Consider the following 56,753-nt stretch of genomic DNA (forward strand, 5'->3'; position numbering starts at 1 on the left):
CCCTGGTCAGCGACAAGGACTGGGAGAAGGGCGACGACGAGAGCAAGTACGAGGACGACAGCAAGTACGAGGACGAGAGCAAGCACGACAAGCCGCACGGTGGCATGCACACCGGCGGTGGCGCCCTGGTCAGCGACAAGGACTGGGAGAAGGGCGACGACGAGAGCAAGTACGAGGACGACAGCAAGTACGAGGACGAGAGCAAGCACGACAAGCCGAAGGGTGGCATGCACACCGGCGGTGGCGCCCTGGTCAGCGACAAGGACTGGGAGAAGGGCGACGACGAGAGCAAGCACGAGGACGACAGCAAGTACGACAAGCCGAAGGGTGGCATGCACACCGGTGGCGGCGCCCTCGCCTCGCTGAACGAGAAGGACTGGAGCGGCGACGAGGGGGGCAAGTACGACTCCTCCGAGTCCTACAAGGACAAGGGCGACGAGTCCTGGGGCGGCAAGGACAAGGAGTGGAACCACGACAAGCCGAAGGGCGGCATGCACACCGGCGGTGGCGGCCTCGCCGAGCCGGGTGTCACCGCGGGCGGTCTGGCCGCGCTGGCGGTCCTCGGCACCGGCATGTACGCGCTGCGCCGCAAGAAGGCTGCCGGAAGCGTGGCGTGAGCCATGCCTGACCACATAGCGGCCGGGGCCGCCCCACGCGCGAGACGCGTCATGGAGGCGGCCCCGCCCGCCGAGTCGTCCGTCGTGCCCGCTGCCGTGTCCGAGTGAGGTGGTCCCCCCGATGGCAGCCAGTCCCCTTGCCCCCGCCGACAACGAGCCGCCGCCGAGAAGACGCAGACTGCGCGCCGTGATGACGGCGATCTTCTGGGGTGCGGCTGCCCTGGTCCTGGCGGTCAGCCTGTTCGGCGGCGGGGAGGATCCCCCCGACGACTCCCGCGTCCCGCACGCGCCCCCCGCGGTGAGCGCCGAGGCATTCGAGCCGCCCGGAGCCGACGCGGAGCCGGCCGTACCGGAGCAGACCGAACCGTCACCGAGGGAGCCGGCGCCCAGCGCGTCCCCCGCCAAGTCGCTGCCGCGGTCGGAACCGGTCCGGCTGCTCATTCCCGAGATCGCCGTCGACGCGCCCTTCACGGACCTCGAGATCGGCGGCAACGGTCAGCTGGAGGCGCCCCCGCCGGACGACACCAATCTCGTCGGCTGGTTCGCCAGGGGTGCGTCCCCCGGGGAGCTCGGTACGGCGATCGTCGCCGGGCACGTGGACACCAAGACGTCCCCCGCCGTTTTCGCCCGGCTGAGCGAGCTCGACAAGGGCGACCGCTTCAAGGTGGTGCGCAAGGACGGGACCAGGGCGACCTTCGAGGTGCACGACAAGGAGAGCTTCGACAAGGACGACTTCCCCGACGAACGCGTCTACGCCGACACCCCCGACGCGCAGGTCCGGCTGATCACCTGTTCGGGCGACTACGACCGCGCCGCCAAGGACTACACCGAGAACCTGGTCGTCTTCGCCCACCTCGTCTGACGCGGGTCGCCACCCGGTGGGGGAGGGGCGGGCACCCTTCCGGGCGCCGGACGGGGCGCGGTCCTCGCACGACCGCGCCCCGCCCCTGCTCCGATCCGCGCCGATCAGCCCTCGGCGCGTTCTGCGTGCTCTGCCCGGCCTGCCCGGTCCGCGCGGTGGCGGCCCAGCGCCTTCCGCAGCAGCGGCCAGGCCAGCAGCAGCACGACCACGCCGTAGACGGTCACCGAGAACGGCGTGTCGACCAGGCCCGTGACACTGCCGTCGCTGATCTGCAGGGCGCGCCGCAACTGCTGCTCGGCGGCCGGGCCGAGGATGACGCCGATGACGGCGGGCAGCACCGGCAGGCCGTAGCGCCGCATGCCGAACCCGATCAGGCCGATGATCAGCAGCAGCACCAGGTCGATCACCTCACCGCCGACCGCGTACGCGCCGACCGCCGCGAAGAACAGGATCCCGGCGTACAGATACGGCCGCGGGATGCGCAGCAGCTTCGCCCACACCGGCGCCAGCGGCAGGTTCAGGGCGAGCAGCAGCACCATGCCCACGAACAGGGAGGCGATCAGGCCCCACACCAGGTCCGGCTCGCGTTCGAAGAGCAGCGGGCCCGGCTGGATGCCGTACTGCTGGAACGCGGCCAGCATCACCGCGGCGACCGCCGTGGTCGGCAGACCGAGGGTCAGCATCGACACCAGCGTGCCCGCCGCCGAGGCCGACGCTGCCGACTCCGGGCCGGCGACCCCCTCGATGGCGCCCTTGCCCCACTCGTCCTTGTGCTTCGACAGACGCTTCTCGGTGACGTACGACAGGAACGTCGGGATCTCCGCGCCGCCCGCCGGGATCGCGCCGAACGGGAAGCCGATGAACGGCCCGCGCGCCCAGGACTTCCAGGTGCGCCGCACATCGCCGCGGCCCAGCCACGGACGGCCGACCGGAATCGGCTCAGGAGGCCGGCGCCGCAGATGGGCGGCCACCCACAGCGCCTCGCCGATGGCGAACAGCCCCACCGCGACGATCACCACGTCGATCCCGTCCGCCAGCTGGAGCGAACCGAAGGTCAGCCGCTGCTGGCCGGTCATCTGGTCCAGGCCCACCAGCCCGATCGTCAGTCCGATCAGCAGTGAGGCCATACCCCGGACGCGCGACGAGCCCAGCACGGAGGTCACGGCGATGAACGCCAGCACCATGATGGCGAAGTAGTCCGGCGCGCCGATGTCCACGGCCAGGTCGGCGACCGTCGGCGCCAGCGCCACCAGCAGGATCGTGCCGACCATGCCGCCGGCGAAATGGCCGATGGCGGCGGCCGCGAGCGCCTGTGCGCCGCGCCCGGACTTGGCCATGGGGTTGCCCTCCATGGCCGCGACCACGGCGGCGCTCTCGCCCGGGGTGTTCAGCAGGATCGAGGTGGTCGAGCCGCCGAACATCGCGCCGTAGTAGATACCGGCGAACATGATGAACGCGCCGGTCGGGTCGAGCCCGTACGTCACCGGCAGCAGCAGTGCCACCGCCATCGCCGGGCCGATGCCGGGCAGTACGCCGATCGCCGTGCCGAGCAGCACACCGAGTGCCGCCCACAGCAGATTGACCGGGGTCAGGGCTGTACCGAAGCCGTCCAGAAGGGAGTTGAGGGCGTTCATGTCACAGCACTCCCATCAGCGGGCCGCCCGGCAGCGGGACTCCGAGCAGGTTGTTGAACACGACGTACGTGACGAGGGAGACGACCGCCGCGATGAGCGGATCGCGGTCGGCCCGGCGGCTGCCGAGGGCGTAGGCCGCGCCCCAGAACAGCAGGGCGCCCGCGACGGGGAAGCCGAGCGGGTCGATGAGGACCGCCGCGCCGAGGAAGACCCCGGCGAGCAGCAGCACCGTGCGCCAGTCGGCGGGCTCGGACAGGTCGATGTCCTCGCCGGTCTCGGCCTGGCCCCGGCCGCCGCGCAGCACGTCGACCGCGAGCAGGGCGGCCACCACGAGCAGTCCGGCGCCGACGACGAGCGGCACGGTCCTCGGCCCGACGGGGCCGCGCTGCGTCAGGTCGACGTCCATGGTCAGCGCGTCGGTCAGCACGAGGACGCCGAGCACCAGCAGCAGGGTGCTCACACCGAGTTCGGAGTGGTCGCGCAGCCAGGAGCGGCGCTCGGTCGTCCCGGCCCGGGGGATGTCGGTCTGTGTCGTCACAGTCCCAGCTCCTTCAGCACCGAGACCACCCGCGCGTCCTGCGCGTCGAGGAACGCGCCGAACTTCTCGCCGGTGAGGAAGGCGTCGTCCCAGCCGTTCTTCTTCAGGGACTCCTGCCACTCCTTCGAGTCGTGCAGCCGCTCGGCCAGGCGGATCAGCTTGGCCCGTTCGGCGTCGGTCAGTCCCGGCGGGGCGACGATGCCGCGCCAGTTGGTGAAGTTCACGTCGTAGCCCGCCTCCTGGAGCGTGGGCGCGTCGAGGCCGGGCACGCGCTCGGGGCCCGTCACCGCGAGCAGCCGCAGCTCACCCGCCTTGATCTGGTCGAGATACTCGCCGACACCCGAGACGCCGAAGGCGACCTTGTTGCCGAGGATCGAGGCGAGCAGCTCGCCACCGCCGTCGAACGGGATGTAGTTGACCTGCTTCGGGGAGATCCCGGCGGCCCGGGCCATGAGCATCGGCGCGAGATGGTCCGGCCCGCCGGGGGAGGAGCCACCGCCGACCGGGAGCTTGCCGGGGGCGTCCTTCCAGGCGCCGATCAGATCGTCGATCGTCTTGTACGGCGAGTCCTTCGCGACCACCACGACGTCCTGCTCCTCGGTGAGCCGGGCGATCGGCGTGGTGTCGGCGAGGGTCTTCGGCGCGTGGTTGGAGCGGACGGCGCCGACGACGCCGAGGCCCATCGACATGGCGAGCTTGCCGTTGCCGTGCTCGCTCACCAGCCGGCTGAGGCCGACCGTGCCGCCCGCGCCGGGCAGGTTGAACACCTCGATGTTGTGGGTGAGCCCGGCCTCCTCGGCGTTCTTCGCGGCCGTACGGGCCGTGATGTCGTAGCCGCCGCCGGGCGTGTTGGGAACCATGAAGCGCAGGCCCGGGATCTGGGTGCCGGTCTCGGCGCCGCTGCCGGTCGTCAGCAGCGGCGGACCCGCGAGCACGAGCACGGCGGCCCCGAGCAGGGCGAGGGGAGTGCGCAGGCGCACGAATGCCACCACCTGTCGGTCGTCTTGGGGGGTGTACGGGGAAGCTGTGTGGGGGGAACACGCGAAGCCCTGGGCGGAGGGTGGCGTGCGCCACATGGTGCCCGCGCACAGGAAGACTGTCTCGCTTGCGGAACCAACGGAGGTTCTGGTCATTGCGTCAACGGGCCGTCAGGGCCGTCAGGGCCGCCGGGTGGCGCACGTCTCTTTCCCTCAGCGCAGGTGAGGGCCATGATGGGCGGCTCCGGGGGGCCGAGGAGAGGCGGCCCGCCGGGTGCCGTCGCAGGCTCTGCGCCCGGCAGGATCGTCAGCCACCTCATCGACGCGGTGGCGGAAGGAGTGGACCGATGAGCAGCTCGCAGGGCGCGCCTCCCACGCGCCCCGCGCCCGTGACCGGCGACGCGATCGACGTGCTGGTGGTCGACGACGACTTCATGGTGGCCCGGGTGCACCGCGCCTATGCCGAACGTGTCGCACCGTTCCGGGTCGTCGGTGTGGCCGGCACCGGTGAGCAGGCCGTCGCCGCCGTGGACGAACTCCGCCCCGACCTGGTGCTGCTGGACCTGTATCTGCCGGACCTGTTCGGGCTCGACGTCATCCCCCGGCTGCGGACGGCCGGCCACGACTGCGACGTGATGGTCGTCAGCGCCGCCCGGGACGCGGACGCGGTGCGCGGCGCGGTCCGGCACGGGGTGGTCGACTATCTGCTCAAGCCCTTCGAGTTCGAGGAGTTCCGGGCGCGTCTGGAGCGCTACGCCGGCCGGCGCGGACGGCTGCTGGACACGGTCGTCCGCAGCCAGGCGGACGTGGACCGCGTCCTCGCCGGTGCGACGGCGCCTCCGTCCGCGGCCCAGGCGCTGCCCAAGGGCATGAGCGTGGAGACCGCCGACCTGATCGAGCGCACCCTGCGGGAGACCGACGGCACGCTGTCGGCCTCCGAGTGTGCGGAGCTGACCGGCGTCTCCCGGGTCAGCGCCCGCCGCTACCTGGAGCACTTCCACACCCTCGGCAGCGCGGAGGTCTCCCTGCGGTACGGGGTGGCGGGACGGCCGGAGAGGCGGTACCGGTTCGTGGGCCGCGGCGGCGCTGTGACCGGTGGCGCGCGCCGGGGCGGCGAGGCGCGGGCCTAGGGGATCCTCAGGGGTCCCCCAGTGATTTCGACATGCGGGCGGGGCCTTGCCTCCCTCGGTGCTCCGACCTAGTGTCGACCAGCGTGTGCAAGCGCTTTCTACGGCTCGCTTGCCCGCCGACCTCGCGAGGAGCCCGCATGGCCTTGTCCCCCGTCCGCCGCCGCGTCGCCGTCGTCGGCACCGGTGCCATCGTCAGCGGCGGCCATCTGCCCGCGCTGCGCGCGCACGCCGATCGCACCGAGCTGGTGGCCGCCGTCGACGTGGACCGGGACCGGCTCGACGCCTTCCGCCGGCAGGCCGGTGCGGGCGTCGCCGGGTACACGTCGACGGGTGCGATGCTGGACGCCGTACGCCCCGATCTCGTGGTCATCGGGACGCCGCCGTCGCTGCACCTGGAGCAGACGGTCGCCGCGCTCAAGGCCGGCGCATGGGTGTGGTGCGAGAAGCCGCTGTGCCTGTCGCTCGCCGAGTACGACGAGATCGCCGCCGCCGAGGAGGCCTCCGGCGCCTACGCCTCGGTCGTCTTCCAGCACCGCTACGGCTCGGGCGCCGTGCACGCCCGCGAGCTGATCTCGAGCGGTGCACTGGGCACCCCGCTGGTCGCCCACTGCCAGACCACCTGGCATCGCGGCACCGGGTACTACTCCGTGCCCTGGCGCGGCCGGTGGTCCACGGAGGGCGGCGGCCCCACGATGGGGCACGGCATCCACCAGTACGACCTGCTGCTGCATCTGCTCGGCCCGTGGGAGGAGGTGCGGGCCATGGCGGGACGGCTCGTGCACGCCACCGAGAGCGAGGACGTGTCCACCGCTCTGGTCCGCTTCCGCGGCGGCGCGCTCGCCACCGTCGTCAACTCGGTGCTCTCGCCGCACGAGATGAGCCGGATCCGCATCGACTGCGCCGACGCCACGGTCGAACTCACCCACCTCTACGGGCACCGCAACGACGACTGGTCCTACACCCCGGCCCCGCACGTCCCCGCCGAACGGGCCGCCGCCTGGCGGACCCCCGCGGCCGACGTCCCGAGCTCCCACACCGCCCAGCTCGGCGCCCTGCTCGACGCCTGGGACGCCGGGGTGCGCCCGCCGGGCAGCGGCCAGGAGGCGCGCGGCACGCTGGAGTTCGCGGCCGCCCTGTACAAGGCGGCGTTCACCGGACAGCCGGTGCGGGCGGCCGAGATCGTGCCGGGCGACCCCTACTACGAGGCCATGCACGGCGGCCACCCCGACTGGGCCCCGGAGGGGCAGCGCGCATGAGCATCCGCGTCACCCACACCCACGGCGAGCACATCACGGTCACGGCGCCCGGCGGCACGGAGATCCTCCGCTACGTCTACCGGCCCGACCCCGACCCGTTCGAGTCCCGCAAGCCGTACGCCCACCCGCTGCGCACCCTCGCCGGCCGCACGGTCACCGGGTACCGGCCGAACGACCACCGCTGGCACAAGGGCGTGCAGATGACGGCCAGTCATCTCTCCGGGCACAACTTCTGGGGCGGCAACTCCTATGTGCACGGCCGGGGTTACCTCCCGCTGCCCGAGCGGATCGGCTCGATGCGGCACGACGGCTTCTCCGCCCTCACGGCCCGGGAGGACCGTTTCGACTGCGTCGAGGACCTCACCTGGATCGAGAACGGGGGTGCGCCATGGGCGCGGGAGGAGCGCGGGCTGAGCGTCCACTCGGTCGACGAGGAGGCCGGTGCGTGGGCGCTGGACTGGTCGATCCGCCTCACCAATCTCCGTGACGAACCACTGTTGTTCGGCTCTCCGACCACGGCCGGGCGCGAGATGGCCGGTTACACCGGCCTCCAGTGGCGCGGCCCGCGCGACTTCACCGGCGGCACGGTGATCGTCCCCGGCTCGGACGCCGACGCCGACGATGCGGGAAAGCTGATGGGGACGCAGGGTCCCTGGCTGGCGTTCACCGGGGAACACGACGAGGTCGACGGCCACTCGACGCTCGTGTTCGCGCACGCGCCGGAGAACCTCGACGAGCGGCGTGCCGTGCACGCCTCCCACTGGTTCGTCCGCTCCGCTCCGATCCCCTCGGTCGCGTTCTCCTGGGCCTTCTTCGAGGAGTTCGCCCTGCCGCCGGGCGAGTCCTTCGCCTACCGGTACCGGATCGTCGTCGCGGACGGGGCGTGGGACCGTGAGCGGATCGCCGCGCATCTCGCGGGGCTGCCGTGGTGAGCGCACCCGGGCCGGACGCTGCGTTCCCCGGCTGCCGGTCGTCCGTGGCTGGTCGCGCAGTTCCCCGCGCCCCTGGGGGGCGTGCGTGCCGCTGACAGTGTGTCCCCGGGTGCGGGTTGTCCGTGGTTGCTCGCGCAGTTCCCCGCGCCCCTGAAGGGGCGCTAGCAGTCACGCGCCTTCAGGGGCGCGGGGAACTGCGCGAACAGCCCCAGACGGCCCGGAGTTGACGAACTCCCGTCCGCCGTTCCGGTCCAGCGCCGCGGGCTCAGCGCACGCGGCGGGAGCCGTAGGACGCCGGGAGGCGTGCCGACGCCACGGCCAGGGCGGTCGCCGCGCTGGCGATGCCCAGGACCGCGCCGGCGGCGACGTCGCCCGGGTAGTGGACGCCCGTGTGGACACGGGAGTAACCCACCGCGCCCGCCAGCGCGCCCAGCGGTACGGACGCGGCCGGCAGCACCGTGCCGACGGCCGTGGCGAACGCGACCGCCGATGCCGTGTGGCCCGAAGGGAAGCTCGCCGACGTCGGCATCGGCACATGCCGGTCCACCGTCACCCGCGCCGCCTCCCGGTCCGGCCGCGCCCTGCGCACCAGCCGTTTCCCCAGCAGGTTGGCCGACGCCGAGGCCACGGCGATGGCGCCCACCCCGGCGAGGGCGGCCCGGCGGGGGCGTGATCCGCCGAGTGCCAGGGCGCCGGCGATGGCGAACGAGATCTTCGAGTGGTCGGCCGCGTGGGAGAGCCGGCGCAGTGCCCGGTCGAGGGTGGGCGTCGGTGTGGCGGCCACCGCCGCGTACAGGGCGCCGTCCACGGCCCGGAGATCGCCCAGCACGGCGGACACCACGCGTTGCAGGCCGTCGGCGGGCCGCACGGGCCTCGTGAGCGGACGGGTGACGTCCTGGTCGGTGCTGATCGGCTCGCTCATTTCTCTCTCCCGCGGTGGCAAATGTGCAGCAGCGGCCCGTGCGGACGGTCCGGGAATCACCAGGTGCCCACGGTACGCGTGGTCCATCCCGCGCCGGAGAGGAGGGCCGCACCCGCCTATACGCCCCACCCGTATGAATTACCGCACCCGATCCGCTTGACTTCATACCCTAGGGGGGTATCGTGAGCTGCATCGAGACCGGCCGACGGCGAGTCGGCGTTCCCTTTTCGAGGAGAGACGGCCATGCACACCGGAGTGAAGATCACCGCGTTCGCGGCGGCCCTGGCCGCGACCTTCGGCACGGCCTACGGCATCGGTCAGGGACTGGACCCGGTCGTCGCCGAACCCGCCCCCGCCCACGACAAGGAGCACACGCCGACCCGGCCGCCGGAGAAGGGCGGCGACGGCCACGGCGGACACGAGACGGCCCCGGCCGGCGGGCTGCAGATCTCCGAGGGCGGCTACACCCTCGACCTGCAGACCCCGCGCGTCACCGCCGGTCAGCGCAGCGACCTGCGCTTCACCGTCCGGGACGCGGCCGGCCGGGCCGTCACCGACTACCGGCGCGAGCACGACAAGGAGCTCCACCTCATCGTGGCCTCACGCGATCTGCTCACCTACCGTCACCTGCACCCCAGCCGCGCCGCCGACGGCACCTGGAGCATCCCCGTGGACCTGCCCCGGGCCGGCGGCTACCGCGTCTTCGCCGACTTCACCCCGGCGCGGCAGAACGCCGGCAACCTCACCCTCGGAGCCGACCTCGCCGCCTCCGGCCCCTACCGTCCCCAGGAGCTGCCGAAGCCCGAGCGCACCGCCCGCGTCGACGGGTACGAGGTCGAGCTGAACGGCGACCTGCGACCCGGGAAGGCCGGCGAACTGCGCCTGAGCGTCTCCCGCGGCGGCAAGCCCGTCACCGACCTCCAGCCCTACCTCGGCGCCTACGGCCACCTGGTGGCCCTGCGCTCGGGAGACCTCGCCTATCTGCACGTGCACCCGAACGGCGAACCCGGCGACGGCACCACCGAGTCCGGCCCGGCGATCTCCTTCACGGCCACGGCACCCAGCAGCGGCAGCTACCGGCTGTTCCTGGACTTCAAGCACGACGGCGTCGTCCGCACCGCGGCGTTCACCGTCCACGCCGGCGCGGCCGGAGCCGATCCGTCCCACCCCGCCCCGGAGCCGGGCACCCCGGGGCACTCCGACGACGGCCACGGCCACTGAGTGACGCGGTCACCGGGCGCTCAGCCCAGCGCCCGGTCCAGATTGAACGCCGCGCTGATCAGCGCCAGATGCGTGAACGCCTGCGGGAAGTTTCCCTGTTGCTCACCGGTGTGGCTGATCTCCTCGGCGTACAGGCCGAGATGGTTGGCGTAGGTGAGCATCTTCTCGAAGGCGAGCGACGCCTCGTCGAGGCGTCCGGCGCGGGTCAGCGCCTCCACGTACCAGAACGAGCAGATGGAGAACGTGCCCTCGTCGCCGCGCAGCCCGTCCGGGCTCACCTGCGGGTCGTAGCGGTAGACCAGCGAGTCCGAGACCAGTTCCTCGGTGAGGGAGTCCAGCGTGGACAGCCACTTCGGGTCGGTCGGCGCGATGAACTTCGACAGCGGCATCATCAGCACCGCCGCGTCCAGCACCTCCCCGTCCTCCCGCTGCACGAACGCCCGGCGCTCGTCGGACCAGCAGCGGCTCATGATCCGCCGGTAGATCGCGTCGCGGCTCGTCAGCCACCGGTTCAGATCGGCGGGCAGGCCGCGCCGGTTGGCCATGCGGACGGCCCGTTCGATCGCCACCCAGCACATCAGCCGCGAGTACAGGAAGTTCTTGCGTCCGCCGCGCGTCTCCCAGATGCCCTCGTCGGGCTGGTCCCAGTGCGCGCACACCCAGTCGACCAGCGCGCACACGTTCTCCCACTGCTCGCTGGAGATCGGCTCGGCCCACTTGTCGTAGAGGTAGATGGAGTCGATCAGCGCCCCGTAGATGTCGAGTTGCAGCTGATCGGCCGCGGCGTTGCCGACCCGCACCGGCGCCGAGCCCTGATGGCCCTCCAGATGGGGGAGTTCCCGCTCGGGCAGATCGGTGCGGCCGTCGATGCCGTACATGATCTGCAGCGGACCCGAGGGGCTGCCGTCGCCCGGGCTGATGTGCCGGGACACGAAGCCCATGAACGCCTTCGCCTCCTCGGTGAAGCCCAGCCGCAGCAGCGCGTACACGCAGAACGCCGCGTCGCGCACCCAGACGTGGCGGTAGTCCCAGTTGCGTTCCCCGCCGATCTCCTCGGGCAGACTGGTCGTCGGCGCGGCCACGATCGCGCCGGTCGGCTCGTAGGTGAGCAGCTTCAGGGTGAGGGCGGAGCGGTGCACCATCTCCCGCCAGCGGCCCCGGTAACGTGAGGAGGACAGCCAGCGCCTCCAGTAGCGCACCGTCGCGCCGAACTGCTCCTCCGCCTCCGCGCAGGCGCATCCGCGCGGCGGCACGCCGGCGCCGACCTGGTCCAGTGCGAGCACCGCCGCGTCGCCCTCGGTCAGCTTGAAGTCGGCGCGGACGTCCTGGCCGTCGGCCTCCAGGGGGACGGTCGAGGTGAGCGCCAGCGACATGGTGCCGGCGTCGAAGACGGCGGTGCCGTCGGTCAGACGCAGGGTGTGCGGCCGGGCGCCGTAGTCGAACCGCGGGGCCACCCGGGTGCGGAACGGCACCGATCCGCGTACGCACAGCACCCGGCGGATCAGCCGGTGCCGGCCCTCCCGGGCCGCCTCGCCGGCGATCGGCATGAAGTCCTGCACCTCGCCGACGCCTTCCTCGGTGAAGAAGCGGGTGATCAGGACGTTGGTGTCGGGGAAGTAGAACTGCTTGGTGCGCGCCGGGACGGCCGCCGCCAGTTCGAAGCAGCCGCCGCGCCCGGCGTCCAGGATCGCGGCGAAGACACTGGGCGCGTCGAACGACGGACAGCAGTACCAGTCGATCGTGCCGTCGGTGCCCACCAGGGCCACACTGCGCAGGTCGCCGATCAGCCCGTGATCGGCGATCGGCACGTACCGCCGCGCCCCTGACGCGTGACGCTCCCCGGCCGTCGCACCCATGGCAGCCTCCCGGACCCGCGCTCGGGCCGTCCCTGCCAGCTTAGGCAGGAGGCCGGCGGGAGCACGACCCGTGGGACCGGGCGCGGGCGCCGCTCGGACCACGACCGTGGAACCGGGCGCGGGCGCCGCTCAGACCACGACCACCCGCAGTCCCGCCTCCTCGAACCGGCGTACCGTCTCCGGGGCCGCCGAGGAGTCCGTGACCAGGGTGTCCACCGACTCGGTCGCGCAGATGCGGGCGAACGCGCGGCGGCCCAGCTTGCTGGCGTCGGCGGCCACGACCACCCGCTCGGCCCGCTCGCACAGCGTCCGGTTGATCGCCGCCTCCGCCTCGTCATGGGCCGACGTCCCGTGCACGGGATCGAAACCCACGACACCGAGCACCGCCACATCGAGGGTGATCTGCCCCAGCACCCCGTCCGCGAGCGGCCCGATCAGCTCGTACGACTGGGCCCGCGCCACCCCACCGGTCACCACGATCTTGAACTGGGGCCGCACGGCCAGCTCGTTGGCGATGTTCAGCGCGTTCGTCACCACGGTCAGCGCGGGCGAACCGGAGCTGAGATCACCGCGCACGGCGAGTGCCCGCGCCACCTCCGTGGTGGTCGTGCCGCCGGTCAGCCCGACCGCCTCCCCGGGGGCGAGGAGATCCGCCACCGCCTTGGCGATGCGCTGCTTCTCCGAGGCGTGGCGGGCGGTCTTGTAGCGCAGCGGCAGCTCGTACGACACCCCGTGCACCACCGCCCCGCCCCGGGTGCGCACCAGCATCTGCTGCTCGGCCAGCTGGTCGAAGTCCCGGCGGATCGTCGCCGCCGACACCCCGAGTTCGGTGGCCGCGTCCTCGACGTCCAGCCGGCCGCGCTCGACGAGCAGCTCCAGCAGCGCCTTCCAGCGGGCGTCCCGTGACATCCACCCTCCCGTCCCCCGGCCGGCCCTCGGTCTTCGGCGACCCTAACGCATCCCGCATCGGACCAGCGGGTTGCTTGATTCTGCTCGAAACCTGGCGGTATCTTGCAAGAACAATCATTCGTCTGTGGGGGTGCCGCATGACCCATGTAGAGACCGAACTGAACAGTCAGCCGGAGTGCTGGACCCGCGCCGCCGCGGGGGCGGCCGAGCACCGCTCGGTGCTGCCGGCGGCGGGGGAGCGGGTGGCGATCGTCGGCTGCGGCACCTCCTACTTCATGGCGCAGGCGGCGGCCGCGCTGCGCGAGGCGAGCGGCCAGGGCGAGACGGACGCCTTCGCCGCCTCCGAGTTCCCGCGCGGCCGCGCCTACGACCGTGTCGTCGCCCTCACCCGCTCCGGCACCACCACCGAAGTCCTCGATCTGCTCCAGGAGTTGAAGGGCCGCACCCGCACCACCGCCGTCACCGCCGACCCGGCCACCCCGGTGATGTCGCTGGCTCACGACACCGTCGTCCTCGGCTTCGCGGACGAACGCTCCGTCGTCCAGACCCGGTTCGCCACCACCGCCCTCACCCTGCTGCGCGCCCACCTCGGACTGCACACCGACAGCGTGGTCGAGGACGCCCGCACGGCCCTCGCCTCGCCCCTGCCCGAAGGGCTCGTGGGCTGCGCCCAGTTCACCTTCCTCGGCCGGGGCTGGACCGTCGGACTGGCGAGCGAGGCCGGGCTGAAGATGCGCGAGGCGGCACTGTCCTGGACCGAGTCCTACCCGGCGATGGAGTACCGGCACGGCCCCATCAGCATCACCACCACCGGCACGGCGACCTGGATGTTCGGCGAGGCCCCCGAGGGACTCGCCCAGCAGGTCCGGGACACCGGCGGACTGTGGATCGAGGGCACCCTCGACCCGCTCGCCGAACTCGTCCGCGCCCAGCGCCTCGCGGTCGCCGTCGCCGCCGCCCGCGGACTCGACCCCGACCGCCCCCGGCACCTGACCCGCTCCGTCATCCTCACCCCCTGACCGCACGCGACGACGCCCGCACGCGACGACGCCCGCACGCGGCGACGCCCGCACGCCGTCGGCCGCACGCCGTCGGCCGCGCGGCCGCGGCCCCGTCCGACCCGGCCACCACGCCACAGGCCCCGTACCCCACCGGCCTCCGACACCGTCGAACAGGACAACCCCGTGCCCCTCACGACCACCGGCGACCTCGTCTCCCGCGCCGCCGCGGCCCGCTCAGCGGTCGCCGCGTTCAACATCATCACGCTGGAACACGTCGAAGCGGTCATCGCCGGCGCCGAGTCGGTGAACGCCCCCGTCGTCCTCCAGGTCAGCGAGAACGCCGTGAAGTTCCGCTACGGCCGGCTGCTCCCGCTGGCCCGCGCCGCCGTCACCGCCGCCGAACGCGCCGCCGTCCCCGTCGCGCTGCACCTCGACCACGTCAAGAGCGACGCCCTGCTGCGCCAGGCACCGGACGCGGGCTTCGGCTCCGTCATGTACGACGCGGCCGGCCTGCCGTACGCCGAGAACCTCGCCGCCACGCGCGCCGCCGCCGACTGGGCGCATGCTCAAGGCCTCTGGATCGAAGCGGAGTTGGGGCAGATCGGCGGCAAGGACGGGCGGCCCCCGCTGGACGCCCACGCCCCCGGCGCCCGCACCGACCCCGACCAGGCCCGAGCGTTCGTCGCCGACTCGGGCGTGGACGCCCTGGCCGTCGCCATCGGCACCAGCCACGCGATGACCACCCGCACGGCGGCCGTCGACCACACCCTCCTCAAACGCCTCTCCGCCGCCCTGGACGTCCCCCTCGTCCTGCACGGCTCCTCCGGCCTCCCCGACACCGAACTCGCCGCGGCGGTCACCGGCGGCATCACCAAGGTCAACGTGGGCACCGCCCTGAACATCGCGATGACCGGCGCGATCAGGGAGTACCTGGCCGCGCACCCCGAGGCGGTCGACTCCCGCGGCTACCTGACGGTGGGCCGGGAGGCGATGACCCGGACGGTGGCGTCGATCATCCGGACCCTGGGCCCGGCCCCCGCAGCGTCCTGACCCGCAGCCGGACCGCGTGCTCAGCCGTCGAGCATCCGCCAGGCGGTCAGGGCGAGCGTGGCCCGCACCAGCCCGGCCGATTCGGTGAGGTCGAAGCCGAGGGTCTTCCCGATCTGCTCCAGCCGGCGGGCGACGCTGCTGTGGTGCAGGTGCAGCAGGTCGGCCGCCCGGCGCCGCGAGCCGGTGGCGCAGTAGGCCTCCAGAGTCGCCAGGTCCTCCGCGTTGCCGGCGACACACCCGACCGCCGCGATGTCCGCGTTGTCCCGTACGGCGTCCCGAGGTATCTCGGCCAGCAGCGCCAGGGCGCCCAGAGCGTCGTAGCGGACGACAGGCCGGCCCGGGGCCGTGAAGCGCAGGGCGGTGCGGGCCTGCTGCCAGGACCGGTCGGGGCTCTCCGCCGCGCCGATCCCGGCGCGCACCTCCGGCGGGAGCCGGTCCGTGTCGACCGTGGTGGCCAGCACGACGCCGACGTCCCGGAGCGGTGCCGCCTTCACCGGGCGGGCCGGGCAGAGCAGAGCGCCGATCCGGTCGAGCGGCAGCCGCGAGCGCACGGCGACGACCCGGACCGGCAGATCGAGGCCGAAGCCGAGAAGCCGCAACGCCCGCGCCCTGGCCGCCTCGTCGCTGCCGGAGCTGATCACCAGCTCGACGAGCGCGGGATCGGCCATCGTCGTGCGGGCCGGGCCGTACCGCTCGGCGACCGCGGCGGCGGCGATGGCCAGCCGGTCCAGCACCGCCTCGTCGAGAGGGCCGGGCGGGCCGGGACGCTCCAGCCACACCGTGCCGATCTCCTCGTCGTCGAGCGTGATCGGCACACTGCTGGACGCCGGGGACGAGGGCGCGGACATCTCCCTGCCGTCGGGTGAGGCGCGGACCGTTCGCCCCGTACCGTGCAGCCGGATCCCGACCACGCACTCGGCCAGCCCCGCCGAGGCCCGCGCCAGCGCCGGCAGGTCCACCCGGCGGCGCATCAGCGTGTCGTAGAACATCACGACGCGGATCGCGCCCTCCGCCTCCGCGTCGAGGTGCGACAGCCGCACGGCCAGTGCCTCCATGCCAGGAGGATAGGCGACAACCGGTGCGCGATACGGGCCGGATGCCCGACACCTGGCGGATGCTCTCGGGGTGCCGCGGCGGCGAGCATGTCCGGCATGGATCCCGAACTCGAAGCATTCGTCCCGCTGTTCCCCAGGGCCGACCTGACCGACCCGGTCGCCGAACGCAAGAACCTCGCCGAACTGGCCGCCTCGGTGCCCCCGCCCGACACCTCCGGTCTGGAGATCGAGGACCGCACGGTACCGGCCGACCCCGACGTGCCGGTGCGGATCTACCGCCCGCACCAGGCCCGGGGCGCCGTCATCTGGCTGCACGGCGGCGGATTCATCATGGGCGACCTGGACACCGAGCACCCGTGGGCCGGCCGGGTCGCCGGACTCTGCGGCGCGGTGGTGATTTCGGTGGGCTACCGGCTGGCGCCCGAACACCGGTTCCCGGCCGCGCTGGACGACGCGTACGCCGTACTGGCCTGGTCGGCCGAGCACGCGACGGAACTCGGCTTCGACGCGGCGCGGCTCGCGGTCGCGGGACACAGCGCCGGTGCCGGACTCGCGGCCGCCCTGGCCCTGCGGGCGCGTGACGAGCAGGGGCCCGCGATCCGCTTCCAGCTGCTCAACCAGCCCCAGCTCGACGACCGCCAACAGACCTGGTCGGCACGGCACTTCACCGACACCCCCTGGGCGACCCGCGACAAGCTCACCGCCTCGTGGCGGCACTACCTGGGCTCCCGGCCCGCCACGCCCTACGCCGCCCCGGCCCGCGCCGACGACCTGTCCGGCCTGCCGCCCGCCTACCTCGCCACCGCCGAGCTCTGCCCGTCCCGCGACGACGGCATCACATACGCGCTGCGCTTGCTCCAGGCGGGCGTCAGTGTCGAACTGCACCAGTGGCCCGGCACGTTCCACGGGTCGCAGGCGATCCTGTCGGCCGATGTGTCCCAGCGGCAGATCTCCGAACTCGCCGCAGCCCTGCGCCGTGCCCTGGCCGACTGAGGACAGGACGCCGATGACCACCACCGACCGAACCGCTGAGCCCCAGCAGTCCGTGGCGGAGCTGCTGCGCCCCTTCCGGCGCGGTTTCGCCGCGGTCGTCGTCCTGCAGGTCGCCGGCGCGGTGGCGGGCCTCGCGCCGCTGCTCGCGGTCGTCGAACTGGGACGTGCGCTGCTGTCGCCCGGCCCGGCCGACCACGGCCACGTCCGCACCGTGGTCGCCGCAGGTGCGCTGGGCCTGCTCCTCCGTCTGCTGCTCACCACCGCGTCGTCCGGGATCGGGCACCTGCTCGACGGGCGGGTGCAACTGGCGCTGCGGCGGCAACTGGCCGCACGGCTGGGGCGCGCGCCGATCGCCTGGCTCTCCCGGCGGCGGACGGGCGAGCTGGCCAAGGTGGTCGGCGACGACGTCAGCGCCGTGCACCCGTTCATCGCCCACACCCCCGGCGAACTCGTCTCCGCGTTCGTCGTCCCGCTGGTGTCGCTGGCCTACCTCTTCACCGTCGACTGGCGGCTCACCCTGATCACGCTGGCCCCGGTGGTCCTGGCGGTGGCGCTGGTCCCCTTCATGATGACCCCCGCCCGCCAGCGCGAGGAGAAGGAGTTCGACGCGGCCATGGCTCGGATCGCCAGTGCGACCGTCGAGTTCGTGCAGGGCATCTCGGTGGTCAAGGCGTTCGGCGGCTCCGGGCGCGCGCACCGCGCGTTCCTCACGGCCGCGGACGCGTTCGTGCACATCTTCCACCGGTTCGTGCGCGGCCTCGCCGGTGTCGCCGCCGCCATGCAGACGGTGCTCTCCCCGCCGTTCGTGCTGCTGGTGGTGCTCGTCGGCGGTACGGCCCTGATCACCGGCGGCGGCATGGCGCCGGCCGATCTGCTGCCCTTCCTGCTCCTCGGACTGGGCCTGACCGCGCCCGTGGCGGCGCTCGGCCACGGCTTCGACGACATCCAGTCGGCGCGGCGCGCGCTGGGCCGGATCCGCGACGTCCTCGCCGTCCCGCCCCTGCCCGAGCCCGCCCACCCGGCCGTACCGCAGGGCCACCGGGTGGAACTGCGGGGCGTCCGCTTCGGCTACGACCCCGGGCACGAGGTACTGCGCGGAATCGACCTCGTACTGGAACCGGGCACGGTCACCGCGGTCGTCGGGCCGTCGGGCAGCGGGAAGTCCACCCTGGTCCAGCTGCTGCCGCGGTTCTTCGACCCCACCCACGGCTCGGTCCACCTCGGCGGTGTCGACCTGCGTGAGCTCGACAGCCGGGAACTCGGCCGTACGGTGTCCTTCGTCTTCCAGGACGTGCGCCTGCTGCACGCCTCGGTGGCCGACAACATCGCACTGGCGGTGCCGCACGCCGACCTCGACGACGTGGTGCGCGCAGCCGAGCTGGCGCACATCCACGACCGCATACGCGAACTGCCGCGCGGCTACGACACGGTGATCGGCTCGGAGACCGGGCTGTCCGGCGGCGAGGCCCAGCGGATCGCGCTCGCCCGCGCCCTGCTGGCCGACGCGCCCGTCCTGGTGCTCGACGAGGCCACCGCCTTCGCCGACCCGCAGACCGAACAGGCGGTGCGCCGGGCCCTGACGACGCTGGGAGACGACCGCACGGTCCTGGTCATCGCCCACCGGCCGGCGACGGTCGCCGCCGCCGACACCGTCGTCGTGCTGCGGGACGGACGGATCGTCGAGCGCGGCAGCCCCGCCGAACTGCTGGGGCGGGGCGGCGAGTTCGCCGCCTTCTGGCAGACCCGCGAGCCGGGAGCCAGGGAAGCGACCGGAACCGGCGGCGCCGTGGCGAGAGGAGACGACACCCCGTGATCCGCATGCTGTTCCGTGTGCTGGGAGACCAGTACGCCCGGCCGGTGCGCCGCACCGTGGCCCTGATGACGACGACCGCGATCGTGGAGGGCCTGTCCTACGCCCTGCTGGTTCCCGTGCTGCGGTCGCTGTTCGGGAACAGGCCCGAGGACGCCTGGCCCTGGCTCACCGCGTTCGGCGCGGCCGTCGCGATCTACGCGGCGCTGCGCTACGTCAGCGACCTGTCCGGCTTCCGCGTCGGGACCACGCTGCTGCGCGGCGTGTACCACCGGCTCGGCGACCACCTCGCCCGGCTGCCCCTCGGCTGGTACGACGCCCGCCGTGTCGGCGAGGTGTCCGTCCTCGCCGGCCAAGGGGTCCTGCAGGCCCTGAGCGTGATCGCGCACCTGCTGGCGCCGTCGATCTCCGCCGCTGTGACCCCGCTGACGATCGTCGCCGTGATGCTCGCCCTCAACTGGCAGATGGGGCTTGCCGCGTTGGCCGCCGCACCGGTCGTGGCGCTGGTGCAGGCCTGGACCGGACGGGCGACGGCCGCCGCCGACACCGAGCGCGCCGCACGCGACCGCGAGGCCGCCGGGCGGGTCGTCGAGTTCCTCCAGGCCCAGCCGGTGCTGCGGGCCGGCGGCAGGACCGCCGAACGCTTCCGGCTGCTCGACGACTCCCTGGCCGAGGTCCGGCATGCGTCCCGCCGCTCCACGCTGGCGGTGCTGCCCGGAGCCCTGGGGCTGACCTTCACGGTGCAGGCGATGTTCACCGCCCTTCTCGTGCTGGGCGCCCACCTCACCCTCGGCGGGCAGGTGGGGGCGGCGGAGATCCTGACGATCCTGGTGCTCGCCGCGCGGTGCGCCGATCCGCTGCTGTCGCTGTCGCACATCGGCAGCCAGGTGCGCAGCGCACGCTCCGAACTGTCCCGGCTCGACACGCTGTTGCGGACCAAGCCGCTGCCGGAACCCGTCCGCCCGGTCCGGCCCGTGACCCACGACGTCACGTTCGAGTCGGTGGTCTTCCGGCACGGCGAGCGCACCGTGCTCGACGGGGTGTCGCTGTCCGTGGCGGAGGGCCGGCGGCTCGCCGTCGTAGGACCGTCGGGCGCGGGCAAGACGACGCTGCTGCAGCTGCTCGCGCGATTCCACGACGTGGACGCGGGATCGGTCCGCGTGGGAGGCGTGGACGTGCGCGCCATCGACAGCGAGGTGCTGATGGCGCGGATCGCCGTCGTCTTCCAGGACGTGTACCTCTTCGAGGGCACGATCGAGGAGAACGTACGTCTCGGCCGCCCCGACGCCTCCGAGGCCGAGCTGCGTGCGGCGGCCGCCGCGGCCCGTCTGGACGAGGTGGTCGAGCGCCTGCCCGGCGGGTGGGCGGCCCGCGTCGGCGAGGGCGGCGCCCGGCTCTCCGGCGGTGAGCGCCAGCGCGTCTCGATCGCGCGGGCGCTGCTGAAGGACGCGCCCATAGTGCTGCTGGACGAGGTGACGTCCGCACTGGACCCCGTCAACGAGGCGGCCGTCCACGAGGGGATCGAGCGGCTGATGCGCGGCCGGACGGTGGTGATGGTGGCGCACCGGCTGCGGACCGTGGAACGCGCGGATCACATCGTCTTCCTGGACGGCGGCCGGATCACGGAGCAGGGCGACCACCACGAGCTGCTGCTCCGCGGCGGGCGCTACGCCGGCTTCTGGGCTGCGGCGCTCACCGCTTCACGGCCCTGAGCACCACGAACTTCGGGTCGCTCGCCACCACTTCGCTGTTGCCGAACAGCCGGCGCAGCCGCACGTGATAGCCCAGGTGACGATTGCCGATCACCCACAGCTCGCCGCCGGGGCGCAGGGTGCGCCGGGCGTCGGTGAACATGCGCCGGGCGGTGGTGTCGGTGGTCGCCTGGTGGGAGTGGAACGGCGGGTTGTTCAGGACCAGGTCCACACTGTCCGCCGGCACACCCGCCAGCCCGTCGCCGACCCGGAACTCCGCGTGCCCCGGAACACCGTTCGCCCGGTAGGTGTCCTGCGCGGACGCCACCGCCTGGAAGGACTCGTCCACGAACAGCACCTCGGCCCGCGGATCAGCCAGCGCCATCGCCGTGCCGACGACGCCGTTGCCGCACCCCAGATCCACCACCCGGCCGCCGTCGCGCACGGCGGGCAGGTGCTGCAGGAAGAAGCGGGTGCCGATGTCGAGGCGGTCCGCGCAGAACACGCCCGCGTGGTTGACGACGGTCCGGCCGGAGACCGTGCCGACGCCGTCGGGGAGCGTATAGCGGTACGGCCAGGGATTGGCGGGGCGCTCGAGCGCGGGATCCGGGGTGCAGAAGATCAGCCGGGCCTTCTTCTCGGCGAGCGAGGTGCGGGTGGGGCCGAGGATCCGCTCGAACAGGCGCAGGGTGGAGGTGTGGATCTCCTTCACCATCCCGGTGCCCACGACGACGGTGTCCTCGTGCACCGCCGGTGCCAGCCGCAGCAGCTGGTCCTCCAGCAGCGCCAGACTCTTCGGCACCCGCACCAGCAGCACGTCGATCCGCTCCGGCGGGTCGTCCTGCGTCGTCAGCAGCCGGACCGTGCCCGGCCCCACGCCGTTGCGCGCCAGATTCGCACGGGTCGCCTCCTGGCCGAGCCAGGAGTCGGTGATCTGCGTCGGCCGGTGCGCCGCGAGCGCCGTGACCAGCGCGCCCCACCGGTCCCCGAGGACGACGACCGTCCCCGACAGCGGAACGCGCTCCCGGTCGAGGTACCGGAGCAGGTACTCGTCGGAGGCGTCCCAGGCGCGCAGCCGGTCTCGCGGGTCCTCGGGAAAGCGAGCCAGCACCGGCTCGCCCCACGGCGTCGTCATACGGTCGTCCATCGTGCCGCCCAGGCTAGCGGAACCGCAGCTCAGCCCGTGTCCGGCGGAGAGGGGGGCAGGATAGGGGCATGGACGGCGAGCTGTTCCCGAGGACCCGGACCGAGGTCGCGCCCGGCGCGGTGCACGTGCCGGACTGGCTGGACCCGCGGGCGCAGCGCGAGCTGCTCGACGCGTGCCGGGAGTGGGCCCGGCCGCCCGCCGGACTGCGCACCGTGCGCACCCCCGGTGGCGGCACCATGACCGCCCGGCAGGTGTGCCTCGGCTGGCACTGGTACCCGTACGGCTACGCCCGCACCGTCGTCGACGGCGACGGCGCCCCCGTGAAGCCCTTCCCCGGCCGGCTCGGCGAGCTGGGCCGCCGCGCGGTCGCCGACACCCTCGGGGCGCAGGCCGCCGCGGGGGCCGCGTACGACATCGCGCTCATCAACTTCTACGACGGCGACGCCCGGATGGGCATGCACCGCGACAGCGACGAGAAGGCGGACGCCCCCGTGGTGTCGCTGAGCCTCGGCGACAGCTGCGTCTTCCGCTTCGGCACCACCGAGAGCCGCGCCCGCCCCTACACGGACGTCGAACTGCGCAGCGGCGACCTGTTCGTCTTCGGCGGGCCGTCCCGGCTCGCCTACCACGGGGTCCCGAAGGTGTACGCGGGCACGGCACCGCCGGAGTTGGGCCTGTCGGGGCGGCTGAACATCACGCTCCGGGTCGGCGGCCTGTAGGGCGCCCGTAGTCCCCGGCGGTTTGCGGATCATGGGAGACTCGCCCTCATGAGCGGGAAGGCGGACCCCCGGCCGGCGGGGGAAGGGACGACCTCGAGGACGCGGCTCGACCGGGGACGCGGCGCGCTCGGCCCCGCGCTGGAGCTGGTGCACACCGGACGCGCCCCCACCCGCGCGGTCCTCACCGCCGAACTCGGCGTGACCCGTGCGACAGCCGGCGCGGTCGCCGCGGAGCTGGAGGCGCTCGGGCTGATCCGGGTGGACGCCCGGCCGGGTGCGGCGGCCGGTTCGCAGGGGCGGCCCTCGCACCGGCTCGCGGTCGCCGAGGACGGGCCGGTGGCGCTCGCCGCGCAGGTGCACGCCGACGGCTTCCGGGCCGCGCTGGTCGGGCTCGGCGGCCGTATCGTCGCCACGGCGCCGGGCTGCGAGGTCGTCGACGCCGACCCGGCGAAGGTGCTCGGCTCGGTCGTCGCGGCCGGTGCCGAACTGCTCCGGGAGACCGGGCGCCGCTGCGTGGGCGCCGGGCTCGCCGTGCCGTCCGCGGTGGCCGAACCCGAGGGCCTGGCCCTCAACCCCCTGCACCTGGCCTGGCCCGCGGGCGCTCCCGTACGGGAGATCTTCGCCGAGCAGGTGCGCGCGGCCGGGCTCGACGGGCCCGCCTTCGCCGCCAACGACGTCAACCTCGCCGCCCTCGCCGAACACCGGCACGGCGCCGGACGCGGCTCCCGCGACCTGCTGTGCGTGGCCACCGGGCACCGGGGCGTGGGCGGCGCGCTGGTCCTCGACGGGCGCCTGCACACCGGCAGTTCGGGGCTGGCCCTGGAGGTCGGTCACCTCACCGTCAACCCCGAGGGCCGCCCCTGCCACTGCGGCAGCCGCGGCTGCCTGGACGTGGAGGCGGACCCGCTGGCCCTCCTCACCGCCGCCGGACGCGCCCCGGGCCCAGAGATGTCCCTGCTGAGACAGGCCGAGGAACTGATCCGCGGCCACTACGACGACCCGGCCGTCCGCACCGCCACGCAGGCGCTGATCGACCGGCTCGGACTGGGCCTCGCCGGGCTGGTGAACATCCTCAACCCGGACCGGATCATCCTCGGCGGCCTCCACCGCACTCTCCTGGAGGCCGACCCCGAGCGGCTGCGCGCCGTCGTCGCCGACCGCAGCCTGTGGGGCCGCAGCGGCGGCGTACCCATCCTCCCCTGCACCCTGGACCACAACAGCCTGGTCGGCGCGGCGGAACTGGCCTGGCAGCCGGTCCTGGACGACCCGCTCGGGGCGCTGGCCTAGAACCCGGAAGCGGTGCCGGATGCGTGAACGGGCGCGCCGATGCAGCGCGGTTGCGCACACAATGATCCGACAGTGCCCGACGGGTCGCGTGCGACGTCTCGTGAGCCACGGGCAGCACAGCGACCGTGACGACAGAGAGCCGAGGTCATGACCGACAAGCTCACCGTGAGCGTCCTGGGCACCGGCATCATGGGTGCGGCGATGGCCCGCAACCTCGCACGGGCCGGCCACACCGTCCAGGCCTGGAACCGCACCCGCGCCAAGGCGGATCCCCTGGCCGCCGACGGCGTGCGGGTGGCGGACACCCCGGCCGAGGCGGTCGACTCCGCCGACGTCGTGCTGACCATGCTGTACGACGGCGCTGCCGCGCTGGAGACGATGCGCAAGGCGGCTCCCGGCCTGCGCCGTTCCGCCGCCTGGGTGCAGTCCACCACGGCCGGCCTGGACGGCGTCGCCGAGCTGGCCGCGTTCGCGAACGAGCACGACCTGCTCTTCTACGACGCCCCCGTCCTCGGGACGCGTCAGCCCGCCGAGGCCGGGCAGCTGACCGTCCTCGCCGCCGGCCCGGCCGCGGGCAGGGACACCGTCACGCCGGTGTTCGACGCCGTCGGCGCCCGCACGGTGTGGACCGGCGAGGACGGGGCGGCGGGGAGCGCGACCCGGCTGAAACTGGTCGCCAACAGCTGGGTGCTCGCCGCCACTTCGGCCGCCGGCGAGGCCCTCGCCCTGGCCGGTGCCCTCGACGTCGCGCCCGCCGACTTCCTCGGCCTCATCGCGGGAGGCCCCCTCGACATGGGCTATCTGCACGCCAAGGCCGGCCTCATCCTCGACGGCCGTCTGTCCCCGGCCCAGTTCGCGGTGACCACCGCCGCCAAGGACGCCCGCCTGATCGTCCGGGCCGGCGAGCGGCACGGTGTCCGCCTGGACGTGGCCGCAGCGAGCGCGGCCCGCCTGGAACGCGCCGCGGCCCAGGGCCACGGAGACGAGGACATGGCCGCCGCGTACTACGCCAGCTTCGACGCAGAGCCCCCCGCCTGACCCGGCCGACCGACGGCCGTGCCCGGCCCGCGAGATCGAGGAGTCCCCATGTCCAAGCCCCCGCTCCCCCCGAAGGCCGACACCCTCCTGCGCCGCGCCAACCCGTGCGTGATGGCCACCGTCCGCTCCGACGGCGCTCCCGTCTCCACGCCCACCTGGTACCTGTGGGAGGACGGCCGCGCCCTGATCAGCCTCGACGCGGGCCGCGTACGTCTGAAGCACCTGCGCCGCGACCCGCGCGTCACCCTCACCGTCCTGGACGGGGACGACTGGTACACCCACGTCACCCTCATCGGCCGCGTCGCCGAGCTGCACGACGACGAGGGACTGGCCGACATCGACCGCCTCTCCTCCCACTACACCGGCCGTCCCTACCCCGACCGGCGGCGCCCCCGGGTCAGCGCCTGGATCGAGATCGACCGCTGGCACGGCTGGGGCGCGCTGCGCGACACCGACCAGGCGGCGACCTGACCCAGGGCCGGGCGTACGCCCGAGGACCGCGCCGTGGCACGCGCTCTACTCCCCGCGAGGTAGCCGCACTGCCGCTCGCCGTACGACGACCCGGCACCCCCTTCAGGGCGACTCTCGGAAGCGACACGAACGCAGAACATCGCATCCGAGGAGCTGAACGATCATGCAGACCCTGGCGCACTTCGGCGACGGCGGACCCGGCCCGTGGATCCTGCTCTTCCCCCTGATCTGGGCCCTCGTCATCGGCGGCGGCATCGCACTGCTGCGCCGCACCGCATGGCGCGGACGCGGCGGACCCGCGCGGACCGGGCCGGCACAGGATTCGCCCATCACGGTGCTCGGCCACCGCTTCGCCTCCGGTGACATCGACGAGGAAGAGTACTGGCGGCGCCTGTCCGTCCTGGACGAGCAGTTCGGGCGCAAGGGCGGTGCGGCATGACCACCACCGCCGCCACCACCCGGACCGCCGCGCGGGTCGTCGACGCCGTGAAGGTGTACGGCGCCGGCGACACCGCCGTCAGGGCCCTCGACGGCGTGACGGTCACCTTCCCGGCCGGCCGCTTCACCGCGATCATGGGCCCCTCGGGCTCCGGCAAGTCCACCCTGATGCACTGCGCCGCCGGACTCGACACGCTCACCTCCGGCTCCGCGTACATCGGCGACACCGACCTGGGCGGGCTCGACGACCGTCGACTCACCCTGCTGCGCCGCGACCGGGTGGGCTTCGTGTTCCAGGCGTACAACCTGGTGCCGACGCTCACCGTCGCGGAGAACATCACCCTGCCGCTCGACCTCGCGGGCGGCGGGGGAGACCCCGAGTGGATCGACGCCCTGATCGATGTCGTGGGCCTGCGCGACCGGCTGCACCACCGGCCCGCCGAGCTGTCCGGCGGGCAGCAGCAACGCGTCGCCGTGGCCCGCGCCTTCGCCGGCCGGCCGGACGTCGTCTTCGCCGACGAGCCCACCGGAAACCTCGACTCCCGCTCCGGCGAGGAGGTGCTCGGGCTGCTCGGCCGCACCGTGCGTCACACCGGCCGCACGGTCGTCATGGTCACCCACGACCCGGTGGCCGCCGCCCACGCCGACGAGGTCGTCTTCCTCGCCGACGGCCGGCTCGTCGACCGGATGGAAGCCCCGACCGCCGACCGCGTCCTGGACCGGATGAAAGCCTTCGAGGTGCCGTCATGAACGCCTCCCTGCGCCTGAGCGCGGCCTCCCTGCGCGCCCACAAACGGCGCTTCGCCGGAACGTTCCTCGCCGTGTTCCTGGGCGTGGCGTTCCTCGCCGGCACGCTCGTCATGGGCGACACGCTGCGCGCCAGCTTCGACAGCATGTTCGGCAACGCGGCCCGCGGCACCGACGCCGTCGTCCGCAGCGCCGACGCCATCACGACCCCGGGGGAGAGCCAGGGAGTGCGGCAGCCGGTCGCCACGGACCTCACCAGCACGATCGAGCGGGTCCCGGGTGTCGCCGCGGCCGTCCCCGACATCCAGGGCGCCGGACAGCTCGTCGGCTCCGACGGCGAGCCGATCGGCGGCCAGGGCCCGCCCACCCTCGCCGGCAACTGGATCACCGACCCCGAGCTCAACCCGTACCGGCTCGCCGAGGGCCGCGCCCCGCAGAAGTCCGGCGAGGTCGTGGTCAACCGGGGCACGGCCGAGCGCGGCGGCCTGTCCCTCGGCGACACGACCGTCCTGCGCACGCCCGACCCGGTGACGGTGACCATCGTCGGTCTCGCCACCTTCGGCGGCGAGGACGGCATGGCCCAGGTGACGTACACCGGTATGACCCGGGCCGACGCCGAGAAGTACCTGACGGCCCGCCCTGGCCAGGCCGCGAGCATCCTCGTACGCGCCGGACCCGACGTGAGCCAGCAGGAACTCGTCGAGCGGCTGGCCACCGTCCTGCCCCAGGACGTCGAGGCGATCACCGGTCAGGAGTCGGCCGAGGAGAACAACGACATGATCGCCGGCCAGTTCCTGAGCATCTTCACGCTCTTCCTGCTGGTGTTCTCCGGAGTCGCCCTGCTGGTGGCGACCTTCTCCATCCACAACACCTTCGCCATCGTCGTCGCGCAACGCACCCGTGAGAACGCCCTGTTGCGCGCCCTCGGCGCCTCCCGCCGGCAGATCACCGCGGCCACCCTGGTGGAGGCGAGCGCGGTCGCCGTGACCGCGTCGCTGGCCGGACTCGCCGGCGGCATCGGCATCGCGGCCGGCCTCCAGGCCCTGTTCCCCGCCATCGGATTCCCCTTCCCGGAGGGAAGCCTGGTCATCGGCGCTCTCTCCCTCCTCCTCCCCCTGGCCGTCGGCATCCTGGTGTGCCTGGGCTCCGCCCTGCTGCCCGCGGTGCGCGCCGGGCACACGGCACCGCTGGCCGCCCTGCGCGAGACGGCCGTCGACACCTCCGGCGCCTCCCGCACCCGCGCGGTCACGGGGACAGCCCTCGCGGCCCTGGCCCTCGCCGTCACCCTCACCGGCGTCCTGGTCACGCCGTCCGTGTGGCTGGCCGGCACGGGCGCCGCCCTCGCCCTGGTGGCCTTCGTCGTCCTCGGCCCCGTCGCCTCCTCCACCGCCGTCCGGGTGCTCGGCAGCCCGCTGCACCGGCTGCGCGGCATCACCGGCGGCCTCGCCCGCCGCAACGCCCTGCGCAGCCCCAAGCGCACGGCTGCCACGGCCAGCGCCCTGATGATCGGCGTGGCGGTGGTCTCCCTGTTCACGGTCTTCGGCGCTTCCCTGAAAGCGACCATGGACCAGACCGTCTCGCGTTCCTTCGCGGGCGACGTCGCCGTCAGCGCGCCCTCGTTCGGGGCGGGCGGCAGCGGCCTCAGCCCGAAACTCGCCGCGGCGGTCGAGGCACTGCCCGAGGTGGACACCGCGGTCGGACTCGGCCGGGGCGTCGCCGAGGTGAACGGCGACGGACGGGCCCTGACCGTCACCGACCCGGTCGCACTGAACCGCACCTTCGACCTCGGCGAGATCCGCGGCTCCCTCGCCGACCTGGGGACCACCGGCATCGCCGTCACCGAGAAGGAGGCCGACCGGCTGAACGTCACCCCCGGCGACACCACCCGGCTCACCTTCACCGACGGCCAGGAACAGACCTTCACGGTCCGCGCGGTCTACGGGCAGTCGGAACTGGCCGGCGACTACGTCGTCACCCGCGCGGCCTGGGCCCCGCACCGCACCCAGGACGCCGACACCCTCGTCGCCGTCACCTTCGCGGACGGTGTGAGCACCGCACAGGGCAAGGCGGCCGTCGAGCAGGTCGCCGACAGGTACGGCAATCCGGAGGTGCAGACCCGCGACGAGTACGCGCAGTCCTCGGCGGGCGGCATCGACATGATGCTCACCCTCGTCTACGCGCTGCTCGCCCTCGCCGTGCTCATCGCACTGCTCGGCATCGCCAACACCCTCACCCTGGCGATCCACGAACGCACCCGCGAGCTGGGCCTGCTCAGGGCCGTCGGCCAGACCCGCGCCCAGCTGCGGGCCATGGTCCGCTGGGAGTCCGTCCTGGTCGCCGCCTTCGGCACGGCGGGCGGGCTGGCCCTCGGCGCCTTCCTCGGCTGGGTGCTGGTCAAGGCGTCCGACGGCGCGAGCGACAGCGCCTTCGCCTTCGCGATGCCGCCCGTCCAGCTCGCGCTGGTGGCCCTGGTCGGCCTGGCGGCCGGCGCCCTGGCGGGCCTGCGCCCGGCAAGCCGAGCGGCCCGCCTGAACGTCCTGAGGGCGATCGCCACAGAGTGAGACACCCTGCGGCAACAGGGCCACTGGCCAACACGCTGTGGGACGGCCCGCAACAAAGGTTGCGGGCCGTCCCACGCCCACTGCCCCGACGCGTCGGCCGCGAGAGAGCCGTGGGGCGCAAAGCGCCCCCGAAGGCGAACAAGCCGATGCTGCACGGCCGCGCTGAGCCGTCAGCCTCTCAAGTCGCCTCAGCCAATTGGTGACTGTCCCGCCCCGCCACGGCAAGCTGCGCATACCGGTCGGGCACTGTCAGAACCGTTGCGCCCGGCGTGGGCAAGGTGAACCAGACCACCTTCCCGGACTCCCCGTCCGGCAGCGCCCCCCAGCTCTCGCTCATCGCGGCCACCATCGCCAGCCCCCTCCCGCACGTGGCCAGCGGACCGGCGTCCTCCAGGACCGGCAGACGCGGGTCGTGGTCGCGCACCGAGACCTTGAGCCGCTCCAGCAGCAGCTCCATCTCCACGGTGCATGTCTTGTCGGGTTGGGCGTGCCGGTGGACGTTGGACAACAGCTCTGTCACACCGAGCGAGGCCCGGTCTATCAGGGAATCCATATGCCAGTAGCGCAACTGCGCAGATACGATTCTGCGGACCTGGCCGATCCGCGACGGCAGGGCTTGGAGCTCCACCGTGCAGTGCCTGCTTGGGTGACTGATCACGGCTGCGACTCCCCGGTGTCAGGTCCGGAACGAGGGCCGGAAGAACACGGAGTACGGATCCAGCAGGATGCCTGCGTGACGCTGCCGCCTGCTGTCGTGGCCGGCGGGCTGGTTCGCAGCGTTATCGCCGGTAAACCCAGAGTGACGTGTGACAAGCGTGACGCAAGGGGTGAAGTGACGCAACTCACGGACATCTCAGCCGCCGCGCCCCGATGCCCGCCGTACCGCTTCGATGAACCGCCGGGCCGCCGGCGGGCCCGGCTCGCCGGGCGCGGGGTCGTGCTCGCCCAGGGTCAGCAGGTACCGCTTGCCGCCCAGGTCCGCGAGCGCACGGTCCTCGGGGGCGAACCACGGCCTGGACGCGCGCACCGCCTGCACCGGCGCGCTGTCGATCTCGGTGCCGTAGCTGGTGAGCAACTCCAGCCTGCCGTCGCTGATCCGGACCTGCCCGGCCAGGGTGAGCGAACGCAGCCGCTTGCCGATCCGCACCCCCCTGGCCGTGAACTCCGGCTCGGCCATGTTCACCCGCCCCCTTGCGCGTGTGTCGGTGTGCCGGACCGTGCTCCTGGGCCGGCTCGAGTCCAGATCCAGTGTGCCCCTGTACGGGACCCTGCTCCCGCCGGTGAAGTCTGCCCCCACCTGCCGCCGAGCACCAGTACACGCGCTCCGGTTCTCAGGGGCGCGAGAAGCACTGGCGCAAATGCGCCCCCACTCCTTCACGCCCCCCGTCGTCCAGGGCTGTCTTTGAGCCGCTCAAAGATGCGTTTATGCAGGTGAGAAGTGGTGCGCAAGGTGCTTATGATCGGTGTGTCGGCCGCGCGAGAAGCCGTCGGCGCTCAGCGTAAGGAGCCCGTGGTGAGCACCTCCCAACAGACCATGACCGGCGCCACCCTCGACGTCGACCACAGCGATCCCGCCCACCGCGCCTGGCTGAAAGAAGCCGTGCGCAGGGTGCAGGCCGACGCCAACCGCTCGGCCGACACCCACCTGCTGCGCTTCCCGCTGCCCGAGCGGTGGGGAATCGACCTCTACCTCAAGGACGAGTCGACCCACCCCACCGGCAGCCTCAAGCACCGGCTCGCCCGCTCGCTCTTCCTCTACGCCCTCTGCAACGGCTGGATCCGCCCGGGCCGCCCGGTGATCGAGGCGTCCAGCGGTTCCACGGCCGTGTCGGAGGCCTACTTCGCGAAGCTGATCGGCGTGCCCTTCATCGCCGTCATGCCGCGCACGACCAGCGCCGAGAAGTGCCGCCTGATCGAGTTCCACGGCGGACAGTGCCACTTCGTGGACGACCCGCGCACGATGTACGACGAGTCCGCCGCCCTGGCGGCGGAGACCGGCGGCCACTACATGGACCAGTTCACCTACGCCGAACGGGCCACGGACTGGCGCGGCAACAACAACATCGCCGAGTCCATCTTCCGGCAACTGCGGCTGGAGCGCTTCCCGGAGCCCGCCTGGATCGTCGCCACGGCCGGCACCGGCGGCACCTCCGCGACCCTCGCGCGCTACGTCCACTACATGCAGTACGACACCCGCATCTGTGTCGCCGACCCGGAGAACTCCTGCTTCTTCGAGGGGTGGACCACCGGCGATCCGGACGTCACCTGCGACTGCGGCTCGCGGATCGAGGGCATCGGCCGGCCCCGCATGGAGCCCAGCTTCGTGCCCGGTGCGGTCGACCGGATGATGAAGGTGCCGGACGCCGCCAGTGTCGCCGCCGTGCGGGCCCTGGAGGGCGCCATCGGCCGCAAGGCGGGCGGCTCGACCGGCACGGGGCTGTGGAGCGCGCTGAAGATCGTCGCGGAGATGGTGGCGGAGGGCCGGGAGGGCAGCGTGGTCACCCTGCTGTGCGACCCCGGTGACCGCTACCTCGACAAGTACTACTCGGACACGTGGCTCGCCGAACAGGGCCTGGACATCACCCCGTACACGGCGGCCATCGAGTCCTTGCTGCGCACCGGCGTCTGGCCCGACTGAGGGCTATCGCCCGAGCCGCCGGTCCAGGGAGGTGACCGCGCCACGGAAGGCGCGGGCGAGGCCCGGGCGGGCGAGCTTCAGGGCGTGCCGGAAGGGTGCGGTGCCGTCGGCGGCGAACGTCCACTGCACGCGCGTGCCCGCTCCGGCGGGCGTCAGCCGCCACTCCTCGACCAGGGCACGGGCGCCGGGCGCGTTGGTCACGTCGACGCGATAGGCGTACACCTCGGGCGCCTCGGCCGCGAGGATCGTCTCCCGGAAGCGGGTGCCGCCCCGCAGCCGGATCTCCCGGCCCGCGCCGTCGTCCGTGGCCCGGGCCGACGTCACCGCCGCGAACCACTCGGGCCAGCCGGCCACGTCGTTCGCCAGCGCGGGGAAGACCCGCTCCGGCGCGGCGGAGATCTCCCGGGCGAAGACGAGCCGTACGGGCGCGGCTGCGACGAAGTCGAGCCCCACGGGACGCAGACGGTGGGCCATGGGCGTAACCTCCGTGACGGAATCGGGAGTTGCACCGGGCGACAGGCGCACACCCTAGCCCCCGGCCCGTCAGATGTCTGCCGGCTCCTCGGGCTCCTCCGGCTCGCCCGCCACCACCAGCCGCCGCAGATGCTCGGAGACCTCCGCGCGGGCCTCGGCCGGCAGTCCGGAGTCCGTGACCAGGGTGTCCACCTGCTCCAGCGAGGCGAACGAACTCAGGCCCACGGTGCCCCACTTGGTGTGGTCGGCGACCACCACCACACGCCGGGCCGACTGCACCAGCCGCCGGTTGGTCTCCGCCTCCGCGAGGTTCGGCGTCGACAGGCCGGCCTCCACCGATATCCCGTGGACTCCGAGGAACAGCAGATCGAAGTGGAGCGTGGCGATCGCCTGGTCGGCCACCGGCCCCACCAGCGAGTCGGACGGGGTGCGCACACCGCCGGTCAGCACGACCGTGGCCGCGCCCTGCCGCGGGCCCGAGGTGCGCTGCGCCGCGTGGAAGACGTCCGCCACCCGCACCGAGTTGGTGACCACCGTGAGGTCCGGCACGTCGAGCAGCTGGTGCGCGAGCGCGTACGTCGTCGTACCGCCCGACAGGGCGATCGCCGCGCCCGCCGGGACCAGTTCGGCCGCCGCCCGCGCGATGTCCTCCTTGGCACTCAGCTCCAGGCCCGACTTGGCCTCGAACCCGGGTTCGTGCGTGCTCGCCTCGACCACGGGGACGGCGCCGCCGTGCACCTTCTCCAGCACGCCCTGCCGGGCCAGCGCGTCGAGATCGCGGCGGACCGTCATGTCCGACACGCCGAGCTTGCGGGTCAGCTCGTTGACCCGGACTCCGCCCCGGCGCCGGACCTCGTCGAGGATCAGGGTGCGCCGCTGCTCCGCGAGGAGGTTCTGATTCTCGCTCACGTACGCTCCGGTCCTTTCCGCCGCCAACCGATCGACACGCCCGGCGCACCCACTCCGACGAGCCGATATCTCCCCGTCACCGGTGCGCGGACGTCCCATCCTCGCATGCCGGGCCCCGCCGGGCGCCACCGCCGGTTCGTCGCGCACATGCCACTTCCGGTCTCCTGGGTGGCTGCCGGTCACACGGATCGGGGAGATTCCGTGACGAGAGGTGTGAGCCGTCCGGCCAGGGGAGATCCTTGTGCCCGCACGGACACAGCCGACGGCATGTCACGGGGGAGTGCGGACCAGTGGAACCTGAGCAGGACAGCAGACCGGCACACGGCGGGGACGGCACCTGCGTCCAAGGGGCGGACGGCTCCGCGGCGGGGACCAGGGAGCCCGGGACCGCCCTGGAACTCCTGGTCCACGGCGTGGGCGGCACCACCCCGGAGGCGATGCTCAACGACCCGCGCACCGTGCGGATCACCGGCGACGACATCGCCGCCGTCTTCCGGCGTGCCGACGACGCCGACGCGGAGACACGGCCCGGCGACCGCCGTGACGGCCCCGTCCCCGAGGCGTACGTCTGGTGCAACCTCACCTCCGGCAACGGCACCCGCGCCCTGTGGCTGCTGCTCCTGCCGTTCATGGTGGTCAACCTCGCCCACTGGATGCGCCCCACCGCCCGGGGCCGCAGGCGCACCATCCGGCTGTACGGGCTGCTGGTGCGCCTGGCCGGACTCAGTCTGACGGTGCTGCTCGTCGCCGCCGCCTGCGAGGTCGCGCTCGACCTGGCCGCCTGGCAGTGCGCGGGCACACGCGCGTGCGCCGACCGGCACTCCTGGCTGGGCTTCCTGTCGCCGACCGTCTCCGACGGCGGCTGGTGGAGCCTGCCGGGCCGCAGACTGGCCCTCGCCGCCGTCGTCCCCACCGCCCTCACCGTCCTGCTGTGGTACCTGTCGCTGCGCACCTGGAGCGCCTACGAGTCCCAGCAGCCCCCAGGGGGTGTCCGCGGCCCCGAACCCGACGACGAGGGCACGCGCACCGCGCTCGGCCGGCCCGGCTTCTGGTACGGCCGCCGCCTGGTCGCCCGGCTGCGCGCGGCGCACACCGCCGCGGGACTGCTGACGGTCGCCGCCGCCGTCGGCTCCGCCGCCGCCCGCCAGGACCGCGAGCCGGGCGGCCCGGCCCTGCTGCCGGTCCTCGGCCTGCTCCTGGAGGGGGCCCTGGTCATCGGCGCGGTCGTCGTCGTGTGGGTCGTGTGCCGCCGGGGCCGCACCGAACGCCGCCTCGACGACGCGAGCGACGCACGCCTGGTACGGCATCTGCCGCTGTCCGCCCTCGCGCTCCTCGCGGTCACCCTGCTCTACGCCGGCTGGGAGCGCCCCGGATGGGAGTCGGCGGGCCGGCTGCCGGGGGACGCGACCTTCGGCGCCATCGCCCTCGTCCAGGGCCTCCTCGTGATCGTCCTCGCGGTGGTCGCCCACCTCCTGCACCGCACCGACCCCGACCGGCGGGCGTCCATGCGGGGCCTGGCCGGACCGGCCGTCGCGATGCTGGCCTGTGCGCTGGGCGGGGTGATGTCCGGCGGGGTCGCACAGCGGGTGTCCGACTGGCTGGACGGCACCGGAGCGTCGATCCCCGGGCCGCCGGTGCTGCTGACCTGGCAGGCGTCGGTGATCCCGCCGCTGCTCGTGCTGCTGCTGGTGCTCGGCTGCTGGCTGGCCCGGCGCGCCTGGCAGCTCGCCCGGGCCGAGCGCGCCGGCGTGGAGAGCGACTACCCCGGCGAGACGGGCGATCCCGGCCGCACCCGCCGTATCGCCTACGCCCGCGCCATGGCCGCCCTGACCGACCGCGGGCCCCGGATCGTCGCCGTCACCTCCACCGCGACCCTGCTGCTGGGCGCCGGCGCCCTCTTCGGCGCCCTGGCCACCGACCGGACGCCCGGCGAGGCCGCTCGCGGCACGTACGACGTGGTGCACGGCGCCGCCGAGACCGCGCAGGCGCTGGGCTCCTGGCTGATCGGGCTCGGCTTCATACTGTTCGTCACCTGGGGCCGGCGCGCCTACAAGGACGCCTCCGCGCGGCGCACCATCGGCATCCTGTGGGACGTCGGCACCTTCTGGCCGCGTGCCGCCCACCCGTTCGCCCCGCCCTGCTACGCCGAGCGCGCGGTGCCCGACCTGACCTGGCGCATCGCGACCTGGACCGCGTCCACCGGCGGACGGCTGGTGATCTCCGGTCACTCCCAGGGCAGCGTCCTCGCCGCCGCCGCGGCCTGGCAGCTCGACCCCGCCACCCGCAAGCGGGTCGCCCTGCTCACGTACGGTTCACCGCTGGAGCGGCTGTACGGCCGTTGGTTCCCCGCCCACTTCGGCCCGGACGCGCTCGGCAGGCTGCACGAGGAGGTCGACTGCTGGCGCAATCTGTACCGCCTCACCGACCCCATCGGCGGCCCGATGCGGCTGCCCGGCGACTGCGGCCCCGCCGTGGACCGGGCCGCGCTCAAGGACCCCCTCGCCTACGGCCGCACGGGCACCCATCCACTCCCCGCACCGATCCTCGGCCACTCCGAGTACCAGGCGGACCCGGCGTTCGCCGAGGAACGCCACCGCCTCCTGACCCGCCTCCACCCGAACGTCCCGTCCCCCCGAACCACCGAACAACCGCCGGCGCCCCCCGCGGGGTCGTAGGGGCAGCGCCCCCACAGCGGCTCCGTCAGTTACGGCAGCTCCGGCAGGTCCTCGGCGTACAGCAGAGTCAGATCGTCGGTGTCCGGCTCCGTCAGCTGCGCGACCCTGCTCGCATGCCGCTCCACCATCGCCTCGAACGTCTGCCGCGCCGTACGCCCGTTCCCGAACGCCGCCCCCTTGGGGATCTCCGTGAAGTACTTCAGCAGCGCCTCCGGCGCACCCGGCGCCAGCCGGTACTCGTGCTCCTCGGCCTGCTGCTCCACGATCCGCAGCAGCTCCTCGGGCCCGTAGTCGCCGAAGGTGATGGTCCGTGAGAAACGGGACGCCACCCCCGGATTGACCGACAGGAACCGCTCCATCTCGGCCGTGTACCCCGCGACGATCACCACCACCGCGTCCCGGTGGTCCTCCATCAGCTTCACCAGCGTGTCGATGGCCTCCTTGCCGAAGTCCCGTCCGGCGTCCTCGGGGGACAGCGCGTACGCCTCGTCGATGAACAGCACCCCGCCGCGCGCTCTCTCGAACGCCTCCTGGGTGCGGATCGCCGTGGAGCCGATGTGCTCGCCGACCAGGTCCACCCGGGAGACCTCGACCAGATGGCCCTTCTCCAGCACGCCGAGGGAGGCGAGGATCTCGCCGTAGAGCCGGGCGACCGTGGTCTTGCCGGTGCCGGGGGAGCCCGTGAACACCAGATGCCGCTTGACGGACGCCGCCTTCAGACCGGCCTGCTGCCTGCGCCGGCCCACCTCGATCATGTCGGTGAGCGCCCGCACCTCGCGCTTGACGCTCTCCAGGCCCACCAGCGCGTCGAGTTCCCCGAGCACCGCCTTCGAGGTGCGGACCTCCGGCCCCGGTCCGGCGGTCGGCGCGGGCGGGGCCGCCGGCGCCTGGTCCGCGCGCTGCCCGGGGACCGCGCCGAGCAGGCCGGGGGAGGCGCTCACCGTCTGCACGGCCCGCTCCGGCGCGGCGGGCGGCCTGAGGCTGCCGCTCTCGTCGCTGGTGCAGTCCTCGACCACGGGGCCGCCCGCGCCGGACACCGCGTCCGCGCCGCCGTCGGCGAACTCGTAACCACCGCGCGCACAGCGCTCCGTGCGGCACTTCCGCAGCGTGGTGCGGCTGCCGTCTATCACATGGAAGCCGTAGCCGCCGCTGCCGGTGACCCGGCAGTTCAGGAAGCTGCCGCGGCCGCCCGCGGAGACATAGACCCCGGCCTCCGCGGGGGAGGTGACCGTGCAGCGCTCGACAGTCGGGTCGGCGCCTTTGGTGACGATCACGCCGGTCTGCGTGCCGTCCAGCGTGCAGTTGTCGAGGGTGCCGCCGCTGCCGTGGTCCCGGAACCAGGCGCCCGTCGCCGCGTCGCGGATCCGGCAGTCGTCCAGCTGGGCGGTGGCGCCGTCGCTCACCGACACCGCCGTGTTGCGCACCTGCGACAGATCACTGTCGACGACGTCCGCGCGTGAACCGCGGTCGAGCACGAACAGGGCGTCCGGCACGTCGTGCACCCGGCAGGAGTCCAGTACGGCGGTGGCGCCGTCGCTCACCCACACCGCCGGGTAGTCGCCGGTGCTGTCGAAGATCTCGCACTGGTTGGCGTCCACGCGCGTGCCCGGATCCCACACCGACAGGCCGTTGCGCCCGAACTGCCGCACGCTGGTGCGGGTCAGGGTGAGCACCGAGCGGGAGCGCAGATCGACGGCGTTCTCCGGGATGTCGTGGATCCGGCAGTCGGCCAGCGTCAGCACCGCGTCGGTGTCCAGCGTGACCCCGTCGGTGGTCGTGCGGTGGACATCGCAGTCGGTGAGATGCGCGGTCGCCCGGTCGGTCACCTGCACGCCGCTGCCGCGCACCTCGTAGATCTCGCAACCCACCGCCTCCAGCGCCGAGTTCTCCCCGGTCACGGTCAGCCCGGAGCCCGAGGCGTGGTGCACGCGGCAGCGCTCCAGGCGGGGGTGGGCGCCGCCGCGCACCGCGACACCTGCCTGCCCCGCCGCGACCACCTCGCACTCCTCGAACACCCCGCCGCCGCCGTCCAGTACGGCGATGCCGAGACCGGCCGGATTGTCGACCGTGCAGCGGCGCACCGAGGGCCGGGCGGTGCCGCGCACCTCGATGCCGGCCGCGGACCGGGTGACCACCCGGACGTCCCGCAGCTCCGGGGTGCCCTCCTCGACCAGCACGGCGGGGGCGGAGGCGTCCTGGCCCTCCACATGCACGTCCTGCACCACCGCGGCCGCCCGCACGGTCAGCGGCACACCGTCCAGGGGGGCGATGCGCACGGAGCCGGGCGAGCCCTCGGGGCCGCGCAGGGTCACCGCCCGCTGCACGACGAGGTTCTCCCGGTAGGTGCCGGGAGCGACGGTGAGGACATCGCCGTCCGCCGCGGCCTCCAGGGCGGCGGCGAGCGATGCGTACTCACCCGTGCGGCGCCGCCACCGCGAGGTGCCGGTGTGCGTCACCTGGACCGTGCCCTGTGCCATGGCGTAACTGTGCCCCCACCTCGTTGTACGCAGGTTGTCGCCGTTCTGCTTGCGCCGGACCACCGTAGCGTGCGCACGGCAGGGGGGTTGACCGGAGCCGGAAGGCCGTCAGCTGCCGGTGCCGGTCCTGCCCCAGTCGGGGCCCGCTCCGTCCCACGCCTGGTCCCAGAGGGCGTACCGGCGGCGGACCATGCGCCAGACGACGAACCGCCGGCCGCACTCGACGAGTCCCGCGGTCGCCAGGGCGGCGCCGAAGCCGGCGAGCACGGCGTGGGTGGTGGCCGTCGCGGTGTCCAGCGGGCGGGTCACCAGCCGCCCTTGCCGGTCGGTCCATATGTGGAACCGGTCGCCCGGCCGCGGATCCTCCAGGCGGGCCAGCACCGGGCCGTGGTGGTCGGTGCGGTCGGGCGCGGTCCAGTGGGCGAGGACGCGGCTGCGCAGATCCCGGCCGGTGGAGGTCTCCGGGTCGACGTCCAGCGGCGACGGGTCGAGTTTGCGCACCACGGTGGCCGTCACCGCGTGCCGGGCCCGGTGCTGTTCGCGGACGGAACTCTGCAGGGCGTCCTGGGCGGCGCTCCCCACGAGCGTGCCGAGCACCGGGGCGGTGATGAGCACGAGCAGCAGTGCCGCGAGGGCCACCCATCCCTCGAGCAGGTCGGTCCTGCGGCACAGCGGGTTGTGCCGCCAGCGCCACAGGCCGCTGATCGCACGCACCGGTCGCACCCCCCTCCAAGTGCCCTCTCACGCACTTCTCATGAAAGGCCAACGCACGGGCCCGCGGTCCGGTTCCCGCGCGGCACCCGCGCCTCAGGCCACGATGCCGACCGGATCCCCCACCCGGATGGTGCCGGGGGACAGGGGCACCAGGTTCTGCCCGAACACCAGCTTGCCGCCGCGCCTGCGGTGCCGTCCCAGCGAGTGCAGGGGCTCCTTGCCGCGCTCGGCCGTGGTCTGGTCGGTGGTCGTCACGACGCAGCGCCCGCAGGGCTTGGCGACCCGGAAGGCGACCTCGCCGATGGTGATGCGGGACCAGTCGTCCTCGGCCCAGGCGGCGGTGCCGTCCACGACCACGTTCGGCCGGAACCGGCTCATGGGAAGAGGGCCCTCCGCCGGGTGATCGCCGGTGGCGATCAGCGAGTTGAGGGCGTCGAGTGACGCGGTGGAGGTCAGCAGCAGCGGGAAGCCGTCGGCGAAGGTGACGGTCTCGCCCGGCAGCGCGAACTCCGGGTCGACCGGCCGGCGCGTGGCCGGGTCGTCCAGGTGCACCAGGCGCACGCCGATGCCGAGATAGGCGCTGCACCAGGCGTGCACGGCGGGATCCTCGGCCGGGACCGCCTCGACCTTGTCGCTGAAGAGCTCCACCCGGACGGTGCCGCCCGGCCGGGGCACGGGCACCGCGACGGGCTCCATGCCGGGCGCGGACAGCAGAACGCCGCCGCCGGGCAGCAGCTCGGCGGCGGCCAGTGCGAGGCGCGGCTGCTGGCGCTGGGTGACGACCTTTCCCCCGTCGTCGATCAGCATCCAACGCCGGTCCCCGGCCGGACCCCAGGGCTCCACGGCAACCTCCCGGAGCGGCAGGCTCCGGAACGCCTTGACCGGATGGACGTGAATCGAGTGCAGACGCGCGTTCCCCATGGGGCCATCGTGCCAGGCGGCACCGACAGCCCGCCGGGGCGGCTCAGTACCCGCGGTACTGCTGGTTCTGGTACGGGTCCTGGTGCTGGTACTGCACGGGGGCCGGCCGGGGAGCCGCGGGGCGCATCGCCTCGTAGCCGGCGGCCGGAGCCGCCTGCCGCGGCGGCTGTGGCTGGGGCCCGGGGTAGCCACGAGGCGCGGTGGCCTGCTGCGGGATGTACGGCGCGTGCGCCTGCTGCAGCGGTGCGGGCTGCTGGGCCTGCGGATAGCCGTACGCGGGCTGGGACGGGGCCGCCGGGAGGGCGGGCAACGCCGAGGGAAGCGCGGGCAGATGACTGGCCGGCGCGTCGTACGCGGCGGGGACCCGGATCGGGGCGATCTGCGGGGTGCCCCGCTCGGCCACGAGCGAGTCGTAGATCGGGGTGTCCGGGAAGGAGGCGGAGTAGTAGCCGCCGCCATAGGTGGAGCGGGGGGAGGTCATGGCACATAAGTTAAGCCCACGATGTGCTGGTTGGGGAGACCGATAAGAGGGTTGTTTTCCGGGGCTGCGGGGGTCCGGGATCCCCAATGTGAGCGAACTTCATCAAAACGGGCGTCACGCCGAGCGAATTTGGTGTAAACGCCGAGGCCCGGGCGGGTTACCGGCGGTTGGCAGCCCGGCCGTGTGCGCTCCTCGCGGGACTTCCCGGATCCCGGGGGAATAGGTTGTGCGGACGACAACCCGATGGATGCCGGGGACGGGCCTGGCGCGGTGACCCGTGATGGGGGCGGACATGTCAATGCCGAAGGGATCGAACACGCCGGTGCCGACCACGGCACTCCGGGTGGAGGTGGGCTGGCACTCCGGGCCCGGCGTGCCCGACGCCGATGCCTCGGCGCTGCTGCTGGTGGGCGGAAAGGTCCGCTCCGACGCCGACTTCGTCTTCTACAACCAGCCCGCCCACTCCTCCGGTGCCGTCCGGCACGAGGGCAAGCGCAACGCGGGCGGTCAGATCACCGACACCCTCCACGTCGACCTCACGCGTGTGGAACCCGGCATCGAGACGGTGATCCTCGCCGCCTCCAGCGACGGCGGCACCTTCGGACAGATCCCCGGCCTGTACATCGAGGTCAAGGACGCCGCGCAGGGCACCGTCGCGGCCCGCTTCGACAGCACCGGGGCGACCACCGAGACGGCGTTCGTACTCGGCGAGTTCTACCGCCGCCAGGGCGCCTGGAAGTTCCGCGCCGTCGGCCAGGGCTACAGCAGCGGACTCGAGGGCCTGGCCACGGACTACGGCATCACCGTGGACGAGCCCCAGCAAGCGGCGCCCGCCCCGGCCGCGCCCCCCGCCCAGGCACCCCCGGTCGCGACGCCCACCGTGACCCGGCCGGCCGCCCCGCCCCAGGCGACCGTGACCCAGCCGGCCGCTCCGCCCCCGCCGGCCGCGCCCCCCGCGCCGGTCCAGCTCACCAAGGTGACGCTCACCAAGGCGGCCCCCTCCGTCTCGCTGACCAAGCAGGGCGGTACCTCGGGCGCCCTGCACGTGAACCTCAACTGGCAGGTGCGCAAGCAGTTCTCGGGCTGGGCCGCCAAGCTGGGCCGCCCGGTCGCCATGCACTCCGACCTCGACCTCGACCTGTGCGCCCTGTTCGAACTCAGCGACGGCAGCAAGGGAGTCGTCCAGGCCCTCGGCAACGCCTTCGGGTCCTTCCACCAGCCGCCCTTCATCCACCTGGACGGCGACGACCGCACCGGTGCCGTCGCCACCGGCGAGAACCTCACCGTCAACCTGGACTACAAGCAGTACTTCCGGCGCATCCTCGTCTTCGTCACCATCTACGAAGGCGCCCGCTCCTTCGCCGACCTGAACGCCCACGTCACCCTCCAGCCCCAGCACGGCGCGGCGATCGACTTCTCGCTCGACGAGTGCACCGTCCCCTCGACCGTGTGCGCCCTCGCCCTGATCACCAACACCGGCAACGGCGACCTGGTCGTCCAGCGCGAGGCCCGCTACCTCGTGCCCGAGCGGGGAGTCAGCCCGCAGCGCACCGTCGACTACGCCTACGGGTGGGGCATGAACTGGACGCCGGGCCGCAAGTGACGTAGTTCGCCGGGAGTTCATCCCTCGTCGGGCACGGCGTCCGGACGCGCGTAGGTGCGGCCCTTCCAGGCCGCACCCCGCCCCCGGTAGCGCTGCACCGCCGAGTCGACCGTCATCAGCAGATACAGGAACGCGGTGAACGGCAGCAGGGGAGCGAGCCACAGCGGCTGCCGGTAGTAGCGCAGCATCGGCGCATACGTCCCGGCCATCACCAGCCAGGCCGCCGCGCCGAGGGCCACGGCCGGGGCGCTCCCCGCCGCCGCTCCCGCCACCACCGCCACCGGCGGCACCAGATACACCAGCGCCAGCCCGGCGACCGTCCCCACCAGCAGCGCCGGACTGTGCCGCAACTGCGCGTAGGCACTGCGCGACACCATGCGCCACAGGTCGTGCAGCCGCGGATACGGACGCACACTGTCCACCCGGTCCGCCAGCCCCAGCCAGACCCGCCCGCCGCCGCGCTTGACCGCCCGCGCGAGGGCCACGTCGTCGATCACGGCCTGCCGGATCGCGTCCGGGATCCGCACCCGCTCGGCCGCCGCGGCGCGCAGCAGCACACAGCCGCCTGCCGCCGCTGCCGTACGCGTGCCCGCCTTGCCGATCCGGCGGAACGGGTACAGCTGCGCGAAGAAGTACACGAAGGCCGGTACGACCAGTCGCTCCCACCGGCTCGCCACCCGCAGCCGGGCCATCTGCGAGACCACGTCGAAGCCCCCGCCGCGCGCCGCCGCGACCAGCCGGCGCAGACTGTCCGGCCCGTGCGCGATGTCGGCGTCCGTCAGCAGCAGATACTCCGGCGCACGCGTGCGTGCCAGCCGGATGCCGTGCCGAACCGCCCAGAGCTTGCCGGTCCATCCGGCGGGCGGCTCACCGGGCGAGTCCACCGTCAGCGGCAGCCCGCCGTGCCGCCGCGCCAGCTCGCGGGCCAGCTCACCGGTGCCGTCCGTGCTGCCGTCGTCCACGAGGAAGATCTCCGCCCGCCCCGGATACTCCTGTGCCAGCAGCGACGGCAGGCTCGCCGGCAGCACCGCCGCCTCGTCCCGCGCGGGCACCACCACGCACACCCGCGGCCACCGGTCCGGCTCCCGCAGGGCCGGGAGGCGCACGTCCGTGCGCCAGAAGAAGCCCTGGCCGAGCAGCAGCCACAGCCAGGCGGCGAGGGATCCGGCAGCGGTCCACACAAGCGCGCTCACGCTGCGCAGTCTGCCCCACGGGACGGGCCGGAAGCGGCCCATCGTCTATCGTGGCCGGGTGAAGATCGCGCTCATGGACTCCGGAATCGGTCTGCTCGCGGCCACCGCCGCGGTACGGCGTCTCCGCCCCGACGCCGATCTCGTCCTCTCCCTCGACCCCGACGGCATGCCCTGGGGCCCGCGGACACCGGAGGACCTCACCGAGCGCGCCCTGGCCGTCGCCGAGGCGGCAGCGGCGCACCGGCCCGACGCGCTGATCGTCGGCTGCAACACCGCCACCGTCCACGCGCTCACCGCCCTGCGCGCCCGCCTCGAACCGGAACTGCCGGTCGTCGGCACCGTCCCGGCGATCAAACCGGCCGCGGCGGGCGGGGGACCGCTGGCGATCTGGGCGACGCCGGCCACCACCGGCAGCCCCTACCAGAAGGACCTGATCCGCAACTTCGCCGACGGCGTCCCCGTCACCGAGGTGCCGTGCTGGGGGCTCGCCGAAGCCGTCGAACACGCCGACGAGACGGCCGTCGACGCCGCGGTCGCCGCGGCCGCCGAGCTCACCCCTCAGGACGTGACGGCCGTGGTCCTCGGCTGCACCCACTACGAGCTGGTCGCCGAACGCATCCGGGCCGCCGTGCAGCGGCCCGGTGCTCCGCCGCTCGCCCTGCACGGCTCCGCGGGCGCGGTGGCCGCGCAGGCACTGCGCCGCATCGGCGCCGAGCCGGCCCCCGACGCCCCCGCGAGCGGCACCCTGACGGTGCTGCTCAGCGGCCGCGAGGGCGTGCTCCCCACCCCGGCCCTCACCTACGCGGAGGGCCGCCTGCTCGGGCAGGTCACCCCGACGGCCTGAACGGCGGCCGTGCGGTGCACCTCCCCCGGGCCGGGGCGGCCGGGCCACGGCCGGCCCAGTGACGCTGTGCGACCCGGTACCCGCGGAGCGAATCCTGAGTAGTCTCGGAGCATGAGGGACCACCCCCACGGTGAGCACACCCCGTACTCCGATGTGTGGACCGGACGCGCGACCAATCGCATCCAGTGGCTGCTCGCGCTGATCGGTGCCGCCTGCATGGCGCTCGGCATCGCGCTGGCCGTCGACTCCGCGTGGACCACCTCCGTCGCGCCGCTGGTCATGGCCGTCGTCGGGTGCATCGCCGCCGGACTGCTGGTCCTGTTCGGCACCCTCGCGTTCGTGCATGTCGCGCTGCGGGTCGACGAGGACCACCTGGAGGTGCGGTGCGGTCACATGGGGGTGCCGCGCCGCCGCATCCCGCTGTCGCAGGTCGCGGGCGCGGAGTTCGTCCCGCACGTCACCCCGCGCCACTGGGGCGGCTGGGGCTACCGCTGGCGGCCCGAGAAGGGCACGGCGGTGGTCGTACGGCGCGGTGAGGGACTGGTGCTGCGCCTGTGGGACGGCCACACCTTCACCGTCACCGTCGACGACGCCGAGGCGGCGGTCCACGTCATCCGCGACCGCCTCCACCCGCACAGGCCGGGCCCGGCGCACTGAGACGTACCGAGGCATACCGAGCCGTACCGAGGCGCGCTGAGGCGCACGCTCACCGGGCGAGCCGGTCCCCGCGCGGACGCGCGTCCGGCGTGCGCGCCGGCGCCGCGTCCGTGAAGGGGCGCGCCGTCGCCGTCCCCGCCAGCAGACCCGCGCCCACCGACACCGCGGTGAAACTCAGCGCGTTGCCCACCGTCGCGATCGCCGCGACCGCCGTCAGCGCCGCCCCCGCCGCGAGCGCCACCTGAGTGGAACGGGGACTGCGCCACAGGGCGCACAGCAACCAGGCGAACACCAGCGCCAGCAGCACCACACCGACGACGCCCTGCTCGGCCGCCAGCTGCAACGGCGCGGAGTGGGGCTTGCCGTCGGACAGGAGGGTCTCGCCGGACGTCGGGCTCAGCTCCCCGAACCGTCCCGGCCCCACGCCCAGGCCGGCGTTCCGGTGCACCATGCCGAGCGCGTCGCGCCACAGGCCGACGCGGTGCGCGGACAGCCGGCCCTCCAGCGAGGCGGCGAGCCCGTCGGGCAGGGCGTCGCGGGCCACCGCCCAGGCCAGTCCCGTCACGGCGGCCGTGGCCAGGGCCAGCAGGAGGATGCCGGCACCCCGGCGTCGTACGCGGGCGGTGGCGAGGGAAGCCAGCAGCACCAGCGCACTGGCGGCGCAGCCGACGGCGGAGCCCAGCACGGCCGCGGTCACCGCGATGCCCGCCGTCGCCAGGTGCAGGGCGATCCGCAGGGCCGAGGAGGGGGCAGCCCAGGCCGCGCAGCACGCGGCGCCGGCGGACAGGGTCAGTACGGCGGCGGTCGCCCCGGCGTGACCGAGGGGCGCGGCGATCTGCGGGCCCGGCACCAGGTGCGGCACGGCCACCGTCAGGCCGACACCGGCCAGGGCCCACGCACACGGAGCGGCCACCGGCAGCAGGGTCCCGCCGATCCGGCCCGCCGCGTAGCCGGCGGCCACGGCCAGTACGGCCAGGAGCATGCCCTCGGGACGGCCGTCACGCGCCGCCGCCGTGATCAGCGGCCAGGCGGCACAGGCCCCGAGGACCACGACACCCGCCGCGTCCAGTCCGTTGCGTCTCTCGCCGTCCGCGTCCGCGCCGGCCGCAGTCATCCCCGTGGAACCCACCCCGCACCCCGCACCGCGTCGCCCCCGACCTGTGACGGACCCCGGCCGTCGGCACTGCGACGGGCCGCACGACCAGGGCACCGGCACACGGTAACGGCTGGTGGACGGTTTGGGGATGTCTTGTGACGAGCAGCTGCGCCGCTGGGCCGCGGGCGCGTCGGAGGGCCGCGGGGTCGGTCGTCGGGCGTCTGCGGGTTCGTGGTGGCTGGTCGCGCAGGTCCTCGCGCCCCTGGTGGGCGCTGCCGCGCCCCCGGAGGGCGCTGCTGTTCGTGGTCAGGGGAGCCGCCGTAGACTCCCGGAGTGACCGTCACCGCAACTCCCGTCGGCGAGTCGGACTCGATGCCGCCGCAGGCCGCGCCCGTGCGCCGCAGGCGGCTCGAGCGTCTCGTCCCGGCCCTCGCGGCCGCGCTCTCCGGCCTGCTCCTCTACGTCAGCTTCCCGCCGCGCACCCTGTGGTGGCTCGCCCTGCCCGCCTTCGGCGTCCTCGGCTGGGTGCTGCGCGGACGCGGCTGGAAGGCGGCGCTCGGCCTCGGGTACCTCTTCGGCCTGGGCTTCCTGCTGCCGCTGCTGGTGTGGACGGGGGTGGAGGTCGGCCCCGGCCCGTGGCTCGCCCTGGTCGTGATCGAGGCGGTCTTCGTCGCGCTCGTCGGCGCGGGCATCGCCGCGGTGTCGAGACTCCCGGGCTGGCCGGTGTGGGCGGCGGCGCTGTGGATCGCCGGTGAGGCGGTACGCGCGCGCATGCCGTTCGAGGGCTTCCCCTGGGGCAAGATCGCGTTCGGGCAGGCCGACGGGGTCTTCCTGCCGCTCGCCGCGCTCGGCGGCACCCCGGTGCTCGGCTTCGCGGTCGTCCTGTGCGGCTTCGGCCTGTACGAGATCGTGCGCCTGGGGCTGGAGGCGCGCCGCACCGGAACCGTACGCGGGGCCGCCGCGGCCGTCGGTGCGCTGAGCGTCGCCGTACCCCTCGTGGGCGCGGTGGCCGCCCGGCCGCTGGTCAGCGACGCGGCCGAGGACGGCACCGTCACCGTGGCCGTCATCCAGGGCAACGTGCCGCGGCTGGGACTCGACTTCAACGCCCAGCGGCGTGCCGTGCTCGACTACCACGCGCGTGAGACGGAGCGTCTGGCCGCCGAGGTGAAGGCCGGCAAGGTCCAGCGGCCGGACATCGTGCTGTGGCCGGAGAACTCCTCCGACATCGACCCCTTCGCCAACCCCGACGCGCGGGCCGTCATCGACCGCGCGGCCAAGGCGATCGGCGCGCCGGTCTCGGTCGGCGGCGTGGTGGGCAGGGACGGCAAGCTGCTCAACGAGCAGATCCTGTGGGACCCGGCCAAGGGCCCCGTCGACACCTACGACAAGCGGCAGATCCAGCCCTTCGGCGAGTACCTGCCGCTGCGCTCCCTCATCGGGGCGATCAACGACGAGTGGACGTCGATGGTGCGCCAGGACTTCAGCCGGGGCAGCGAGCCCGGCGTGTTCACCATGGACGGCGCCCGGGTGGGCCTGGTCACCTGCTACGAGGCGGCCTTCGACTGGGCGGTGCGCGACACGGTCACCGACGGGGCCCAGCTGATCTCCGTGCCCAGCAACAACGCGACCTTCGGCCGCAGCGAGATGACCTACCAGCAGCTCGCCATGTCCCGCGTCCGGGCCGTGGAACACAGCCGCACCGTGACCGTGCCGGTCACCAGCGGCGTCAGCGCGGTCATCCTCCCGGACGGGACGATCACGCAGAGGACCGGCATGTTCGTCGCCGACTCCCTGGTGCAGGAGGTGCCGCTGCGCTCCTCGCAGACGCCCGCCACCCGCGTCGGCATCGCTCCGGAGATCGCCCTGGTGCTGATCGCCGCGGGCGGCCTGGGGTGGGCCGTGGTCGCGGGAGTGCGCGGGCGACGCGCCGGTGACGCGTAGCCGTACGCCCGTCGCACACCCTCTGAAGCGAGAGGAAGGCCGCCGACCGGGCGGTTAGGGTCGAGGTCATGGCTACCCCTGACTTCATCCGCACGTTGCGCGCGTCCGCCGGTCATCAGCTGCTGTGGCTCCCCGGGGTCACCGCCCTCGTCTTCGACGACGAGGACAGGGTGCTGCTGAACCGGCGGGCCGACACCCGCACGTGGTCGGTGATCGGCGGGATCCCGGAGCCCGGCGAGCAGCCCGCGGCCTGTGCCGTGCGCGAGGTCGAGGAGGAGACGGCGGTGCGCTGCGTCCCCGAGCGGGTCGTTCTGGTGCAGGCGCTGCAGCCGGTGACGTACGGCAACGGCGACATCTGTCAGTACATGGACATCACCTTCCGCTGCCGGGCCGTGGGCGGTGAGGCGCGGGTCAACGACGACGAGTCGCTGGACGTCGGCTGGTTCGCGGTGGACGCCCTGCCGGAGCTGCACGAGTTCTCGCGCTTTCGGATCAAGCAGGCCATGTCGGACGGCCCCACATGGTTCGACCCCACTGGTATCGGCTGAACTGTAGGGGCTGACCACATGGGTTGGGGTGGGGGTGCTGCCTAGGGTCGAGACATGACCGCCTCCCGTGCCGTTCCGGCCCCCCACGCCTCCTCGCCCGACCTCGGTGGCCGTACCGCCCTCGTCACCGGCGCCGCCGGCGGCATCGGCCGCGCCTGCGCGCTGCGGCTGGCCGCCGCCGGGGCCAAGGTCAGAGCCGTCGACCGGGACGCCGCGGGCCTGGAGTCGCTCGCCGAGGCGGCCCGTGACCTCGGCGGCGCCGTCGAGCCGCACGTGGTGGACCTCACCGACCTGGACGCCGCCGAACTCGCGGCCGCCGGCACGGACGTGCTGGTGAACAACGCCGGGCTGCAGCTGGTCCGACCGATCGAGGAGTTCCCGCCCGACGTCTTCCACACGGTGCTCACCGTGATGCTGGAGGCGCCGTTCCGGCTCATCCGTGGGGCGCTGCCCCATATGTACGGACAGGGGTGGGGCCGGATCGTCAATGTGTCCTCCGTCCATGGGCTGCGCGCCTCGGCCTACAAGTCCGCGTATGTGGCCGCCAAACATGGTCTGGAGGGACTGTCCAAGACCGCCGCCCTCGAAGGCGCCTCTCATGGGGTCACCTCCAACTGTGTGAACCCCGGCTATGTGCGCACCCCACTGGTCGAGAAGCAGATCGCCGACCAGGCGCGGGCGCACGGCATCCCCGAGGAGCGCGTCCTGTCCGAGGTGATGCTCCAGGACAGCGCGGTCAAGCGGCTGATCGAACCGGAGGAGGTCGCCGAGGCGGTGGCCTATCTGTGCGGCCCGCAGGCGTCCTTCGTGACCGGTACGTCACTGGTCCTGGACGGCGGCTGGACCGCGCACTGAACCGTCCGGTGCCGCGGCAGGCCGCCGGGACCGCCCGATGCCGCCGCCGAGCGGCCGGCCGGGTTTTCCACAGCCCTGACGGGCCGGGCGTGGGATGAGGAATCCTGTGAGCATGTCCCGCGATCACGTGCAGTCCGCCGAGCGCACCGGATCCGGCGCCCCCGCGCCGGGCCGGTCACACCCCGATGCCCGACCGGCGTCCGGTGGTGCCGAGGCACCGTTCCTCGAACTGCTGGCCAGGGGCGCGCCCGCCGAGGCGTACGAGCAGCCGGTGCTGCTGGCCCGCGCCGAGGGACAGCCGACCGAGCGGATCGCCGCGCTCGAACAGGCCAAGCTGCTCGCGCTGCGCGTGCGCGCGGAGCTGGAGGGGCGGCGCCGCCGTGAGGCCGAGCTGTCCGCGTTGTTCGAGACCGCCCACGACCTCGCCGGACTGCGCGACCTGGACGCCGTGCTCCAGGCGATCGTGCAGCGCGCCCGCTCGCTGCTCGGCACCGACGTCGCCTACCTCAGCCTGAACGACCCGGCCAGGGGCGACACCTACATGCGGGTCACCGAGGGGTCGGTGTCCGCCCGCTTCCAGCAGCTGCGCCTCGGCATGGGCGAGGGGCTCGGCGGCCTCGTCGCGCAGACCGCCCGGCCCTATGTCACCGACGACTACTTCCGCGACGACCGCTTCCAGCACACCCTCAGCATCGACGCGGGCGTGCGCGACGAGGGCCTCGTGGCGATCCTCGGCGTGCCCCTGATGCTCGGGCACACCGTGATCGGCGTGCTGTTCGCCGCCGACCGGCGGGCCCGGGTCTTCGAGCGGGAGCAGATCGCCCTGCTCGGCTCCTTCGCCGCCCTCGCCGCCGCGGCCATCGACACGGCCAACCTGCTCGCCGAGACCCGCTCCGCCCTCGCCGACCTGGAGCACGCCAACGAGATCATCCGCGACCGCAGCGGAGTGATCGAGCGCGCCTCCGACGTCCACGACCGGCTCGCCGAGCTGGTCCTGCGCGGCGGCGGGGTGCACGACGTGGCCGCCGCCGTCTCCGAGGTCCTCGACGGCCAGGTCCAGTTCACCGAGGCCGCCGCCGCACCGGCCCAGGCCCTGCAGTCCTCCCGCGCGGAAGGACACGCGGTGCGGCACGGGGCCGACTGGATCGCCGCCGTGGCCGCCGGCGACGAGCTTCTCGGCGCCCTCGTGCTGCGCGGCCACCCCGGCCTGGACCCCGTCGACCAGCGCACGCTGGAACGCGCGGCCATGGTCACCTCACTGCTGCTGCTCGCCCGCCGCTCCGCCGCCGAGGCCGAGCAGCGCGTCCGCGGCGAACTGCTCGACGACCTGCTCGACGCCCGCGACCGCGACCCGCGCCTGCTGCGCGACCGCGCGGCCCGGCTGCACGCCGACCTCGACGCCACCCATGCCGTTCTCGCCGCCCGTCTGGAGGGCGGCACCGCGGACGCCGAGCAGGAGGCGGACACCCGCCGACGTCTGTGGGCCGCGGCCTCCCACCTCGCCGCCACCCGGCACGGTCTCGCCGCCGCCCGCGACGGCGGCACCGTCCTGCTGCTGCCCCTCACCGGCGACGACACCGCCACCGGCCTCGCCCGGCGCACCGCCCGCCATCTGGGCACGGCCGTCCACGAGCCGGTCACCGTCGGCGCCTCGGCCCCCGTCGAGCGTCTCACCGCCCGCCCCGACGCCGTGGCCGCGGCCTACGCGGAGGCCCGGCGCTGCCTCGACGCCCTGCGCCTGCTCGGCCGCTGCGGAGACGGCGCCGCAGCCGAGGACTTCGGCTTCCTCGGTCTGCTGCTGGCCGGCGAGCGGGACGTCGCGGGATTCGTCGACCGCACCATCGGCCAGGTCGTCGCCTACGACGAACGCCGCGGCACGGAACTGCTGCGCACCCTCGACGCGTACTTCGCCTGCGGTATGAGCCCCGCCCGCACCAAGGACGAGCTGCACGTCCATGTGAACACCGTCGCCCAGCGCCTGGAACGCGTCGGGCGCCTGCTCGGCGACGACTGGCAGAGCCCCGCCCGCGCCCTGGAGATCCAGCTGGCCCTGCGGCTGCACCGCCTCTCGGGCCCGCCACCCGCGCCACCCCAGCACTGACCCCCGTACGCGGGGCGCGCACGGGGGCCGGTCGAGCGGGGGAGGAGCCGTCAGACGGTGTGGGCGTCCTCGGCGGTCCGGGTCCTGGCCGGTCCGTCCGTGTCACCGGAGGGGGCGACGTTCGCCAGGTCCCGGTGGCGGGTCTCCTTGGCCGCGGCCACGGCCACGACCGTCAGCAGGCTCGCCGCGATGACGTACAGCGCGATCGGGACGGACGTGCCGTAGGCGTCCAGCAGCGCGGTGGCGATCAGCGGCGCGGGAGCGCCCGCCGCGACCGAGGCGAACTGGGCGCCGATCGAGGCGCCCGAGTACCGCATCCGGGTCGCGAACATCTCGGAGAAGAAGGCCGCCTGCGGTGCGTACATCGCGCCGTGCAGCACCAGGCCCACGGTCACCGCCAGGAGCAGGGCGCCGAAGCCGCCGGTGTCGATCAGCGCGAAGAACGGGAACATCCACAACGCCACGCCCGCCGCGCCGATCAGATACACCGGCCGGCGGCCGATCCGGTCCGACAGCGCGCCCCACGCCGGGATCACCGCGAAGTGGATCGCGGAGGCGATCAGCACCGCGTTGAGCGCGGTCTGCTTCGACACACCGGCCGACACCGTGGCGTAGACGAGGATGAAGGCGGTGATCACGTAGTAACTGATGTTCTCCGCCATCCGGGCGCCCATCGCGACCAGCACGTCACGCCAGTGGTGCTTGAGCACGGCCACCAGCGGCAGCCGTTCGGTGGCGGCCTCCGCCTTGCGGGCCTCGGCCTGCTCCAGCGCCTGCCGGAACACCGGCGACTCGTCGACAGAGAGACGAATCCACAAACCGACGATCACGAGCACGCCGGAGAGCAGGAACGGAATCCGCCAGCCCCAGCTCCCGAACGCCGCGTCGGACAGCACCGCGGTCAGGAAGGACAGCACACCGGTCGCCAGCAGCTGGCCCGCCGGAGCGCCCGTCTGCGGCCACGACGCCCAGAACCCGCGCCGTTTCGCGTCTCCGTGCTCGGACACCAGCAGCACGGCGCCGCCCCACTCGCCGCCCAGCGCGAAGCCCTGGATCAGCCGGAGCACGGTGAGCAGCACGGGCGCCGCGCTGCCGATCGTGGCGTGCGTCGGCAGCAGACCGATCGCGAAGGTCGCCCCGCCCATCAGCAGCAGGCTCAGCACCAGCAGCTTCTTGCGGCCGAGCCGGTCGCCGTAGTGCCCGAAGACCAGGGCGCCGATGGGCCGGGCGGCGAATCCGACCGCGTACGTCAGGAACGACAGCAGCGTGCCGACGAGCGGGTCGGACTCAGGGAAGAACAGCTTGTTGAAGACCAGCGCGGCGGCGGAGCCGTACAGGAAGAAGTCGTACCACTCGATGGTGGTGCCGATGAGGCTGGCGGCGACGATGCGCTTCAGGTTGGACGGGGCTGGCGGAGCGGTCGCGGGCGACGACATCGGCACCACTTCCTGACGTTCGACGGGGACGTGTATGTGTCGCCACACCGTAGAAACGTGCAGGTGCCTGGCGTATGTGGTGGGACACCATAGTTCTGGCCCCAGGTGTGCGCGCGCTCACCATGGAGGCGCGTCAGACCGCGGTCAGTTCCGCCCAGCGGGTGACTCCGCCGGGATGGACCCGTATGCCGTGACGCGTCGCCAGGGCGTGGACGATCGCCTCGCCGCGGCCGTGCTCGTCCGGATCGACCCCGCCGAGCGGCTGACCCTCCGGACGCGGAGGCCCCGCGTCGGTGACCTCGACCCTCAGGACCTCGTCGCCGTCGCCGCGCACCCACGACAGCCGCAGTGCCGCCGGGGGCCGGGCGTGAATGATCGCGTTGGTGGTCAGTTCCGACACCACGAGCAGGGAGTCGTCGACGATCCCCGGGCACACCCTCCACTCGGCGAGGACCGCCGCGACGCGCCGGCGCAGGACCGAGACCGCGCCGGCGACGGGCGGCACCGGACACACGTGTTCGCAGGCCGCGTGGAGCAGCGTGTTGAGCTGTGCCGCCATGTTCTCTCCCGGGGCTGGGGTGCCGGCCGGGCACTCGGCGCCTACCGGACTCCAGTGCACGTTAGGGAGACAAATCGGGCCGGTCAATGAACAGCGGTCGGCATTACCGAACGCCGCCCGCCCGTGACGGCCATGCGCCTGCGGAGCGAAGTGCCCGCAGCGGTAATAGGCTCGCCTCATGGCCGGCCCAGTCCAGTCGATCGAACGGGCGGCGGCGATTCTGCGGCTGCTCGCCGGTGGGCCCCGCCGGCTCGGGCTCGGCGAGGTGGCGGCGTCGCTCGGCCTGGCCAAGGGCACCGCCCACGGCATCCTGCGCACGCTCCAGCACGTGGACTTCGTGGAACAGGACGCGGAGACCGGAAAGTACCAGCTCGGAGCCGCCCTGTTGCACCTGGGCACCAGCTATCTGGACGTCAACGAGCTGCGCTCGCGCTCCCTGAACTGGGCCGACGCGCTGGCCGCGCGCAGCGGTGAGGCGGTGCGCCTCGGGACTCCGCTGGAGGGCCAGGTGCTCATCGTGCACCACGTGTTCCGGCCGGACGACACCTTCCAGACGCTGGACGTGGGCTCGCTGCTGCCGCTGCACGCCTCCTCGCTCGGCAAGGTGCTGCTGGCCTTCGGGACCGCGACCGTGGAGCCGGACCGGAAGCCGGGCCTGGAGGCGTTCACCCGGCACACCCTGACCGATGCCGAGCGGCTCGCCCGGGCACTCACCGAGGTCAGGGAAGTCGGCTGGGCCGCCGAGATCCAGGAGATGAGCATGGGCGAGGCCGGGATCGCCGCACCGATCCGGGGGCACGGCGGCCTCGTCGTCGGCGCCATCGGGCTGTCCGGACCGGTCGAGCGGATCTGCGACAGCCAGGGCAAGCCCCTCCCGCGGCTGATCAGCCTGCTCCGGGAAGCCGCCCGGGCGATCTCCAGAGACCTGGGAGCCGCCCGCTGGTAGTCCCAGGACAGCCGCCCCCTCGACCCGTCGGAAGGCAGACCCGATCATGGCTGAACGGTACGTAATGTCCATCGATCAGGGCACCAACTCGACCCGCTGCATCCTGTTCGACCACCGTGGGCGGCTGGTCTCGGTCGCGCAGAAGGAGCACCAGCAGCACTTCCCCCGGCCGGGGTGGGTCGAGCACGACGCCGTCGAGATCTGGCAGAACCTGCGGCACGTCGTGCCCGAGGCCCTCTCCGGCGCCGGCGTGGACCGGGGGCAGGTCGCCGCCGTCGGCCTCGCCAACCAGCGCGAGACGACCGTGCTGTGGGACCGGCGGACCGGCGCCCCGCTGGGCCGGGCGATCGTCTGGCAGGACACCCGCACGGCACCGCTCGTCGAGGAACTGCGGGAGCGCCCCGGGGAGGAGTTCTTCCTTCACCGGTGCGCCCTTCCGCCGTCCACCTACTTCTCGGCGCTGCGGATCCGCTGGCTGTTCGACCACGTCAAGGGCATCGAGCAGCGCGCCAGGGACGGTGAGGTGCTGTTCGGCACGATGGAGAGCTGGCTGATCTGGAATCTCACCGGGGGCCCCGACGGCGGCCTGCACATCACCGACGTCACCAACGCCAGCCGCACGATGCTGATGAACATCCGCACCCTCACCTGGGACGAAGAGCTGCTGGCCTACTTCGGGGTGCGCCGCTCGATGCTGCCCGAGATCAGATCGTCCGCGGAGCCGTACGGCGAGGCCCGCGCGCTGCTGCCGGGCGTGTCCATCACGGCTGCCCTCGGCGACCAGCAGGCCGCCCTCTTCGGCCAGACCTGCTTCTCCCCGGGCGAGGCCAAGTGCACCTACGGAACGGGCAGCTTCCTGCTGCTCAACACCGGTCGCGACCTCGTACGGTCCCGGCACGGACTCCTCACGACCGTCGCGTACCGGATCGGCGACCAGCCGCCGGTGTACGCCCTGGAGGGGTCGATCGCCGTCACCGGCGCCCTCGTGCAGTGGTTCCGCGACCGGCTGGGCCTGATCAGCAGCGCCCCGGAGATCGAGACCCTCGCGCGGACGGTCGAGGACAACGGCGGCTGCTACATCGTGCCCGCCTTCTCGGGTCTGTTCGCGCCCCGCTGGCGCAGCGACGCGCGCGGGGTCATCGTCGGCCTCACCTCCTACATCACCAAGGGGCACCTGGCGCGTGCCGTCCTGGAGGCCACCGGATGGCAGACCCGGGAGGTGGTCGACGCCATGAACGCCGACTCCGCCGTCCCCCTCAAGCAGCTCAAGGTGGACGGGGGCATGACCGCGGACAACCTGCTCATGCAGTTCGTGGCCGACGTGCTCGACGTGCCCGTGGTGCGGCCCATGGTCGCCGAGACGGTGTCCCTCGGGGCCGCCTACGCGGCCGGGCTCGCCGCCGGCTACTGGCCCGGCCTGGAAGTGCTGCGCCGCAACTGGCACCGGGCCGGCCAGTGGCTGCCCGCGATGGATCCCGCACGGCGCGAGGCGGAGTACGAGAACTGGCAGCGGGCCGTCGAACGGTCGCTGGGCTGGGTCGGACCACCACGAGCGCCCTGACACCGCCCCAGGTGCGGGGATCGCGGGCGCGCTCACCCGTCCGCCGCAGGTGACGCGGCGGGTGGCCGCGGGGCGGGGGCTCCTGCGGCACACTTGGAGCATGGGCGACCTCAATGGCGCGGGGGCGTCGTCGCGACGGTTCCCCCGGTGGCCCGAGAGTGTGGCGGAGGCTCGGCGATTCGTGCGGGCCGCTGTCGGCGATGTCGCCCCGGACGTGGTGGACACCGCTCAGCTCCTGGTGAGCGAGCTGGTGACGAACGCCGTCCTGCATGCCCGCACCGACGTCGAGGTGTCGGCGCGCGTCGACGACGGCACGGTCCGTGTGGGCGTGCGGGACCAGCGCCCGGACCGGGGACTGCTGCCGCAGGAGTGTCCCGCGTACGCCGGCACGGGACAGGGGCTGGCGCTCGTCGAGGAGATGGCGTCCCGGTACGGCGTCGAATCGGGCGAGGGCGGCAAGACGGTCTGGTTCGAGCTGGCGCCCGACGGATCGCCGTCCCGGGCGGCGGACGGCTGGGGGCAGGCGGAGCCCTCCTCCGGCTCCGGCGAGGAGCACGTGACGCTGATCGACGTGCCCGGCGCGCTGTACGCCGCGTGCGCGCAGCACCGTCATACGGTGCTGCGCGAGATGATCCTCGCCGTGGCGGCCGGGTACGACCTCGGTGTGCCGCCGGAGGACCTCGCCACCGCCCATGACGCGAGCAATGTGATCAGCCAGTGCATGTCGGCCGCGCTGCGCCGGCAGCCCGCCGGGAAGGAGATCCCGTCCCTGCCGCTGTCGCTGTCGGCGGACGCCGCGCCGGCGGTGGAGACCCTGCGCCGCGTCCTCGACCTCGCCGAGGAGGCGGCCCGTGAGGAACGCCTCCTCACCCTGCCGGCGCTTCCCCGCAGCCGGATCTTCCAGCAGTGGCTGTTCGACCAGATCGTCGGCCAGCTCGCCGGCCAGCACCCCACCGCGTGGACCGTGGTGCCGCGCGAGCCGGGCGCCAGCGCCTCCGAGCTGGTGCCGTGGGAGGCCGGGCAGGTGCAGTCCAGCAGGGTGCCGACCATCGCCGCCGACGAGAGGAACCTCATCGTCGCGGCGAACGGACCGGCGGCCGACATGCTCGGCTGGCAGGCGGCCGATCTCGTCGGCCGGCCGCTCACCACGCTCATCCCGGAGCACCTGCGCAAGCGCCACCTCGCGGCCTTCACCTCCCTGCTGCTCAGCGGGCAGCCGCGCATCCTGGGCCGCTCGGTGCCGCTCCCGGCGCTGCACCGCG

General features: G+C 73.5%; 50 protein-coding genes (1 of these 50 cut by a window edge). 30 read left to right on the forward strand and 20 right to left on the reverse strand.

Annotated features, from left to right (window positions below):
• Together AB0412_RS04965 and AB0412_RS04970 are read left to right on the forward strand one after the other, a co-directional pair.
• A partial coding sequence (locus tag AB0412_RS04965; RefSeq protein ID WP_366401063.1) for a hypothetical protein occupies window positions 1-617 on the forward strand: 617 nt, incomplete at its 5' end.
• Between the two features lie 190 nt (window positions 618-807).
• The gene (locus AB0412_RS04970) at window positions 808-1,479 is read left to right on the forward strand and encodes a class F sortase (protein ID WP_366401491.1); all 672 of its coding nucleotides are present in this window, start codon (window positions 808-810) and stop codon (window positions 1,477-1,479) included.
• A 104-nt stretch (window positions 1,480-1,583) separates the two neighbouring features.
• Here the strand turns inward: AB0412_RS04970 and AB0412_RS04975 are convergent, their stop codons facing one another.
• Genes AB0412_RS04975 through AB0412_RS04985 form a run of 3 tightly spaced genes read right to left on the reverse strand, consistent with a single transcriptional unit; the run spans window position 1,584 to window position 4,631 of the window.
• Window positions 1,584-3,113, reverse strand: a complete 1,530-nt coding sequence (locus AB0412_RS04975) for a tripartite tricarboxylate transporter permease (RefSeq protein ID WP_366401064.1) — start codon at window positions 3,111-3,113, stop codon at window positions 1,584-1,586.
• Window position 3,114: 1 nt separating this feature from the next.
• On the reverse strand, window positions 3,115-3,651 hold the full coding sequence (locus AB0412_RS04980) for a tripartite tricarboxylate transporter TctB family protein (RefSeq protein ID WP_366401065.1): 537 nt from the start codon (window positions 3,649-3,651) through the stop codon (window positions 3,115-3,117).
• A complete protein-coding gene (locus tag AB0412_RS04985; protein ID WP_366401492.1) occupies window positions 3,648-4,631 on the reverse strand; it encodes a tripartite tricarboxylate transporter substrate binding protein in 984 nt (327 codons plus the stop codon). Before AB0412_RS04985 ends, AB0412_RS04980 begins: the two co-directional genes overlap by 4 nt.
• Window positions 4,632-5,062: 431 nt before the next feature.
• On the opposite strand from AB0412_RS04985, the gene AB0412_RS04990 reads away from it, so the two are divergent.
• The 3 genes from AB0412_RS04990 (at window position 5,063) to AB0412_RS05000 (ending at window position 7,946) form a co-directional block, all read left to right on the forward strand.
• Window positions 5,063-5,758, forward strand: a complete 696-nt coding sequence (locus AB0412_RS04990) for a response regulator (RefSeq protein ID WP_366401493.1) — start codon at window positions 5,063-5,065, stop codon at window positions 5,756-5,758.
• A 137-nt stretch (window positions 5,759-5,895) separates the two neighbouring features.
• A complete protein-coding gene (locus AB0412_RS04995) occupies window positions 5,896-7,014 on the forward strand; it encodes a Gfo/Idh/MocA family oxidoreductase (protein ID WP_366401066.1) in 1,119 nt (372 codons plus the stop codon).
• Window positions 7,011-7,946, forward strand: coding sequence for a PmoA family protein (locus AB0412_RS05000; protein ID WP_366401067.1), 936 nt, complete (start codon window positions 7,011-7,013; stop codon window positions 7,944-7,946). Before AB0412_RS04995 ends, AB0412_RS05000 begins: the two co-directional genes overlap by 4 nt.
• A 265-nt stretch (window positions 7,947-8,211) precedes the next feature.
• On the opposite strand, the gene AB0412_RS05005 is transcribed toward AB0412_RS05000, so the two are convergent.
• A complete protein-coding gene (locus AB0412_RS05005) occupies window positions 8,212-8,868 on the reverse strand; it encodes a phosphatase PAP2 family protein (RefSeq protein WP_366401068.1) in 657 nt (218 codons plus the stop codon).
• A gap of 243 nt (window positions 8,869-9,111) precedes the next feature.
• Between AB0412_RS05005 and AB0412_RS05010 the strand changes: the two genes are divergently transcribed.
• A complete protein-coding gene (locus AB0412_RS05010; protein WP_366401069.1) occupies window positions 9,112-10,089 on the forward strand; it encodes a hypothetical protein in 978 nt (325 codons plus the stop codon).
• Window positions 10,090-10,109: 20 nt separating this feature from the next.
• Here the strand turns inward: AB0412_RS05010 and AB0412_RS05015 are convergent, their stop codons facing one another.
• Window positions 10,110-11,945, reverse strand: coding sequence for a glycoside hydrolase family 15 protein (locus AB0412_RS05015; RefSeq protein ID WP_366401070.1), 1,836 nt, complete (start codon window positions 11,943-11,945; stop codon window positions 10,110-10,112).
• A 129-nt stretch (window positions 11,946-12,074) separates the two neighbouring features.
• The gene (locus AB0412_RS05020; protein WP_366401071.1) at window positions 12,075-12,854 is read right to left on the reverse strand and encodes a DeoR/GlpR family DNA-binding transcription regulator; all 780 of its coding nucleotides are present in this window, start codon (window positions 12,852-12,854) and stop codon (window positions 12,075-12,077) included.
• Window positions 12,855-12,991: 137 nt separating this feature from the next.
• On the opposite strand from AB0412_RS05020, the gene AB0412_RS05025 reads away from it, so the two are divergent.
• Together AB0412_RS05025 and AB0412_RS05030 are read left to right on the forward strand one after the other, a co-directional pair.
• Window positions 12,992-13,873, forward strand: a complete 882-nt coding sequence (locus AB0412_RS05025; protein WP_366401072.1) for a sugar isomerase — start codon at window positions 12,992-12,994, stop codon at window positions 13,871-13,873.
• Window positions 13,874-14,038: 165 nt separating this feature from the next.
• Window positions 14,039-14,905: a class II fructose-bisphosphate aldolase gene (locus tag AB0412_RS05030; RefSeq protein ID WP_366401073.1), complete on the forward strand. Its 867-nt coding sequence runs from the start codon at window positions 14,039-14,041 to the stop codon at window positions 14,903-14,905.
• 20 nt (window positions 14,906-14,925) lie between these two features.
• Here the strand turns inward: AB0412_RS05030 and AB0412_RS05035 are convergent, their stop codons facing one another.
• Complete coding sequence (locus AB0412_RS05035; protein ID WP_366401074.1) at window positions 14,926-15,960, reverse strand: helix-turn-helix domain-containing protein; 1,035 nt, start codon at window positions 15,958-15,960, stop codon at window positions 14,926-14,928.
• 96 nt (window positions 15,961-16,056) lie between these two features.
• Between AB0412_RS05035 and AB0412_RS05040 the strand changes: the two genes are divergently transcribed.
• Genes AB0412_RS05040 through AB0412_RS05050 form a run of 3 tightly spaced genes read left to right on the forward strand, consistent with a single transcriptional unit; the run spans window position 16,057 to window position 20,475 of the window.
• Window positions 16,057-16,953, forward strand: a complete 897-nt coding sequence (locus tag AB0412_RS05040) for an alpha/beta hydrolase (RefSeq protein ID WP_366401075.1) — start codon at window positions 16,057-16,059, stop codon at window positions 16,951-16,953.
• Between the two features lie 13 nt (window positions 16,954-16,966).
• Entirely contained in the window at window positions 16,967-18,766 is a 1,800-nt protein-coding gene (locus AB0412_RS05045) for an ABC transporter ATP-binding protein (RefSeq protein ID WP_366401076.1), read from the forward strand.
• A complete protein-coding gene (locus tag AB0412_RS05050) occupies window positions 18,763-20,475 on the forward strand; it encodes an ABC transporter ATP-binding protein (RefSeq protein ID WP_366401077.1) in 1,713 nt (570 codons plus the stop codon). The genes AB0412_RS05045 and AB0412_RS05050 overlap by 4 nt, the downstream gene beginning before the upstream one ends.
• On the opposite strand, the gene AB0412_RS05055 is transcribed toward AB0412_RS05050, so the two are convergent.
• Window positions 20,456-21,589: a methyltransferase gene (locus AB0412_RS05055; RefSeq protein WP_366401078.1), complete on the reverse strand. Its 1,134-nt coding sequence runs from the start codon at window positions 21,587-21,589 to the stop codon at window positions 20,456-20,458. The genes AB0412_RS05050 and AB0412_RS05055 overlap by 20 nt on opposite strands.
• An 80-nt stretch (window positions 21,590-21,669) precedes the next feature.
• On the opposite strand from AB0412_RS05055, the gene AB0412_RS05060 reads away from it, so the two are divergent.
• The 7 genes from AB0412_RS05060 (at window position 21,670) to AB0412_RS05090 (ending at window position 28,862) form a co-directional block, all read left to right on the forward strand.
• Window positions 21,670-22,320, forward strand: a complete 651-nt coding sequence (locus AB0412_RS05060; protein WP_366401079.1) for an alpha-ketoglutarate-dependent dioxygenase AlkB — start codon at window positions 21,670-21,672, stop codon at window positions 22,318-22,320.
• A 48-nt stretch (window positions 22,321-22,368) separates the two neighbouring features.
• Complete coding sequence (locus AB0412_RS05065) at window positions 22,369-23,607, forward strand: ROK family protein (protein WP_366401080.1); 1,239 nt, start codon at window positions 22,369-22,371, stop codon at window positions 23,605-23,607.
• A 147-nt stretch (window positions 23,608-23,754) separates the two neighbouring features.
• Window positions 23,755-24,645 (forward strand): NAD(P)-dependent oxidoreductase, encoded by an 891-nt coding sequence (locus AB0412_RS05070; protein ID WP_366401081.1) that lies wholly within the window; start codon window positions 23,755-23,757, stop codon window positions 24,643-24,645.
• 48 nt (window positions 24,646-24,693) lie between these two features.
• Window positions 24,694-25,116 (forward strand): PPOX class F420-dependent oxidoreductase, encoded by a 423-nt coding sequence (locus tag AB0412_RS05075; protein ID WP_366401082.1) that lies wholly within the window; start codon window positions 24,694-24,696, stop codon window positions 25,114-25,116.
• A gap of 163 nt (window positions 25,117-25,279) precedes the next feature.
• Window positions 25,280-25,555, forward strand: coding sequence for an SHOCT domain-containing protein (locus AB0412_RS05080; RefSeq protein WP_366401083.1), 276 nt, complete (start codon window positions 25,280-25,282; stop codon window positions 25,553-25,555).
• Window positions 25,552-26,304 (forward strand): ABC transporter ATP-binding protein, encoded by a 753-nt coding sequence (locus AB0412_RS05085; RefSeq protein WP_366401084.1) that lies wholly within the window; start codon window positions 25,552-25,554, stop codon window positions 26,302-26,304. Before AB0412_RS05080 ends, AB0412_RS05085 begins: the two co-directional genes overlap by 4 nt.
• Complete coding sequence (locus AB0412_RS05090) at window positions 26,301-28,862, forward strand: ABC transporter permease (RefSeq protein ID WP_366401085.1); 2,562 nt, start codon at window positions 26,301-26,303, stop codon at window positions 28,860-28,862. Before AB0412_RS05085 ends, AB0412_RS05090 begins: the two co-directional genes overlap by 4 nt.
• A 178-nt stretch (window positions 28,863-29,040) precedes the next feature.
• Here the strand turns inward: AB0412_RS05090 and AB0412_RS05095 are convergent, their stop codons facing one another.
• Together AB0412_RS05095 and AB0412_RS05100 are read right to left on the reverse strand one after the other, a co-directional pair.
• Window positions 29,041-29,490 (reverse strand): ATP-binding protein, encoded by a 450-nt coding sequence (locus tag AB0412_RS05095; RefSeq protein ID WP_366401086.1) that lies wholly within the window; start codon window positions 29,488-29,490, stop codon window positions 29,041-29,043.
• A 225-nt stretch (window positions 29,491-29,715) separates the two neighbouring features.
• A complete protein-coding gene (locus tag AB0412_RS05100; RefSeq protein ID WP_366401087.1) occupies window positions 29,716-30,039 on the reverse strand; it encodes a hypothetical protein in 324 nt (107 codons plus the stop codon).
• 336 nt (window positions 30,040-30,375) lie between these two features.
• Here AB0412_RS05100 and AB0412_RS05105 point away from each other — a divergent pair, with 336 nt between their 5' ends.
• Window positions 30,376-31,500 (forward strand): PLP-dependent cysteine synthase family protein, encoded by a 1,125-nt coding sequence (locus AB0412_RS05105; RefSeq protein ID WP_366401088.1) that lies wholly within the window; start codon window positions 30,376-30,378, stop codon window positions 31,498-31,500.
• A gap of 3 nt (window positions 31,501-31,503) precedes the next feature.
• Here AB0412_RS05105 and AB0412_RS05110 read toward each other — a convergent pair whose 3' ends face one another.
• Window positions 31,504-31,974 (reverse strand): SRPBCC family protein, encoded by a 471-nt coding sequence (locus tag AB0412_RS05110; protein ID WP_366401089.1) that lies wholly within the window; start codon window positions 31,972-31,974, stop codon window positions 31,504-31,506.
• A 69-nt stretch (window positions 31,975-32,043) separates the two neighbouring features.
• Entirely contained in the window at window positions 32,044-32,883 is an 840-nt protein-coding gene (locus AB0412_RS05115) for a DeoR/GlpR family DNA-binding transcription regulator (protein WP_366401090.1), read from the reverse strand.
• 437 nt (window positions 32,884-33,320) lie between these two features.
• Here AB0412_RS05115 and AB0412_RS05120 point away from each other — a divergent pair, with 437 nt between their 5' ends.
• Complete coding sequence (locus AB0412_RS05120; RefSeq protein ID WP_366401494.1) at window positions 33,321-35,558, forward strand: hypothetical protein; 2,238 nt, start codon at window positions 33,321-33,323, stop codon at window positions 35,556-35,558.
• Window positions 35,559-35,587: 29 nt separating this feature from the next.
• Here the strand turns inward: AB0412_RS05120 and AB0412_RS05125 are convergent, their stop codons facing one another.
• From AB0412_RS05125 to AB0412_RS05140, 4 genes are all read right to left on the reverse strand, one after another.
• The gene (locus AB0412_RS05125) at window positions 35,588-38,035 is read right to left on the reverse strand and encodes a right-handed parallel beta-helix repeat-containing protein (RefSeq protein WP_366401091.1); all 2,448 of its coding nucleotides are present in this window, start codon (window positions 38,033-38,035) and stop codon (window positions 35,588-35,590) included.
• A 108-nt stretch (window positions 38,036-38,143) separates the two neighbouring features.
• Window positions 38,144-38,749 carry a hypothetical protein gene (locus tag AB0412_RS05130; protein WP_366401092.1) on the reverse strand — a complete coding sequence of 202 codons (606 nt, stop codon included), beginning with the start codon at window positions 38,747-38,749 and terminating at the stop codon, window positions 38,144-38,146.
• Between the two features lie 93 nt (window positions 38,750-38,842).
• Window positions 38,843-39,670 (reverse strand): MOSC N-terminal beta barrel domain-containing protein, encoded by an 828-nt coding sequence (locus AB0412_RS05135; protein ID WP_366401093.1) that lies wholly within the window; start codon window positions 39,668-39,670, stop codon window positions 38,843-38,845.
• Between the two features lie 43 nt (window positions 39,671-39,713).
• The gene (locus AB0412_RS05140) at window positions 39,714-40,151 is read right to left on the reverse strand and encodes a DUF6643 family protein (protein WP_366401094.1); all 438 of its coding nucleotides are present in this window, start codon (window positions 40,149-40,151) and stop codon (window positions 39,714-39,716) included.
• A 298-nt stretch (window positions 40,152-40,449) separates the two neighbouring features.
• On the opposite strand from AB0412_RS05140, the gene AB0412_RS05145 reads away from it, so the two are divergent.
• On the forward strand, window positions 40,450-41,754 hold the full coding sequence (locus AB0412_RS05145; RefSeq protein WP_366401495.1) for a TerD family protein: 1,305 nt from the start codon (window positions 40,450-40,452) through the stop codon (window positions 41,752-41,754).
• Between the two features lie 17 nt (window positions 41,755-41,771).
• Here the strand turns inward: AB0412_RS05145 and AB0412_RS05150 are convergent, their stop codons facing one another.
• On the reverse strand, window positions 41,772-42,989 hold the full coding sequence (locus tag AB0412_RS05150; protein ID WP_366401095.1) for a glycosyltransferase: 1,218 nt from the start codon (window positions 42,987-42,989) through the stop codon (window positions 41,772-41,774).
• A 16-nt stretch (window positions 42,990-43,005) separates the two neighbouring features.
• On the opposite strand from AB0412_RS05150, the gene AB0412_RS05155 reads away from it, so the two are divergent.
• Complete coding sequence (locus tag AB0412_RS05155; RefSeq protein ID WP_366401096.1) at window positions 43,006-43,791, forward strand: aspartate/glutamate racemase family protein; 786 nt, start codon at window positions 43,006-43,008, stop codon at window positions 43,789-43,791.
• Between the two features lie 111 nt (window positions 43,792-43,902).
• Complete coding sequence (locus AB0412_RS05160; RefSeq protein WP_366401097.1) at window positions 43,903-44,448, forward strand: hypothetical protein; 546 nt, start codon at window positions 43,903-43,905, stop codon at window positions 44,446-44,448.
• Between the two features lie 49 nt (window positions 44,449-44,497).
• Here the strand turns inward: AB0412_RS05160 and AB0412_RS05165 are convergent, their stop codons facing one another.
• Window positions 44,498-45,562: an O-antigen ligase family protein gene (locus AB0412_RS05165; RefSeq protein WP_366401098.1), complete on the reverse strand. Its 1,065-nt coding sequence runs from the start codon at window positions 45,560-45,562 to the stop codon at window positions 44,498-44,500.
• 315 nt (window positions 45,563-45,877) lie between these two features.
• On the opposite strand from AB0412_RS05165, the gene lnt reads away from it, so the two are divergent.
• The 4 genes from lnt (at window position 45,878) to AB0412_RS05185 (ending at window position 50,989) form a co-directional block, all read left to right on the forward strand.
• On the forward strand, window positions 45,878-47,485 hold the full coding sequence (lnt, locus tag AB0412_RS05170) for an apolipoprotein N-acyltransferase (RefSeq protein WP_366401099.1): 1,608 nt from the start codon (window positions 45,878-45,880) through the stop codon (window positions 47,483-47,485).
• Window positions 47,486-47,553: 68 nt separating this feature from the next.
• Window positions 47,554-48,033, forward strand: a complete 480-nt coding sequence (locus AB0412_RS05175; protein ID WP_366401100.1) for an NUDIX domain-containing protein — start codon at window positions 47,554-47,556, stop codon at window positions 48,031-48,033.
• A 54-nt stretch (window positions 48,034-48,087) separates the two neighbouring features.
• Window positions 48,088-48,888, forward strand: a complete 801-nt coding sequence (locus AB0412_RS05180; RefSeq protein ID WP_366401101.1) for a 3-hydroxybutyrate dehydrogenase — start codon at window positions 48,088-48,090, stop codon at window positions 48,886-48,888.
• 112 nt (window positions 48,889-49,000) lie between these two features.
• Window positions 49,001-50,989 (forward strand): GAF domain-containing protein, encoded by a 1,989-nt coding sequence (locus AB0412_RS05185; protein ID WP_366401102.1) that lies wholly within the window; start codon window positions 49,001-49,003, stop codon window positions 50,987-50,989.
• 50 nt (window positions 50,990-51,039) lie between these two features.
• On the opposite strand, the gene AB0412_RS05190 is transcribed toward AB0412_RS05185, so the two are convergent.
• A complete protein-coding gene (locus AB0412_RS05190) occupies window positions 51,040-52,425 on the reverse strand; it encodes an MFS transporter (protein WP_366401103.1) in 1,386 nt (461 codons plus the stop codon).
• A 133-nt stretch (window positions 52,426-52,558) separates the two neighbouring features.
• On the reverse strand, window positions 52,559-52,984 hold the full coding sequence (locus AB0412_RS05195) for an ATP-binding protein (RefSeq protein WP_366401104.1): 426 nt from the start codon (window positions 52,982-52,984) through the stop codon (window positions 52,559-52,561).
• A 178-nt stretch (window positions 52,985-53,162) separates the two neighbouring features.
• Here AB0412_RS05195 and AB0412_RS05200 point away from each other — a divergent pair, with 178 nt between their 5' ends.
• The 3 genes from AB0412_RS05200 to AB0412_RS05210 all read left to right on the forward strand — a co-directional run.
• Window positions 53,163-53,930 (forward strand): IclR family transcriptional regulator, encoded by a 768-nt coding sequence (locus AB0412_RS05200; RefSeq protein WP_366401105.1) that lies wholly within the window; start codon window positions 53,163-53,165, stop codon window positions 53,928-53,930.
• Between the two features lie 46 nt (window positions 53,931-53,976).
• Window positions 53,977-55,491, forward strand: a complete 1,515-nt coding sequence (glpK, locus tag AB0412_RS05205) for a glycerol kinase GlpK (RefSeq protein WP_366401106.1) — start codon at window positions 53,977-53,979, stop codon at window positions 55,489-55,491.
• 100 nt (window positions 55,492-55,591) lie between these two features.
• Window positions 55,592-56,753, forward strand: partial view of a SpoIIE family protein phosphatase gene (locus tag AB0412_RS05210; protein WP_366401107.1) — the 5' portion only. The gene runs 1,619 nt beyond the window's last position; 1,162 of the gene's 2,781 nt are visible here — the first part of the coding sequence; the start codon lies at window positions 55,592-55,594; its stop codon lies beyond the right edge, outside the window.

Source organism: Streptomyces sp. NPDC052012 (assembly GCF_040689265.1).
In the GTDB taxonomy this organism is placed as follows: Bacteria; Actinomycetota; Actinomycetes; order Streptomycetales; family Streptomycetaceae; genus Streptomyces.

Excerpts from the sequence above, each read along its gene's own strand:
- AB0412_RS04970 (WP_366401491.1), top strand. The coding sequence starts at position 808 with ATGACGGCGATCTTCTGGGGTGCGGCTGCCCTGGTCCTGGCGGTCAGC.
- AB0412_RS04975 (WP_366401064.1), bottom strand. The coding sequence starts at position 3,113 with ATGAACGCCCTCAACTCCCTTCTGGACGGCTTCGGTACAGCCCTGACC.
- AB0412_RS04990 (WP_366401493.1), top strand. The coding sequence starts at position 5,063 with ATGGTGGCCCGGGTGCACCGCGCCTATGCCGAACGTGTCGCACCGTTC.
- AB0412_RS04995 (WP_366401066.1), top strand. The coding sequence starts at position 5,896 with ATGGCCTTGTCCCCCGTCCGCCGCCGCGTCGCCGTCGTCGGCACCGGT.
- AB0412_RS05000 (WP_366401067.1), top strand. The coding sequence starts at position 7,011 with ATGAGCATCCGCGTCACCCACACCCACGGCGAGCACATCACGGTCACG.
- AB0412_RS05005 (WP_366401068.1), bottom strand. The coding sequence starts at position 8,868 with ATGAGCGAGCCGATCAGCACCGACCAGGACGTCACCCGTCCGCTCACG.
- AB0412_RS05010 (WP_366401069.1), top strand. The coding sequence starts at position 9,112 with ATGCACACCGGAGTGAAGATCACCGCGTTCGCGGCGGCCCTGGCCGCG.
- AB0412_RS05015 (WP_366401070.1), bottom strand. The coding sequence starts at position 11,945 with ATGGGTGCGACGGCCGGGGAGCGTCACGCGTCAGGGGCGCGGCGGTAC.
- AB0412_RS05020 (WP_366401071.1), bottom strand. The coding sequence starts at position 12,854 with ATGTCACGGGACGCCCGCTGGAAGGCGCTGCTGGAGCTGCTCGTCGAG.
- AB0412_RS05025 (WP_366401072.1), top strand. The coding sequence starts at position 12,992 with ATGACCCATGTAGAGACCGAACTGAACAGTCAGCCGGAGTGCTGGACC.
- AB0412_RS05035 (WP_366401074.1), bottom strand. The coding sequence starts at position 15,960 with ATGGAGGCACTGGCCGTGCGGCTGTCGCACCTCGACGCGGAGGCGGAG.
- AB0412_RS05040 (WP_366401075.1), top strand. The coding sequence starts at position 16,057 with ATGGATCCCGAACTCGAAGCATTCGTCCCGCTGTTCCCCAGGGCCGAC.
- AB0412_RS05045 (WP_366401076.1), top strand. The coding sequence starts at position 16,967 with ATGACCACCACCGACCGAACCGCTGAGCCCCAGCAGTCCGTGGCGGAG.
- AB0412_RS05055 (WP_366401078.1), bottom strand. The coding sequence starts at position 21,589 with ATGACGACGCCGTGGGGCGAGCCGGTGCTGGCTCGCTTTCCCGAGGAC.
- AB0412_RS05060 (WP_366401079.1), top strand. The coding sequence starts at position 21,670 with ATGGACGGCGAGCTGTTCCCGAGGACCCGGACCGAGGTCGCGCCCGGC.
- AB0412_RS05065 (WP_366401080.1), top strand. The coding sequence starts at position 22,369 with ATGAGCGGGAAGGCGGACCCCCGGCCGGCGGGGGAAGGGACGACCTCG.
- AB0412_RS05070 (WP_366401081.1), top strand. The coding sequence starts at position 23,755 with ATGACCGACAAGCTCACCGTGAGCGTCCTGGGCACCGGCATCATGGGT.
- AB0412_RS05075 (WP_366401082.1), top strand. The coding sequence starts at position 24,694 with ATGTCCAAGCCCCCGCTCCCCCCGAAGGCCGACACCCTCCTGCGCCGC.
- AB0412_RS05080 (WP_366401083.1), top strand. The coding sequence starts at position 25,280 with ATGCAGACCCTGGCGCACTTCGGCGACGGCGGACCCGGCCCGTGGATC.
- AB0412_RS05085 (WP_366401084.1), top strand. The coding sequence starts at position 25,552 with ATGACCACCACCGCCGCCACCACCCGGACCGCCGCGCGGGTCGTCGAC.
- AB0412_RS05090 (WP_366401085.1), top strand. The coding sequence starts at position 26,301 with ATGAACGCCTCCCTGCGCCTGAGCGCGGCCTCCCTGCGCGCCCACAAA.
- AB0412_RS05100 (WP_366401087.1), bottom strand. The coding sequence starts at position 30,039 with ATGGCCGAGCCGGAGTTCACGGCCAGGGGGGTGCGGATCGGCAAGCGG.
- AB0412_RS05110 (WP_366401089.1), bottom strand. The coding sequence starts at position 31,974 with ATGGCCCACCGTCTGCGTCCCGTGGGGCTCGACTTCGTCGCAGCCGCG.
- AB0412_RS05120 (WP_366401494.1), top strand. The coding sequence starts at position 33,321 with ATGCTCAACGACCCGCGCACCGTGCGGATCACCGGCGACGACATCGCC.
- AB0412_RS05125 (WP_366401091.1), bottom strand. The coding sequence starts at position 38,035 with ATGGCACAGGGCACGGTCCAGGTGACGCACACCGGCACCTCGCGGTGG.
- AB0412_RS05135 (WP_366401093.1), bottom strand. The coding sequence starts at position 39,670 with ATGGGGAACGCGCGTCTGCACTCGATTCACGTCCATCCGGTCAAGGCG.
- AB0412_RS05140 (WP_366401094.1), bottom strand. The coding sequence starts at position 40,151 with ATGACCTCCCCCCGCTCCACCTATGGCGGCGGCTACTACTCCGCCTCC.
- AB0412_RS05145 (WP_366401495.1), top strand. The coding sequence starts at position 40,450 with ATGCCGAAGGGATCGAACACGCCGGTGCCGACCACGGCACTCCGGGTG.
- AB0412_RS05150 (WP_366401095.1), bottom strand. The coding sequence starts at position 42,989 with ATGGGCCGCTTCCGGCCCGTCCCGTGGGGCAGACTGCGCAGCGTGAGC.
- AB0412_RS05160 (WP_366401097.1), top strand. The coding sequence starts at position 43,903 with ATGAGGGACCACCCCCACGGTGAGCACACCCCGTACTCCGATGTGTGG.
- AB0412_RS05165 (WP_366401098.1), bottom strand. The coding sequence starts at position 45,562 with ATGACTGCGGCCGGCGCGGACGCGGACGGCGAGAGACGCAACGGACTG.
- AB0412_RS05175 (WP_366401100.1), top strand. The coding sequence starts at position 47,554 with ATGGCTACCCCTGACTTCATCCGCACGTTGCGCGCGTCCGCCGGTCAT.
- AB0412_RS05180 (WP_366401101.1), top strand. The coding sequence starts at position 48,088 with ATGACCGCCTCCCGTGCCGTTCCGGCCCCCCACGCCTCCTCGCCCGAC.
- AB0412_RS05185 (WP_366401102.1), top strand. The coding sequence starts at position 49,001 with ATGTCCCGCGATCACGTGCAGTCCGCCGAGCGCACCGGATCCGGCGCC.
- AB0412_RS05190 (WP_366401103.1), bottom strand. The coding sequence starts at position 52,425 with ATGTCGTCGCCCGCGACCGCTCCGCCAGCCCCGTCCAACCTGAAGCGC.
- AB0412_RS05195 (WP_366401104.1), bottom strand. The coding sequence starts at position 52,984 with ATGGCGGCACAGCTCAACACGCTGCTCCACGCGGCCTGCGAACACGTG.
- AB0412_RS05200 (WP_366401105.1), top strand. The coding sequence starts at position 53,163 with ATGGCCGGCCCAGTCCAGTCGATCGAACGGGCGGCGGCGATTCTGCGG.
- glpK (WP_366401106.1), top strand. The coding sequence starts at position 53,977 with ATGGCTGAACGGTACGTAATGTCCATCGATCAGGGCACCAACTCGACC.